Genomic DNA, 56,607 nt, shown 5'->3' on the forward strand with positions numbered 1-56,607 from the left:
AAAAAAGTTGAACACAATCACATGCCAACCAATCCATCTCAATGCAGCCGAAACACCAAACAGCATTCAAAAGAGTACGTGTTCCACATACCCAACCGGCACACACCAACCAACAAACCACCTAGGCCTGCTGGCAGACAAACCAATCAACACACAACCATGCACACAAAAAATAAAAAGTACATTGGCACACTATTGAGTTCTCAAACATCATCACCACACAACAACCACACACACACTTTGGCATGTAGCTCGTTGTGAGCAAAAAGAATTTTGTTTTGTCAGGGCCTGTTTTCCTATCGCCGCTTCAGCCAGGAACTTTCTAGTTCCTGTGGGGCGCTGTCGGTCGCGCTGACTCGTATTAAGTTACACAGCGACTTAAACAAACACAAATCCCCAGGCCAACCCTTCTTTTGAGCGGTTTAATTTATGCCCATCCAAGCGCTCATTCCCCCTCGGTGCGCGTTCGCTCGGCGAATGTAGGCGGGGAACGTCAATGCCCAGGCCGCATAGAAGGCCACCGCCAAGAAAAGCTGGACAACCGCGGGAACCGCCACCTGAGTACACAGTAGGGCCATCCCGGCGATGAGGACCGCATAGAAGGCGAATAGGTGCCAATTCTTCTTTCCCAGAAATTCCAGACTGGCCACTACTGGGGCGCAGGTGGCGCTAGGCAGCGCGACGGCCGCAACGAGTTCACCGTCTTTCCCTAGTACTGCGCTGAAGGTTAAGGCGACGACGACAGGGATCAGTCCGAGCACTGCAGTGTGGCGGGCCCAGACGGTACGGCTACCACCAAGCACCGTGTATCCACGAAGGGATACCCGCAAGCTGTGCAAAGCCGCAGCGAGCGCTACCGCTGTCAGTGCCCAGCATAAACTTCCTAGGAAGCCTAGGACTGGGATTTGATCCTCATACCTGTAGAGAGCAAGACCGATCGCAGGAGCCAAACACGCTGCGCCCCACGCCTTGACCTGGGGGCGATAGATTGCTTGCCCGGCCAAGGTACGAGGGAACCATCCAAATCCGTTTGAGGGTTGGGAACCGGTCGTGGTGTACCCGACCCGTTTAGGAGTAGCCCTGCGGTACATGGCCCACGCCGCTGCGACGGCATAAATGGGCAATGCCCACCACAACTGCACGGTGAGGGCACCGATAGCTGCCGCTAGTGCGCACAGGGCAACGAGAATGCGGCGATGCTCATTCCAGATTTTCGAGCCTAGGCCCACTAGCTGGTACTTCTTAAAGTCTGGTGTCAGGGAAAGTATTAGTGACAAGGAAAAGATCACCGGGAGCACGTTCCACGTTCCCTGCGCCATGACGGGCATGACGAGCAAAGCGAAAAGGAAAAAGGTCCAGCGCCACCAATCGCCTAGGTACCACAGGAGTTTCATGCTTTCTCCTCCAATGCCATAACCGCACGTTCCAAGGAAACTTCATTGATCCGCAGGCCATGGGCCTGGGCCGTGCGGAAGATAGGCTCGGTGGCGGCAGAGCGGGCGTCGGCAAGCAGGCGATCTCCTACAAGCGTGGTTTCTCTACTCAGTACTGGGAGATCGAGCTCTTCGACCGCTGCGTTGAGAGCCTCAGATGGGCCGGTGAGCTCAAGAATTCCCTCGATGAAGTCATCAATGGGGCCTGAAATCGGGCTGTCCCCCATAAGAGCGACGGTGTCGAGGAGGCCCGCTACCTCATTGAGGTGATGGGTGGAGATGACAATGGTACGACCGTGTTCCTCGCGCAGCACCTGATAAAAGAGCTCGCGGCGCTGTGTATCAAGGCCGAGATAGGGTTCGTCGAGAAGCATGACCTCGCAGCCGGAAGCTACGGCAAAGATGAATCCCACCGCAGACTTTTGCCCGCGGGACAGGGAAGAATAGGCCTTGGCCGGTACGTCGAAGCGAACCAACAGCTCATTGAAACGCTCCTCATCCCAACGCGGCCAGCGCGCCTTACCAATGACGCCCAGCTTTCCGATGCCCCAGGAATCCGGCAGTGGGTTATCAATCCCCATCAAAATAACCCGGTTAAGGACCGATTGCTTGTCAAAGGGCTCTTCCCCGAAGACCGTAATACCGCCAGATTGGATTTGGCCAGCGATTTTGCGCAGGAGCGTGGTCTTGCCAATGCCATTGGGGCCAACTAAGCCATGTGTGAGGCCATCGGCAAAGGTGAAATCTCGTGTTGTAATCATGAGTACATTCCTCGGCTTTCTGCAACGCGATCAAATAGGTCGTGGAGTTGGGCCCGGTTGTAGCCCAGGCGAACGGCTTCGTCGACAAGCGGTGCCATATATTCCGCCGCGAAATCGGCGCGGCGGCGCTCGCGGATCGTTTTCAGGGCGCCTTCTGCCACGAACATGCCGATGCCGCGGCGCTTATCCAGCACCCCAATATCCACCAGGAGGCTGATGCCCTTGCGGGCAGTGGCCGGGTTGATGTTGTGGAAATCAGCAAGCTCGTTAGTAGATGGGGCCCTATCCCCCTCGCCCAAGGTTCCGTCCACGATGGCGTCCTCCACCAGAGAAGCAATCTGACGGAAGAGTGGTTGCGTGGAATTATCCATTGACCCTCGGTTCGTTGGTTAGTTACTTGTGTAACCAACCATATCGGCAACACCCCACCCCTGCAATACTTCCAAAGAGAAAACTTTTTTGCTGCCACTGCGCTGGGATTTTGTCCAAGGTTATCGACGTTTTGTGACTAATGGGGCACACTGGAAACCACAAAGAATTTTATTTAGAACAATTAGAACGGAACTTAGGAGCCATGCTTGAACGCACACTCGTCTTTGTCGATACCTCATACTTGCTCGCAAGCTTTTATAACTCGTGGGAAACGGGTGCCCGCGCACAGCTAGAAATCGATCTGCCCGAGGTGGTCAGCACCATGGGCGGGATGATCGAGAACCAACTGGGAACCCCAATCCAGCGCCAATACTGGTATGACGGCATTCCCGATACCGGCCCACACCGCTACCAGCGCGCCCTGCGTACCTGCGAAGGGGTCCAGCTGCGCACCGGTCAGCTCATCGAATGGGGCGAGCGCCGCACCCAAAAAGCCGTAGATACCCGCCTCGTAGCGGACATGGTCATCGCCGCCATGAAGGGACAATTCACCGACTTTGTCCTCGTCAGCGGCGATGCGGACATGATTCCCGGCGCACAAGCAGCCGTAGATAACGGCATCCGCGTACACCTCTATGGATTCGGCTGGGACTCCATGTCCTCCGCACTGCGCCATGCCTGCGATTCCACCACCATCTTGGACCCTCGCGAGGACTTCGCAGACGCTATGGAATTGCAGGTCCTAGAAGGCCCGCTTCCTCCAGTGGTGCGCGAAAATGCACATAAAGAGGGCGAGGAAATGCCCGAACCGGATGAATGCGGCGAGCCTTCAGAGGTGGAGGCAGCCTTCGGCGCCACAGAAAAGCCCACCCCGGCCCCAACGCCCAAGCCGGCTCCTCCCAAGGCGGATGCCGCAGAGGATTCCGCCGCCGAGGAGGACTCCCCCGCGGAGAAGCCGGCGCCCAAGCCATCCATGATGGCACCGCGCCGCAAACTGCGCTCTAAGTATGTGCCGCTGCCGGAAGAAGTATGGAGCTCAGCTGGGTTCCAATCCCCATTCGATGTGGGCCAGCAATACGCCTCGTGGTGGTTCGATAACGCTGCTAGCACCGAGCAGCGAGATCAGGCACATCTACTTTCAGGCGGCGGGCTTCCCCCAGAGATCGACCGCCCGCTGTTGCAGTTTGCCTGCGAAACCCTGCACGAATACACCCTGACCGAAACCCAGCGCGTGAACCTGCGCGATGGATTCCACTCAGGGATTCGTGGGGTTCTGATTAATGTTCGCCGGCAGAATTAATCGCCGGATTCGAGCTCTTTCTTCTTTTTAAGATCCGCCCGGATGGCATCAAGGCGCGCAGTCGCCTTCATGTCATTGCCGGCGGCTTGGATCTCATTAATGCGATCGCCGCCGGTGGCGTGCTGCAATTCTTGCGCACCAAGGGCATCGGCATAGCGCTTTTCAATCTTTGCGCGCACAGAATCTAGAGTAGGCACGGAATCGTCCGGGTTGAGCTGATTCATGGAATCAATAGCCTGGGCGTTCTTTTCTTGCATAGCCGCCTGGTCCGCCTGGGCCTCCAGCTGGCTAACCTGGGCCAGCTGTTCCTTCAAGCGCGCCTCAGACTGCTGTTGCTGGCTCTTGGCCTGCGCGGCAGCCTGTTCTGCGGCGGCGTACTGCTGCTTAACGTCTTCCAGCTCCTGCTCCACCGCTACCAGCTGGGAGGCAACCACTTCCGCAGCCTGGTTATACTCGGAGGCCTTTTGCGGGTCCTCCGCAGAATCCGCCAGCTCCAATGCACGCTGGGTTTGAGACTGGTAGTCCTGCTGAGACTTAACCAGGCGGTTCATCTGCATCTCCAGCTGGGATTTATGGCCAATGATTTCTGCAGCGTGATCAGAAATCTGCTGGTGCTGCTCCTTGGCGGCCTGGACGGCCTGCTGGATCTGCACCTTCGGATCAGCGTTCTCATCAATCTTCTGATCGAAGGAACTCATCATGTACTTCCAGCCCTTGCTGAAGGGGTTAGCCATTATCTTCTCCTTTGGACATAAAAAGACGCTTTCTAGCGAGTTTAGCGATACTCACCAGAAAGCGCCTAGGAAGCTAGCGGGGATTAACCCTGCGCGTTCTGCTCTTCTACCTGGCGGCGAACCTCCGCCATATCGAGTTCCTTGACCTGCTTCAGCAGGTCTTCCAATGCTGCAGGTGGCAGCGCGCCAGCCTCGCGGAAGACCAAGATGCCATCGCGGAAGATCATCAGCGTAGGAATGGACTGAATCTCCAGCGCGGATGCGAGGCCCTGGTTGGCCTCGGTATCGAGCTTGGCAAAGGTAGCATCCGTGTGCTCTTCGGAGGCCTTTTCAAAAACCGGCGCAAAGCGCTTGCAGGGGCCGCACCAATCGGCCCAGGCGTCTACGAGCGTAATGCCCTCGCCGGTAACGGTTTCTTCAAAGTTTTCTTCGGTGACATCGATAGTAGCCATGGTTGTTCTAACTCCTTTGCGGATTGCTTTATTCCCCAACGTACATGAAATATCCTTGTCATATACCCCTAGGGGGTATATAATGGGCCCGGAAACCAACCCTAAGAAAGGATCATCATGAGCACCAAGAACTACACCGTAGAGGGCATGACCTGCGGACATTGCGAAATGTCGGTAAAGGAAGAGGTCGGCGAAATTTCTGGCGTTAGCGAGGTCACTGCGGACCATACCACCGGCGCCGTCACGGTTACTGGCACCGATTTCACCGATGAACAGGTAGCGGCCGCCGTGGCTGAGGCCGGCTACACGCTGAAGTAGGAACCACCATGTCCCACTTGGACCTTGGCGTAACGGGAATGACGTGCACCTCCTGCTCCTCCCGCGTCGAGCGCAAGCTCAACAAGCTCGAGGGAGTAAGCGCCAGCGTCAATTTCGCTACCGAGGCGGCGGCCATCGAGTATGACTCCCAAACGGTAAGCCCACAGGAGCTCATTTCGGTGGTGGAGGGCGCAGGTTACGGCGCCTTCGATATGGCGGGGGCGAAGGCGGAGGAGCCCCAAGCCGAGAAGAGCAATGACGGGGGATTGCTGCGCCGCACCATTATCTCTGGTGCTCTATCGCTACCGCTCATGGTGGTCTCGATGTGGCCGGCACTGCAATTTCCCAATTGGCAGTGGGCCTGCGCCATCGTGGCCACCATCGTTTTTATCTTTGGTGGCGCGCCTTTCCACACCGCTACGTGGACAAACCTCAAGCACGGTTCTTTCACCATGGACACGCTTATCACCATGGGAACCTCAGCGGCCTACTTTTGGTCGCTATGGGCGCTGTTTTTCGGCAATGCAGGCGAGCCGGGCATGAAGATGCACATGACGTTGGATGCGAACGCGGCGCAGATGGATCACATCTATTTTGAGTCCGTGGGCATGGTCATTACCTTCCTCCTACTCGGCCGGTGGTTCGAGGCACGGGCCAAAGGCCAGTCCTCTGAAGCCCTGCGGGAGCTGCTCTCCCTAGGTGCTAAGGAAGCTTCGGTGCTGCGCGAGGGAGGCGAGCAGCGCATTCCCATTGCCCAGTTGCAGGTAGGCGATGTCTTCGTAGTACGCCCGGGCGAAAAGATCGCCACCGATGGCATCGTCGTTGCCGGCAACTCGGCGGTCGACGCCTCCATGATCACCGGCGAGCCCGTGCCCGTCGAGGTCGGGTCCGGCGATGCGGTGACCGGCGCAACCATTAATGCCTCCGGCAAGCTCGAGGTCCGAGCGACCAAGGTGGGCGAGGATACGGTACTGGCCCAAATGGCCCAGCTGGTCACGGATGCACAAACGTCCAAGGCGCCGGTACAGCGCCTCGTGGACCGCATTGCGCAGGTCTTCGTCCCCGCGGTCATTGCCGTAGCAGCGCTGACACTCCTTGCCCATCTCTTCTTCGGCGGGGTGGCCCCGGCCTTTATCGCCGCGGTCTCCGTCCTCATTGTGGCCTGCCCTTGCGCCATGGGCTTGGCGACGCCCACCGCAATCCTCGTCGGCACCGGCCGCGGGGCACAGCTGGGCCTGGTTATTAAGGGCCCGGAGATCCTGGAATCTACGCGGCAAATCGATACCATCGTCATGGATAAGACCGGCACGGTAACGGCCGGAGAGATGTCCGTTACCGCCGTGCACGGCGACGTCCTCGACTTGGCCGCGGCCGTGGAACACAATTCCGAGCACCCCATCGCTCGCGCTATCGCTAGCGAGCGCAGTGTAAAGCCGGCTACCGACTTCGCAGTGGTTCCGGGTGGCGTGGAAGGAACTGTGGAGGGGTTCCGGGTGGGCGTCGGCAAGCGCCAAGGCCCGTTGGGCGACCTAGAAGCGCCGTTCCGCGCCGCGCAGGACGCTGGTGCCACGCCGGTGGTCGTCACCGTCAACGGACAGCCCGCAGGCGTCATTGAGGTGCGCGATACCATCAAGCCCAGCTCGGCCGCCGCCGTGGCGCAGATGAAGGAACTGGGGCTAACCCCTTACCTGCTGACCGGCGATAATGCCGGGGCCGCCCGCGCCGTGGCTGCCGAGGTGGGAATCGATCACGTCAGCGCTGAGGTCCTGCCAGAGGACAAGGTGAACCACATCAAGGAGCTGCAGGCCGCGGGGCACACCGTGGCGATGGTGGGCGATGGCATTAACGACGCCGCCGCGCTGGCCCAAGCCGACCTCGGCCTCGCCATGGGCGCGGGTACCGATGTTGCCATTGAAGCCTCCGATATCACCCTGATGAACGGCGATCTACGCTGCGCCGCTGATGCCATTCGGCTCTCGCGCCGCACGCTAGCAATCATTAAGGGCAATCTCTTCTGGGCCTTCGCCTATAACGTCGTACTCATTCCCGTGGCCGCGCTCGGCTGGCTCAATCCCCTGCTGGCGGGCCTGGCCATGGCGCTGAGCTCGGTTTTCGTGGTTACTAACTCGCTGCGGCTGCGCGGCTTTTCCGTCCGTCGCTAAATAAGGCCGCCGAGCACCCCTGAGCAGGCTAGCATTGGCGGGGCGTACACTCCCCCGCCACGAAAGAAAGGACTAGCGCGTGCTCAGCAGGGTATCCCTCGCCGCGTGGACCGCGGTCATGGTCGCGTTAACCACGCTCAAGCCCTTCTACCAGATTGGCTATTTGTGGAAACCGGAAAATCAGCGCGCCCGGGATTTGCGCTGGGTTCCTTTCGATGAATTTTCCGGCGGCAGCTGGTTTGGCCCGCTATTTGAGTACGCGGGCAATACCGCATTCTTCATCCCCTTCGGCATGCTGGTCTTTAGCCTCTGCCGCTCCGTTAAGAAGACAGCTGCGTGGGGATTTGGCCTCAGCCTTGTACTAGAAGTGTGCCAATATGCTTTCGCCCTGGGGCGCACGGATATCGATGATCTTCTCTTCAATACCCTGGGCGCTCTCGTTGGCGCGGCGTTCGCCCGCCTCTGCGGCGAACGCCTTTTCCCCGTGTGGCGGTGGCTGGCGCTTGCCGCAGCTGCGGTTTTCTTGGTATTGGTCATCCTTGGCCCACGGTTGGGAGACCCCAACGCGGTGGTAGACCTGTAATTTAACCGTGCGCCATATTGACGAACTTGGAGTAGTGCAGCTGGTGCGCCACCTGCACGGTATCGATCGGGCCGCCACGGTGCTTGGCTAGGATAATATCCGCCTCGCCGGCGCGCTCATTATCGCGGTCCTGGGAGTCGGGGCGGTAGAGCAGCATGACCATATCGGCGTCCTGCTCCAGCGAGCCAGACTCACGGAGGTCCGCAAGCTGCGGCTTTTTATCCGTACGCGCCTCAGGGCCACGGTTCAGCTGCGAGATCGCGATGAGAGGAACCTCCAGCTCCTTGGCCAAGAGCTTCAGCTGGCGGGAGAACTCAGAGACCTCTTGCTGGCGAGACTCGACCTTTTTACCCGAAGACATCAGCTGCAGGTAGTCCAAGACGATGAGGTCCAAGCCGTGCTGCTGCTTGAGGCGGCGGGCCTTGGACCGAATTTCCATCATCGTGAGATTCGGTGAGTCATCAATGAAGAGTGGGGCGTCTTGCACTCGGTTGAGGGTCTCATCGATCTTTGCCCAGTCCTCGGTAGAGACACGGCCACCGCGCATATCGGCCAGCTTCACCTCTGACTCCGCCGAGAGCAGGCGCATGACAATCTCAGAAGCCGACATCTCGAGAGAGAAAATCACCGAGGACTTGCCGTGCTGCAAGGAGCAGGACCGCATAAAGTCCATGGCCAGGGTCGATTTACCCACACCAGGGCGAGCAGCAACGATGACCATCTGGCCCGCGTGAAGGCCGTTAGTTAACTTGTCGAGGTCGATGAAGCCAGTAGGCACACCTAGCTCCACACCGCCGGCTTGCTGCAGGGCGGCGAGCTCATCAATGGTGGGGTCAATAAGGTCTCCCAGGACTCGGTAATCTTCTGCCGTCTTGCGCTGGGCGACGGCGAAGACTTCCTGCTGCGCACGGTCCAGGACGGACTCGATTTCTGCATCTTCGGTGCCGGAAAATCCGAGCTGTACTACGCGCGTACCGGCATCAACAAGCTTGCGCAGCACTGCCTTTTCCGCGACGATTTCGGCGTAGTAGCGTGCGTTCGCAGCCGTGGGCACCGTGGCGAGCAGCGTGTGGAGATAGGGGGCGCCGCCGACGCGCTCGAGGTTATTAAAGCGGTCGAGCTGGGAGGCCAAAATGACGGCGTCGACGTCCTTGCCCTCGGAATATAGATCCAGCATGGCGCGGTAAATCAACGTGTGCGCCGGATAGTAGAAATCCTCCGGCTCTAGCTCCTCGATGACCTCCATCACCGTATGGGGGCTCAGCAACATTGCGCCCAGGACGCCCTGCTCCGCTTCGCGGTCTGCGGGAGGCTGGCGGAATTCGCCATAGCGCTTTGGCTCTTCCTGCTGATAGCGGCGGCGTGGGGCCGGTTCCTCCTCCGGCGGCGGCTCTGGTGGCAGGTGTTCATCATCAAAACTGGCGTTGGTCATGTCTTCCCCCTTGTAGCTATTCGAGCGTCCGAGCGTATCGGAATCTCAGTGTAGTCTAGTGCCCAGACACCACCCCCTGGGCATAACTTCCACAGTTATCCACAGGGTGCTGTGAAAATTGCAGGTCGCGAGAGCCTTTGCCCATATTTGCCCTGCATAGACCTGTGGATAACTCTAAAGGCCCATGACCTGCACAAATCAAAATCCCAGCTCAGGGTATGTTTTTCCCGGTGTGAAAATAGGCACATCATCCGTGGATAAGGGGCCTGACCTGCGAGTTAATAAAGCAGCCTCCACGTAAACAGAAAGTTAAACACACAAAGAGTTATCCACAGAATTCCACAGTTATCCACAGGCCGGTGAAAACGCGCTAAAGGCCCCAAGTTCCTGCCACCTCACATAGCAGGAACTTGAGGCCTAAAGCGTTGCTGTTGTCTTTGGGTCTATATGGACCGTCGTGCGCCTAGTTAGGCAGCAACGACCGAGAAGTTCACCTTGCCGATAACATCAGCGTGCAGCTTCAGCTCGACCTGGTAGTTGCCGGTCTTCTTGACCAGGCCCTTAGGAAGCACAACGATGCGCTTATCCAGCTTAGGGCCACCAGCCTTGGAGACGGCGTTGACAATGTCTTCTGCTTGAACGGAACCGAAGAGCTTACCGGATTCGGAGGTCTTAACCTCTACCTTGACATCCGTCAGCTGCTCGAGCTGGTTACGGACCTCACGTGCGTGATCCAGGTCGCGAATCTCGCGAGCTTCCTGGGCGCGCTTGATGCCCTCAATCTGCTTCTCTGCGCCGCGGGTAGCCACGATGGCCAGGCCGCGAGGAAGCAGGTAGTTACGTCCGTAGCCGTCCTTAACCTCAACAATTTCGCCAGCGGCGCCGAGGTTCTCAACGGCAGCGGTGAGGATCAGCTTCATGATCCCTGCCTTTCAATTGAGTTAGTTGAATAGTTGCGGGTGACAGACTTAGAACGGAGGTTCAGAATCAGCGCCTCCGAAACCACCTGCAGGTGGTGCGGAGTTCCACGGATCCTCAGAAGGAGCCTGGTTCTGCTGCGGCTGCTGTTGCTGGCCGCCTCCAAAACCGCCCTGATTATTGTTATTCGAGCGCTGCTGGCCGCCGCCAAAGTTATTGCCGCCCTCACGCGGATTGCGGTTTACCTGAGCGGTGGCGTAGCGCAGAGACGGACCGACTTCGTCGACGTCAATCTCGAATACGGTGCGGTTATCGCCCTCACGGGTCTGGAAGGAACGCTGCTTCAAGCGGCCGGTAACGATGACGCGCATGCCCTTAGACATGGTCTCGGCAACGTTTTCCGCTGCCTGACGCCATACGTTGCAGGTCAGGAACATAGCTTCGCCGTCTTCCCACTGATTCGTCTGCGAGTTATAGCGACGAGGGGTGGAGGCGACGCGGAAGTTAGCTACTGCCGCACCCGCCGGGGTGAAGCGCAGCTCGGGGTCAGCAACGATGTTGCCTACCACCGTGATATTGGTATCTCCCTGTGCCATGTCTTTACTCCTTATCGGTTACGTGGATTGTGCTTGATCCCAGTATCCGCTACTTGCTGTCGGTGCGCAGAACCTTGGTACGCAGGATGGTGTCGTTCAGGTTCAGACGGCGGTCGAGCTCGGCAACCGAAGTGTGCTCGCACTCCAGGTTGACGACGGCATAAATGCCCTCTTCCTTCTTGTTGATGGGGTATGCAAGACGACGCTTGCCCCATACATCAAGGTTCTCAACCTTGCCGCCTTCCTGGCGGACGATTTCGAGGAACTTATCCAGGGACGGGGTTACGGTGCGCTCATCCTGATTAGGATCCAGAATGATCATGACTTCGTAGTGACGCACGGACCTCATCACCTCCTATGGTCTAGTAGTTTTCGGCTGCATCACCTTTGCGGATGCAGCAGGAGGGTACGTTGCGTCAAGCAACCCCACTACAGTACCGCAAATGACCGGCGAAAAGAAATCTAACCAGTGGTCGTTGCGGCGAAAAACACAGCTGCCGTCGCCGGAATGATGGTGAGGAAAAGAATGGCCAAGAGCCCCAGCACGATGGGCCCGCGACGATCCTCCCGATTGTGGAAGAGCCAGAAGGCCCCCATCACGCAGAGGAATCCCAAAAAGATGGATGCCATTCCGATATAGGTAACGATCATGCGAATGCTCCTGCCAAAGGGTCGCGGCCAGCGTGCGCATCGCGCACCTTATCCGTGGTCTTGCCGCACATCTGGCGAATAACGAGGACAGCCATGGCGATAATGAGGGCGTCGCGGGAGATAATCGCAACGTCAAGCAGCTCGTGCGGAATACCCTTATTGTCTGTACCCAGCATGTGCCACATGAGTAGGGGCCACACTAGGGCGTCGACAAGCGCCCAGCTAAAGACCAAGCGCCAGCGTGGCAGGGCTAGGGCCGCGGGCACTACCAGCCACATCGAATACTGGGGCGACCATACCTTGTTGAATAGTAAGAAGGCTGCCACGATGAGGTAAACCAGCTCTGCCATGCGCGGGGTCCGCGAGCTGCGCAGGCCCAGCACCGCAATTGCCGCACAGAGAGCCAAAAACGCCACCAGGCTGAAGGTATTGAGGAACTCAGGGCTAAAGCTAATCCCAGTATTGCGGCTAATCACCGAGTAGATGGTGGTCCACTCCGCACCGCGCTCTTGGTTGAGGCGGAAAAATTCGCGCCATGCCTCCGGGTACTTCAGTGCCACCGGCGCGTTGACCACAATCCAGGTCACGGCCGCGCCGAGCAAGGCGTAGAAAAATTGCGGCCAGCGACGGTTGCGCACCGCTAAGACCAGGAACGCACCCAAGAGAAAGAGCGGCCACAGCTTAAAGGAAGTGCCAAGGCCGATGAGGACACCCGCTACGACAGGGCGCTTGCGCGCGGCGGCCAAGAGCGCACCTACGGCAAAGGCAATGGAGGGGATATCCCAGTTGCTGAAGGCGTGGATGATGACAAGGGGGCTGGCGGCGACGAGGATGGTGTCCCAGGTGCGGTTGCCCACCAGCAGGTAGACCATGTAGAGCACGCCTACCCAGATGCACGCCATGACCAAGGCGGTCAGGCCGAAGTACCATCCGGCCTCCGGGATGCCAACCCACTCAACCAGAGAGTACGTATTGCGGGCAATCCAGCCCATCAACCCCTGGAATAGGCCCGCGAGGACTGGGTACTCCATATAGCGGGTCAGGTCACCCTCTTGCCAAGAATAGGCATAGGGGAAGCCGCCTTCGTCGAGGCCACGGCCACCGTAGAGCGGGATGATGTCGTTATAGCAAAAAGAGGTGTACTGGCGGTTGCCCGCCCAATTTAGGTTAATGACCCCGTCATCACCGCGGGTGCCGCCGGCGCAATTAGCCTTCGAGAGGAATCCGCACGCCAGGAAAACCCAGCCGACGGCGATTATGGCGCGCAGAGGGGTCCACCACTGGGTGCGGCGTACACCGGCAAAACGGCCCCTTGGCCCGCCGAGGAATTCAATTACCCCGCGGGCCAAGGGTTCTGAGGAGGCGGGAATGCGCTGGTGCGGATTCGCTGTCACTGCCGCCTACCCTAGGAGGTCTGCCAAGTCGCTATCGGGGCCGATGAGGTCATCCAACGACGGCGCCTCTGGCTGGGCCGGTGCCTGGTTGCTATTACCGCTATTGCCACCATTGCCGCTATTGCCATTGCCGCGTTGCGGTTTCGGGGCAGGCTTCGGGCTCTCCGGCTTGTTCTCCGGCTGAGCCGGCTTGGTTTCCTCTTCCGGAGCTGCTTGCTCGGCAGGGGCCTCGTAGTCCTGGGTATCGCCAGCGCCGCTATCCCAGCTCGGGTCATAGGCCGGAGCGGCCGTTCCGGCGCCCATGTTGCCGAATCCCAGCGGATAGGCAGCCGGGAAGTTTTGGAATTCGGAGTTGGCCAGGGAGTTGTCCAGCACGGCCTTCCAAATCTTGGTTGGCGCGCCGGCGCCGTACATGATGCCGCCGTACTGATCGAAGATAGCGGAGGTGTTATCCGCGGTACCTACCCACACGGCGGTAGCCAGCTGCGGGGTAGCACCGACCATCCAGGCATCCTTGTTATTTCCGGTATCGCCCATCTGAGTGGTGCCGGTCTTTGAGGCGGAAACACGGCCACCGGCAAGAGCGCCATTAGACCATGCGGCCACCGGCTCCATGGCTTCGATGACGTTTTTAGCCACGTTGGACGATACGCGGCGCTCGCCCTCGTCTTCGGGGTGCTCGTACAGCACTTCGCCGGCAGCGTTTTCTACGCGCTGCACAAAGTGCGGGTTATGCCACACGCCCTGGTTAGCCAGGGTGGACATTGCGGTGGCCATATCGAGCGGGCGGGACTGGTACTGGCCCAGAACAATGCCTTCGAATGGCTGCTTGCCCTTTTCCGTCAGCGTCTTTTCAATGCCCGGCAGGGACTTAGCCACGCCAAGGGCGTGCGCCATATCTGCGGTGTCCTGCGTGCCGTTCTTGAGGTCCTCCTGCAGGCGAAGGAAGGAGGTATTCAGGGATTGCTTGGTAGCCTCGCGCAGGTTGCATACGCCGCAGCCGCCGCCCACGTTGGTGACAACATCCGAGCCAGGCAGCTGGTACGGAGCGGAAGAGTAATTGGTATCTAGACTGATGCCCTGCTGCAAGGCGGCCGCAAGGGTCATGATCTTGAAAGTAGAACCGGTCTGCAGCGGGGAGTTGGCGTAGTCCCAACCATTGGAATCGTGGCCGCCAAAGTATCCACGGACCGCACCGGTCTTCGGATCGATGGTCACGGAAGCCGCACGCGCGTCCTCTTGCAGCGGAGCCATCTGGTCATCGACTGCCTGAATGGTGTTGTTTTGCACATTCATGTCGATGGTGGTGGTGATGCGCAGGCCGCCGGTGGACACCTCGTTTTCGGTGATGCCTACCTCTTCCAGTTCGCGGATGACCTGATCCTTGATGTGGCCATTGGCGCCGGGCGCCTCGGTGTAGGCGGAGTACTCAGCTGGGTCGCGGGTCTCCGGGAAGACCATGCCATCGCGCTGTTCCTGGGTGAGATCACCCATTCCCACCAGGCCGTCAAGTACGTAGTTCCAGCGGTCCTCGGAGCCCTCCTGGTTCACGCGCGGGTCGAGGCCGGATGGGGACTGAATGAGGCCGGCGAGCATGGCGCCTTCCTCCGGAGTGAGGTCCTTGGCGTCCTTATCAAAGTAGGCATTGGATGCCGCCTGGATGCCGTAGGCATTGCGGCCGAAGTACACGGTGTTGAGGTAGGCGTTGAGAATATCCTCCTTATCCCACTCATTGGTCATCTTCACCGAGTAGATGAGCTCGCGAATCTTGCGCACGTAGGAGTATTCGTTGCCCACCAGCGTGTTTTTCACATACTGCTGGGTAATGGTGGAACCGCCGCCAGCATCTTCATTGCCGGTTACCTTACCAACCACGGCGCGGCCGAGGCCGGTGAAGGAGAAGCCGGAGTTATCCCAAAAGTCACGGTCCTCCGCGGCCAGCACGGAGTCCTGCACGTATTCCGGGATTTCATCCAGCTTCACGTGGGTGCGGTTGCCTTCCGGCGGCACCAAGCGGGCGAGCTGGGTCTGATTATCACCCGCATAGATGGTGGAGACCTGGTTATTGGCTAGGTCCTTCGGCTCCGGAACGGAGTATTGCGAGTATGCGTAGGCAAAAAGTCCTGCGGGCAGTGCTACAAAGACCAGTAGGAACGCCAAAACGACCCACGGCCAGATGCGGCGCTTCTTTGTCGCCTGCTTTTTGCTGGGGCGAGCCCCCTTAGCGGACTTGCCGGTAGATTCCTTCTCGGTCACTGATTCGTGTCCTCATTCATCCCTGATCACAAACTAAATAATTGCAGCTTACTGCCTAAGGCGGTGCGCTGGAAACTAACACGCGTTAAATGCAGTAGCAGAACGCAACAAGTGGTTCCACCGGCACTGGCGGCATACCTCCACCTCGTGCACCGTAAACTCCAAGCCCTCAGCTACAAACTCCGCTATTTCTTTCTCACTGCGGGCGCTTCCGGCGCGGCGGCCGAGGTTCTCGCCATAGACCCAGCGCGTAAGCCGCAAAGGCTCGCCGCACACGGGGCATTCCTTATCCATGGTGCGCCCGTGGTGCTCAGCTGCGGCGCGCAGCAAAAAGTCAGCATCGCACACGTCCTCCCGCGTGAGCTGCCCGGCGCGAAATTCGCGCAAGTGGTGGGCGCGCTCCCACTCATGGGAGAGCACGTGCTTATAGGCAACGGAATTCACCCGGATCATCCTAATTACCTCTTCTTGATCGATCCACATGGCGTTATGCCACCGTAGGGCATAATTTTCGGCTTACCCTTGCGCAGTCACTGACAGCTACAACTCATGGAGTTAAAGGAGTAGACCGTGTCCGAAAAAGTAAAGGTCGCCATCGTGGGCGTCGGCAACTGCGCCACGTCCCTCATTGAAGGCGTGGAGTTTTATCGCAACGCCGCGGCCGATGCAGATATTCCCGGTTTGATGCACGCCCAGTTTGGCCCGTACCACGTAGGCGATGTGGAATTCGTTGCCGCCTTCGACGTGGATGCGGACAAGGTGGGCAAGGACCTGGCGGAGGCTACGCGCAGCTCCCGCAATTGCACCATTTCCATTACCGACGTCCCTGAGCTGGGCGTTACCGTGCAGCGCGGTCCTACCCTGGACGGCCTCGGCCGGTACTACCAAGAATCCATCGCGGAATCGGAAGCCCCGCTTGCCGACGTCCCCGCCACACTCCGCCAGTCCGGCGCCGACGTCGTAGTCTCCTACCTACCGGTGGGCTCTGAAGAAGCGGATAAGTTCTACGCCCAGGCGGCCATCGATGCCGGCTGCGCCTTTGTCAATGCCTTGCCGGTCTTTATTGCCTCTGATCCGGTATGGGCGAAGAAGTTCGAAGACGCCGGGCTGCCCATCGTGGGCGATGATATTAAGTCCCAGGTGGGCGCGACCATTACTCACCGCGTCATGGCGAAGCTTTTTGAAGATCGCGGCGTGCGTTTGGAGCGCACCATGCAGCTCAATGTGGGCGGCAATATGGATTTCAAGAATATGCTCGAGCGCGAGCGCCTCGAATCCAAAAAGATCTCCAAGACGCAGGCCGTAACCTCTAACCTGCACAACTCGCCCATCGCCGGCAAGCGCGAAGACCGCAACGTCCACATCGGGCCTTCCGATTACGTGGAATGGCTCGATGACCGTAAGTGGGCCTATGTCCGCTTAGAGGGCTCCGCCTTTGGCGAAGTACCGCTGAACTTGGAGTACAAGCTGGAGGTCTGGGACTCGCCTAACTCCGCCGGCATCATCATTGACGCCGTACGCGCCGCCAAGATTGCCCTCGACCGCGGGGTGGCGGGCCCGGTACTGGCTGCCTCGTCCTACTTGATGAAATCCCCGCCGGTGCAAAAGGCCGATGACGTGGCGCGCGCCGAGCTAGAAGACTTTATTGCCGGAAACTAATTTTTTAACTTCCGAACTACCGCGCAGGGAAAACGGGCTATACAATCGTTTTCTATGACGCAGCAACATGAGGAGAAGGGCCCCGCTCAATCCCCGTCTACGTACGAGGATGCTGTCGAGGTCGCGCGTTCCATCCAGCCGTCGCTCAATAAGCTCATTCTTATTTTCCAGCGCACGGCGGAAGGCTCCTCATTGACCACCTCCCAGGTGTCCATCATGAACCAGCTGCGTATGCGCGGACCGTCCCGCGTTTCCACCATCGCGCAGGCAGAACTTATCCGCATGCCCACCGCCTCCAACGCGCTCTATCAGCTAGAGCGCCGCGGATACGTGGAACGCCACCGCGATGAAGAGGATCGCCGCGGCGTCTTGGTAGCGCTGACGCAACTAGGCGAATCCGAACTAGCCATCGTCTCGCAGCAGCGCGCCTCCGCCCTAGCAGAGATCATGCGGTGGCTCGAGCCGAAGGATTTGGAGACCGCCAACGAAGTAGCCACCGTTATCTCCAAGCTGGCTGATGTCTATCGCCCCACAATGCACGGCGAACAGCGCTAGTTTTGCCCGCGGTGATTTCATTTTTCTTGGGCTTAACGTGATAATTGAGAAAACGAAAACCGTAATCTCTCACTAGTTCACTCCGTATGGCAACTGATTCTTCCGATGGGCATCTGCCGGCCTTAAGCAAGGGCTCGGCCGATAAACCCCTTCGCATTCTTATTTCTTGGAGCCCTTCTTCCTCCGGCACCGAGGCTCTAGATTGTGCCGCGTGGCTTTCCCGTACCGCCGCTACCCAGGTGCGCGTCATCTCGACCGTGTTTCAGCCGTGGACTACTACTTCCCTCAGCAAGCTGGGCGGAAAATATAAGAAATGGTTTAAAGCACAAAAGGAGGCCTGCGCGGCCGCGACCCATGCCGCCCTCGATGAAGCCGGCGTACCCCGCAGCTGCTGGGATGACAAGCCTTCCCTTTTGGTGGACGGGCCTTCGCGCCCCCAGCTGCTCACGGAGATGGCCAAGAAGTTCGAGGCAGACCTCATCATCTTAGGCCCCAACCAGGCGGCGCCGAAGGGCCGTTTCTTCGCTGGTTCTACGGCCGATACCCTGCTGCATTATTCCCCTCAACCATTGGGCTTGGTTCCCCGCAAGGTGAAGCTGTCCAAACACGGCGTCACCCGCTTCAACTTTGCCATCACCGAACGCAGCCCGCGCGAAGATCATGAGATGCTCGCCGCAGCGGAGCTCGCGAACCGCTGGAACCTACCGCTGCGCCTGCTTGCCTTCTCGGCAAAGGGACTGCTCAATACGCCGTCCAAGGATAAGCACGATATGGCGCTTAAGCTGACGGCCGAGTGGCTCGAGGATTCCCTCGCCATGCTGGACCGCGCCCGCGATAGCATCCAGGAGAAATTCCCCGAGCTGGTTGTCACCTCTGAAATTGGTTCCGGCGCGGGCTGGGGCGGCGCGGTGGATTCGCTCAAGTGGAAGAAGGGCGATCTCATGCTCATGGCCTCCACCCCGCAGGGCCCCATCGCCCGCGTGTTCTTGGGATCTACCGCCACGGAGCTGCTGCCGCATATTCGGGTGCCTATCTTGGTCCACCCATCCTGCGGTTAGGATTGGGGCATGAGCCTGCGACCAGAGCATCCCGAAAACGATCTGACCTCCGACGCGGACTATGCCAATCTGCGCCGCCCGGAACCGCGGAGCTTTGATGAGCTGGCCGATGAGCCGGACCCTTTAGAGATTGCCGCTGCTAACCGCCGCTCCACCCGCCAGGCTGTCTGGTACATGCTCGGGGTCTTGTTTTTCTCCGCGCTTTATGGTTTCGCGGTCGCACTCGTCACCCGGCTCTCCGGTGGTCCCTTGTGTGAGGATGGCACCGCCACGTGGCTCTGCACCGACGGGCAGCGCACCTTCTTTAGCCTGACCACCCCGATCATTCCCTTCTTCGGCATGATCGGCTGCGCCATCATCATGGTGCGCAAGCTGCACCGCTATCTGCGGTGGCGCAGTTGGATGGCCATTTTCTGGGTAATGGCCTGCAATTTCATGCTGTGGACTATCACCGATATCCAGCTGTTCCTCATGGACTCGGCCGCCGCGTAGAAACTTTCCGCCTCCCTATGATCCTCCTGCTTGATAATTACGATTCTTATACCTTCAACCTTGCCCACCTCATCGCGGAGGTAGCCGGACGCGAACCACTCGTCGTCGCTGCCGGTGAAGCGGACGGACTGGCCGAGCGCGTCCGTGCCGGCGAATTTTCGCATGTGGTGATTTCTCCTGGCCCGGGCACGCCGGAACGCGAGGAGGATTTCGATGCTGCCCGAGGCATTGTCGCCGCCGCAGCCGCGGCCGAGATTCCGGTGCTGGGCGTATGCCTTGGCCACCAGGGGCTGGGACTGCTGGCCGGTGCCCAGGTGTCGCGCGCGCCGCAGCCGCGCCACGGTTTTGTCTCTACCATCAGTCACTCGGGCGAAGGCATCTTTGCCGGAATCCCGCAGGATTTTGAAGTGGTGCGCTACCACTCCCTGCATATAGATAAGGCGCCCGGCATTACCGTGCATGCCCGCAGCGAGGATGGCGTCATCCAAGCGCTTAAGGTCGACGGCTTGCCGCACTGGGGCGTGCAATTTCACCCGGAGTCGGTGCTTACCCAGTACGGCCGGGAGATTATGCGCAACTTTCTGGGCGGGTTCCGCCTGCTCCACCGCGAAGTCCCCGGCGCGGTGGACTGCCCACGGGTCTTTGCCACCCTGCGCGCCGAGGGCAACGATGCCTTCTTCCTCGACTCCGCAGATCCCCGCGGGCGCTATTCCATCCTCGGCGATACCGCCGGCGCATTGAGTCGCTCTTTCCGCTACCGGCTTGGCGACGCCCCCGATATCCTCACCCTCCTCGACCGCGAGCTCGCCACCCGTATCATCGACGCACCGGCCCTCCCGTTTACCGGCGGGGTCATCGGGTACTTGGGCTACGAATGCGCCCAGCTCACCCTGCCCATTGAGCTACGCCACCGCTCCCCTTACCCCGATGCCTACTTTGTGCGGCCGCAGTCTTTCATCGTCTATGACCACCAGGCAGAAACCGCGCACCTGTGCTGCCTTGCCGGCGACGGCGCCGAGGAATTGCTAAACCGCCTGGAAGCCGCCTTAGATGCAGAGGGACCACGGTCAACGGGGGAGGACGGTGGGGCGTCGCTAAGCGCGGGCTCCTGGCGCAGCCCTGGCTACCTGGAGCGGATTAAGCGCGCCCAAGAATTCCTGCACGCCGGCGAGAGCTACGAGGTCTGCCTGACCGATACCTACACGGCCGCGGCCGAGGGTGAGCTCTATCCCCGACTGCGCTCGCACAATCCCGCCCCCTATGCCGCGCACCTCGTCTTCGACGGCGTCGAGGTCTGCAGCGCCTCGCCCGAGCGTTTCCTCACCGTGCGCGGCCGTGAGGTAGAGGCCAAGCCGATTAAGGGCACCATCTCGGCCGACCAGGATCCCGCGCTGCTGACCACGGACCCGAAAACACGGGCCGGAAATCTCATGATCGTTGACCTACTGCGCAATGATCTCTCCCGGGTATGCGAGCCCGGTACCGTGCGCGTGCCGAAGTTGATGCAGGTAGAAAGCTACGCCACCGTGCATCAGTTGGTCTCCACCATTACCGGGCAGCTGCGCGCCGGTGCCACCGCGGTCGATGCCCTCCGCGCCACCTTCCCTCCTGGCTCTATGACGGGCGCGCCGAAGCTGCGCACCTGCGAGATCATTGACCAACTCGAAACGGGACCGCGCGGTGTGTACTCCGGCGTGGTGGGCTACCTGGGGTTTGACGGACAATCCGATCTCAGCGTGGTCATCCGCACGGCCGTGCGGGCGGCCGGTGAGGTCACCATCGGCGCCGGCGGGGCCATCGTCCTGGATTCGGATCCGGCCGCCGAGCTGGAGGAGCGCAACCTCAAGGCCCAATCCGTGTTGGGGGCGTGGCAATGAGCACCTACCTCTGGCACCAGGGCAGCTTCATTCCAAGCCAGCCCCAACCCGGCCCCTTTGACGTTGCGGATTCTTGGCGGATGCTTGGCGACGCCCACTCCAACGCCCTCCCCCTTCACCTCCAACGCTTCGAGTCGGTAGCCGGCCCACTTCCCGCCGGCTTCGTCCCCGCGATGCTGCAGCTTATGGGCCCCGGCGATCTCTTCCCCCGCATTTCGCTAGCCGGCGGACACCTGCGCCTCGATATTCGCCCCGCACCCCCTGCGCGCCGAACCACCCGGCTGACCTATGTGCAAGCCCCCGACCCGCGCACGAAGCCTTTAGTCAAGGGCCCCGATTTTCCAGCGCTGGCACGTTACCGCGACGAGTATCAGGCAGACGGCACCGATGACACCGCCATCGTGGATGCCTCCGGTGCCATGGTGGAGACCACCACCAGCGCGCTCGTTGCCTGGGATGGGGAGACGCTCATCCTCCCCACCGGTCCGGCGCTGCCCAGCATCACGCTGCGCCAAGTTGCCCGGCGCGCTGCGGACCTAGGAATTCACACCGAAACGCGCCCCATCACCGCCGAACTCGCCGCCGAGTGCCCCCTGTGGTTCCTCAACTCGCTCCACGGCATTAGCCCGGTCAGTAAGCTGCACACCTCTACCGGCATCATCTATCCGCCGGGCAGCCCGTATACCACCGCGTGGCAGCACTGGTGGTGGGGCTGCCTCCGCAAGGAAACGGCGCGCGGCTAGCTCTCCTGCTTGGCTAGCTGCGCTGCCACTTCGGCGCAATCCGGCCGGCCGCAGTGCTGGGTTTCTACGTGCTGGATGCAATCATCACAGATGAGTACCTGCTGGCGGCAGGTGTCTTCATTGATGCAATTGTGGAAGGTATTCGTACCCTTGCCGCAGTGCACGCAGTGACCCAGCTGGATGAAGCCGGGGTCTTGGAGTCCTTGGCCAAACTCGTGGTGCATGCGCTTGTCAAAGACATACATGGAGCCTTCCCACAGGCCATCATTGCCGTACTTTTCGCCGTAGCGCACGATTCCGCCATCGATCTGGTAGACCTCTTGGAAGCCACGGTTCTTCATCAACGAGGACAGGATTTCGCAGCGAATGCCACCGGTGCAGTAGGACACCACCGGCTTATCCTTCATCCAGTCATACTTGCCGGATTCGATTTCCTCGATGAAGTCATGCGTGGTTTTCACATCGGGCACGACGGCATTTTTAAACTTGCCAATCTCTGCCTCCATGGCGTTGCGGCCGTCAAAGAAGACGACCTCCTCGCCACGTTCTTCTACCAGCTTATTTACCTCTTCTGGCTTGAGGTGCACGCCGCCGCCAACGACGCCGTTTTCATCGACCTTCAGCTCGCCCGGCGCGCCAAAGGCCACGATTTCATCGCGCACCTTGACCGAAAGGCGCGGGAAGTCATCCGCGCCGCCCTCGGACCACTTGAACTGCATGCGCTTAAAGCCGGGGTATTCCTTGGTCTGGCGGACGTAGCGCTTGCAGGCTTCCATATCGCCGCCAACGGTGCCGTTGATGCCGTGCTCGGAAATGAGGATGCGCCCCTTGAGCCCCAGGGACTCGCACAGGGTGCGCTGCCACAGCATGATTGCGGTGGGATCTTCGATGGGGGTAAAGCAGTAATACAGGAGAACTTTGCCAATAGTCACGCCCCAATCTTAGGCCTGCAGCTGCGCAGATCCCCAATCTTGTAGCTCTCGCTCATATGACTGCGGCCCCTCCAGCACAAGCTGAAAGGGCCGAACCTTGAGCACGCGAAAGTTAGCGCTTTTGGTACAGCGCCTTCTTGCGGGCGAAGACGGGATCAGAGGTCACGAGCACGCCCAGGTTGCGGAAGATTCCCTCATCCACAGAACCCAGGATGGTGGTGGTGTGGACGTCACAACCAGCAAGCTCCTTGATCTGCTCCAGCGCCTTACGGGCGTTGTCATCCTTCGCCGCAGACACGGACAAGGCGATCAGCACCTCGTCGGTATGCAGGCGTGGATTCTTGGAACCCAGGTGCTTGGTCTTGAGCGTTTGAATCGGCTCGATGGACTCGGGCGACAGCAGGTGGATATCGTCATCGATGCCCGCGAGGTGCTTCAGCGCGTTGAGCAGCATCGCCGCCGAGCAGCCCAGCAGGGGCGCGGTGCGGCCGGTGATCATGGTGCCATCGTGCAGCTGCATAGCGGAGGCGGGTTCACCAGTTTCTTCCGCGCGCTGGCGCGCAGGTGCCACCACGGGGCGGTCTTCTACCTTGATGCCGGCCTTGGCCATGATGACCGCGGCGCGCTCGGATTGCTCGGTGCCCAGACCCGCACGAGCCTCTTCCACCTGTGCCTTGAAGTAACGGCGGATGATTTCTTGCTGGGCGGCGGCGCGGCATACGGCGTCATCAGTAATGCAGAAGCCTGCCATGTTCACGCCCATGTCCGTCGGAGACTGGTACGGGGTGGTGCCGGTGAGCTTTTCCAAAAGCGTGCGCAGCAGCGGGAATGCTTCCACATCGCGGTTGTAGTTCACGGTGGATTCGCCGTGGGCGGACAGGTGGAAGTGGTCAATAATATTGGAATCGTTGAGGTCCACCGTGGCTGCCTCATAGGCCAGGTTCACGGGGTGTTCCAAGGGGAGATTCCAGATAGGGAAGGTTTCAAACTTGGCGTAGCCGGCATTATTGCCGCGCTGGTGCTCGTGGTAGACCTGCGAGAGCGCGGTGGCCAGCTTGCCGGAGCCAGGGCCCGGCGCGGTGACAACGACGAGGTCGCGGGAGGTTTCCGCAAACTCATTGCGGCCAAAACCCTCTTCGGACACGATGAGGTCCGTATTGGTGGGGTAACCAGGGATAACGCGGTGGCGCGCCACCTTGAGGCCGAGGCGCTCTGCCTTTTCAATGAAGGCCTCCGCCTGGGAGTTGCCTTCCTCCAGCTGGGTCATGACGATGTTTTCCACCAAGAATCCGCGGCTGCGGAATACATCCACCAGGCGCAGCAGGTCATCTTCATAAAGAATGCCCAGGTCCGCGCGTACCTTCTGGCGGGAGATATCCTTGGCGTTGATGCAGATGAGGATCTCTACGTCCTCTTTGATGCGCTCCAGCATCGCGATTTTATTGTCCGGGGTGAAGCCGGGCAGCACGCGGGAGGCGTGCATATCGTCAAAAAGCTTGCCGCCCATCTCTAGGTAGAGCTTGCCGCCGATTTCCTCGCGGCGGGCGTGGATGTGCTTCGACTGCAGCTCAATGTATTTCTCGCGGTCAAAGCCGATTTTTTGCGTCATGATTTGAAAGCCTTCCCCTGAGTTAAATCATTCCGCATTTCGAGTTTACGCTATTGTCTCCCCGCAAATAAGTGAGCTGGTTAGCGCCCGGTTTTGCCGAAAATTCTTCCCGATTAAACTGGATTTCATGCCTGAAGGTCACGTCATCCACCGCCTAGCTAAAAAATTCAACGCCGATTTTCGCGGCATGCCGCTGCGCGTGACCAGTCCGCAGGGTCGCTTCGCGGCGGAGGCGGAGCTTCTCGATGGCGAGCGCATCGAGCTGGCAGAGACCTACGGCAAGCACCTTTTCGTGCACTTTAGCGCCCAGGATCCGCACCATATCCTCTATATTCACCTAGGCCTGATTGGCAAGCTGCGCTTCGAGCCCCGCGAGGAAGCCGGGGGACAGATCCGGGTGCGCATTGATAATGGAGCCGAGGCCGCTAACCTGCGCGGACCGCAGTTTTGCCGCCTGCTCACTGAAGAGGAGTACCGCGCACAGCTAACCAAGGTAGGCCAAGACCCGCTGCGCAAGGACGCCGACGTGGAGGCGCTCTGGGCCAAAGTGCATAAATCTCGCCGCAGCATCGGCTCACTCATGATGGATCAGCACCTTTATTCCGGAGTGGGCAATATCTACCGGGCGGAGACCCTCTTTCGCCACGGGCTCTCCCCTTTCCTACCGGGCCGAGATGTTTCCCGTGAAACTTTTGACGCCACGTGGGCGGACTTGGTGGATCTGATGGGGTACGGGGTGGAGCACGGCCGCATCGATACTGTACGGCCCGAGCATTCCCCCGAGGCCATGGGCCGCGAACCGCGCAAGGACGACCACGGCGGCGAGGTCTACGTCTACCGCCGCGCCGGCCTACCTTGCTATATCTGCGGCACCCCGGTGGCAGAAAAGGTCATGGAGGGACGCAACCTATTTTGGTGCCCGACCTGCCAACCGGCTCCTTAAAGGCCTATCCTGGCGGGCATGCGACATGCCTTTAGCGTTGCCGCCGTCCGCGCGGCGGAGCATTCCCTTCTAGCCCAACAGAACTTTGACGATGAGCTCATGCGCTTGGCCGCACGAGGCGTAGCAGCCACGGCCGCGAGCATGCTCGGCGCTTATCGGCGCGTAACTATCCTTGCCGGGCCAGGCGGCAACGGCGGCGATGGACTCTATGCTGGCGCTTTCCTGGCAGAAGAGGGCTACTCAGTGGAGGCCATCCTTGCAGCGGATAGCGCCCACGAACCCGCACTAGAGGCATTTACCGCGGCCGGCGGAACCATTGCGCACGGTCTAGGAGACGCCGATCTGCTTATCGACGCCGTCGCCGGCCTCGCCTCCACCCGCGGCCTATCCGGTGCCCCGCTGCGGGCCTATACCGAGGCCAAGGAGCGCGGGGTCCCGGTATTAGCGGTGGACATTCCGTCGGGCATTAACGCCGATACCGGCGTGGCCGCAGCCGAAGCCGTAGAGGCAGACGTGACCATTAGCTTTGGCTGGGCTCGTACCGGACATATCTTTGCCCCGGAATGCGGTGCGGTGGTCCTCTGCGATCTGCGCCTGCCCGGCGCCCCGCGCTCCTTTGCAGAAGAGCTTTCCGCTACCGCGGAGCCGGTGGGCTATATCGCCAATGAACCCACTATTACCTTGCCCTACCAGTGGCCGACTGAGCCGGTGCTTTCGGGAGAACAAGGCCTGGTCACCGCCCCGAAGCCGGTGGGCTGCACTGGACCAATCCTGGATCCGACTCCGGGGGCGACAAGCACCAAGTACACCGGCGGGGTGACCGCGGTCTGTGCTGGCAGCAGCGCCTATCCCGGCGCGGGCATCCTCGCCGCCACGGGCGCGGTGCGCGCCACGCCGTCCATGGTTCGCGTCGTGGGCAGTGACTCCGTGGTCACGAGCCTGCCGGAGGTAGTGCCTCATGCCAGTGCCCAAGAAAAGGTCCACGCCCAAGCCTGGGTCGTAGGCCCAGGGCGGGGCACCGGACCGGAGGCGGCCGCGGAATTGCGCGCCGTGCTAGAACGCGGGCTGCCCACGATTATCGACGCCGATGCGCTGACCGTGCTTTCGACCGACGGCGATCTACGCGAACTCGTGCGCGATCATCCCTGCGCTGTCCTGACCCCGCATGCCGGGGAGTTTGCGCGGCTCTACGCGGCAACTCTCGGCCGCGAACCTGATCTTTCGGAGGGGCTCGGGGTGCGCCTGCGAGAGCTTTCCGATGCCCTCGACTGCTTCATCCTGCACAAGGGCCGGATCACCACGGTCACGGCCCCAGGCCAGAAAATTTATGGCATGAACGCAGGGCACTCCTACGCGGCCACCGCCGGTTCTGGTGACGTACTCTCTGGCATCCTCGGAGCCACGCTCGCGCAACTGGATGCCGCCGAGGCGGATGCGGAGGCGATAATTATGGAAATCCTGCACGCCGCGGCCATCCACCAACACGCGGCGGCCATTGCCGCCCACACCCCGGACGGCTTTGGCCTTTGCTCCGCCTCTCAGATTGCCGCGGCCGTGCCGCAGGCAATCGCACGACTACTCCTCATGCAGCGCTAGCTGAGGCTAGCTGAGCGCAGAAACCTTCTCCTGCTCGGAGACGTGGCCGTCCTTGACCTCCACGACGCGGTCAGCGAAGTTCAGCAGGGAGCGGTCGTGGGTCACCAGTACGGTTGCGGTGTTCATCTCCTGGGTGACATCGCGCAAGAGGCGGATGATTTCCTGCGAGAGGTGGGAATCAAGCGCAGAGGTAGGCTCATCGGCCAAGAGCAGGTCCGGCTGCTCCATGAGCGCTCGGGCGATATTGACGCGCTGGCGCTGGCCACCGGATAACTGACCCATGCGGCGGTTTCCCATCCCCGCTAGGCCAACAAACTCCAATAGCTCATCGGCGCGCTGTGGGCGCAGCTTGCGGCCAGCGATATGGTCCATGATCACCAATTGGTCGCGCACATTGAGCGAAGACAGCAGGTTGGCCTGCTGGAAGATGATGGAGCGGGTACCGTCCACGTGCACGGACCCGGAGTCTGGGGTGATGAGGCCTGCGGCTACGGACAGCAACGTGGACTTGCCGGACCCGGACTCACCCACGATGGCGGTAAGGGTGTTGGATTCGGCGATGAGGGAGGCGTCGGCAAGCGCGGTGGTCGTGGTCTCACCGTCCTGGTAGGTCACGGTGGCGTTGCGGATATCAAGAATGGTGGACATGTTAAGCATTTCCTCCAAGAGCATCGAGTGGGTTGGCTTTAGCTACGCGGCGGGTAGCAATAAGGGCGCCGGCCATGCCGAGGGCCCAGATGCCAACCGCGGGAACGGCGATGGTGCGCAGGGAAACATCGAAGGGCACGGTGCCGGAAGCAAGCGCGCCGAGCACCCACCCAACGACAGCGCCCGCAATGGTGCCGGCCGCCAAGATGATGGCGGCTTGTGCCAGGGCATCGCGCAAGAGGTAGCGCACGGTGGCACCGAGCGCGCGCAGGATGGACAGGTCGCGGGTGCGTTGAATGGTCCATACGGTCAAGAAAGCGACGGTGACCAGCGCGGAGATGCCATACAAGAAGCCCTGCATGGTAAGCAGCGAGCCGCGCTCAGACTGATAGGCCGCTAGTCCGGAGAAGGACGTGGACACCTTCACGGAGCCTGGAACCTCGTACTTATACAGCGCTGCGGTGCCGATCACGCCTTCCGGAGCGTGGCTAATCTGCTGCCAGGACTCGGTGGAGGCCCACACCACCTCGGAGTGGGAGTACATGGTCTCTGGGACGGTGCCCTCCACCGAAAAGTCGGCGCCGCCTAGGGTGACGGTATCGGCCGCGTCGATGGACTCTGGCAGAAGCACGCCCTCCTCCGGGATGGTCTTATCGCTACCCGGAACCTGGGTGCCGGCCGGCAGGCTGAGGACGGCAACACCGCCGTGGCCCTCCAGCTTGGTCTGGGCCGCACCGAAGGGAATGCCATCGCTGGCGATATCGCCGGCGTGCATCTCGGATTCGCTAAAGGAAGGGTCCTCGGTGGAAAAGGAAATATATGGGTACTCCTCTTCCAGGGACTCCAACGCGGAAGTATTTTGCTTGGACAGGCCCTCCGTCAGGCCGGAGAGCATCACGAGCAAAAGGGTAATGAGCGCAACCGTGCCGCCGATGAGCGCGAAGCGGCCGCGCGCTGTGGTGATTTCTCTGATTGCTAGGAACATAGTTCTATATTCGCTTTATGCAGGTCAGAAGTAATCGGCCAGCTCGCTGAACCTTGAGTCAACCAAGTGGTTGATTCACGGTCCACCCGTACGCGGATATCCTGAGTGGTTGTGTTTAAGGGACAAAAATTATGGGTCTATGGCCTCCACGCCATGTTCGCGTTTCTGCTAGTCTTCGGCGTGACGCGCGCCTATGTGGATGACCGGCTCGACGCCCGGGTGATCGGCTTAGCCATCACCCTCGCCGTGGTGTATTCCGCACAGCGTTGGCTGCCCACATGGTTATGGCTGGGTGGGCTATGCCTCCTGTGGCTGGGCCTGATGGTGCATGCGCAGGATTTCATGTGGCTGGAATTCCCGCTCATTTTTGTCTTTCTGCGCGCCCTGCCCACCATGCCTGGGTTGGTCTCCATCGCCGTGCTGTGGGCAGCAGCGGCATTCATCCCCGCCTGGCTGCACCCCGAGGGCTGGTCCATCGCTGCGGCCGTGGGACCGCTTATCGGTACCGCCTTTGCGGCCACGGTCTTTTTCATCCAGCGGCGGCTGCAGGCAGAGGCGGCGCACCACAGGGACATCGCCAAGCAGCTGCGCGAAACCCAAGCCGAGCTGGCCGCCAGCGAGCACCAAGCCGGCCGACTAGAGGAGCGGGAGCGCCTCTCCCGCGAGATCCATGACACCGTTGCGCAAGGCCTCAGCTCCATCTTGTTGCTCTCCCGCGCGGCCCGCGGCACCGATGATCCAGCGACTAAAGAGGAGCAGCTGGCGGTTATCGAGGATGTCGCGAGCGAGAACCTGGCTGAGGCCCGACGCTTCGTCCGCGAGCTTGCCGGCCCGGATGAGCGGCTGGAAACCCAGCTCACTTCCCTGCTGTCCCAGATGCGCAGCCGTGTAAAAGCCTTGGGGGAAGAGACCACCTTTGAGCTGGTGGTTTCCGGCAGCGGCAAGGTGCCCGAATGCATCAAAGAGGTCATCGTGCGCGCCGCGCAAGAGGGCCTAAATAACGTCATCAAACACGCCCACGCCTCGCGCGCCGTGGTCACGCTCGGCCTTTTCGAGGATGCGGTGACCTTGGACGTCGTTGATAATGGATGCGGACTATCCGCCTCCCCTCGCCCCAGCGGCGGGGATCATGGTTTCGGGCTTACCGGCCTGCGCGACCGCGTGGAAGCTGTGGGCGGCACCATGAACCTGGAATCCGGCGAAGGCACCGCCCTGGCCGTCCGTATCCCGCTGAAGGAGAAAAGCAATGGTTAATGTCATGCTGATTGATGATCACCCAGTGGTCCGGGCCGGCCTGCGTGCCATCCTTAATGCCTTCTCCGATGTCGAGGTAGTCATGGAAGGTTCCACCGGCGCGGATGTAGATAAGCTCTTTACGGACGACGCCCCGCAGGTAGACGCCGTGGTCTGCGATATTCAGATGCCCGGCATGGATGGCATCGCGGCCACCAAGCGGGTAGTGGAGGCCGGCGGCCCACCCGTGCTCATCCTGACCACCTATGACACGCAGGCCGATATCCTTGCCGCGGTGGAGGCCGGCGCGATGGGCTATCTGCTTAAAGATTCCCCCGAGCAGGCGCTGCACGAGGCCGTGCTCAATACCGCCGCGCACCGCCGCACCCTGGCACCGGAGGTAGTGGACCTCCTAGCCCAGCGCGTGGGCCGACCGCAGGAATCGCTGTCCACCCGCGAGCTAGAAATCCTCCGGGCGCTGTCCACCGGTTCCTCCAATAAGGAGCTGGCCAAGCAGCTTTTCATCTCTGAGGCCACGGTCAAAACCCACCTCATTCACATTTTTCAGAAGCTGGGCGTGGAAACTCGCACCGCCGCGGTGACCGTGGCGCGGGAGAGGAAGCTCATTTAATGCTGGACTGCATAGTCATTGGCGCCGGTCAGGCGGGTCTTGCGGTGGGCTATTACCTGCGCAAGAAGGGGCTGAATTTTGTCATTCTGGACGCCGAATCCGGCCCCGGCGCGGCCTGGCGCCACACCTGGCCTTCGCTTACGCTCTTTAGCAATTCCGCCTCCTCTAACCTGCCGGGATGGCCCATGCCCCACCACGAGGGCTTTCCGCCGGCCAGCCACGTTATTGATTATTTTGCGCGTTATGAGAAGCGCTATGAACTGCCCATCCGCCGGCCGGTCAGAGTGGATGCGGTAACCCATGATGGCGCGTGCTTCCACGTCTTTGCCGGTACAGAGCATCTGACCGCGCGCACGGTCGTGGCGGCCACGGGCACGTGGTCCGCGCCCTTTATCCCCTACTACCCCGGCGATTTTGGCGGACAGCAATGGCATTCGGCTTTCTACCCGGGCCCGGAGGACTTTGCAGGGTCCACCGTGGCGGTCGTGGGCGCGGCCAATTCCGGTGCCCAGATCGCGGCCGAGCTCCTGCTGTCCGGCGTGGAGACCACCTGGTATACCCGCAGCTCCCCGCGGTGGATGCCCGACGACGTTGACGGCCGCGTGCTCTTTCAGCGCAATCGCGCCCGCCTCAACGCCATGCTGCGCGGCGAACCAGACCCCGGCGCGGATTCCAACCTGGGCGATATTGTGATGGTTCCGCCGGTCCTACGCGCACGGGATTCCGGACTTTTGCAGGCCACCCCCATGTTTTCTTCGCTTGAAGAAGTCACCGCAGACCACCTCATCTGGTGCACCGGTTTCCGGCCTGCCCTCCGGCCTATCCGCGGGCTCCTTGATGGCACCTCCCCCACCATCGACGGCCTCTTCCTCGTGGGTTACGGCACGTGGACCGGCCCCGGCTCCGCAACCATTACCGGGGTAAGCCCCTTTGCCAAGCAGACCGCGAACGATGTAGCGAATATATGTGACTAAAGCTATAGGTTAGTCCCAGCTAATTCGACTACACTGCCTTCACGCAGAGAGTGCGACACAATTTGGGAAAGCTGGTTTATACATGTCTGCCTGGGATCTCTACGATGACCTCATCGATGCCATTCCCCGTGACATAGTGGTCTCCCGCGCCGCCCAAGGCCCGCGGTGGACCAGGGTATACACCGAAAGCCCTAGCTGCGGCATGGCCATGACTATGTCAGCAACTTCTCGCCCGGCCCAGATGCGCGCCGAGTACTCCGGCGTTCCTTTACGCGCCATAGCCCAGCTGGCCAAGAGCTGGAATTTTTCGGAGGCTTCCTTCGGCATGGCCGCGCTAAATTCCTACTACGCCACACCTTCCGTGGCCGGTGAGCATGGCTTTGCGCTTGCCGACGCCCCCTGGCCCCACATCTTCGATCCCTTCCGCAACGCCGTCGCCGGGAAGAAGGTAGCGGTAATCGGCCACTTCCCTTTTGCACCCAAGGCACTCAACCAGGCTGCAGATTTTTATATGTTGGAGCGCTCGCTCAATGAGGGCGACTATCCCGATTCCGCCGCCGAATACATCCTGCCCGAGTGCGATTATGTCTTCATTACCGGCTCTGCCTTTGTTAATAAGACCGCTCCCCGCCTGCTCGAGCTCTCCCGCGAGTCCTTCAATGTCGTCCTGGGCCCGTCAACTCCCTTAGCCCCGGTACTGCTGGAAGACTACGGCGTATCGCAGGTCACCGGAATGGTCCCCACCTCTCCCCTCGCTATGTTCGAGAGCTTGAGCGGCACCGATGCAGCCACCACCATGTTCGAATGGGGGCACCGAGCGGAATTATCCGCCTAAGGCCGCGCCTCCAAAATCGCCTCGCATGCCGCTGCATAGATCTCTGCTAGCTCGTCGATGGTTTTCTCTCGCACATAGCGAACGAGAATCACGTTGCGCGTGGTCGCAACGCCAGCCAACATTGCGCCAATAAAGGGAATGCGTTCCCGCTTTTCTGGCGTATCGAATACCGTTGCACTCAATTTAGATTGGGATACTAGCTCCAAGAATTGCTCGTCCATATATTGCCGCAATACTCCGGAAGCATGGGAAGAGCCCACTCCGGCGCGCAATACCGCCTTCAACCTCGACCCCATGTCTTCTGCTTCCCAGAGCTGCAAGTACTTGGCAATGAAGCCTTTTAGGTCTGCCACATCTTCCAACCGCCCAGGGAGTTCTTGCAGGCTTGAGACAACCGCGTCAAAAAGGCCTTGCTTGTTTTTGAAGTAGTGCATCACCAGCGCAGGGTCTACCTCGGCCTCTGCCGCCACGCTGCGAATTGTGGTGGCCTCAAAGCCTACATCGCCAAAACGCGTACATGCTGCGGCCAGGATTTTTTCTCGAGTCTCCTCGTTCCCAGGCCGACGTCCTGCATTTTTGTTCTCCATACCGGCCATTTTACCTCTACTTCATTTGAACTTTTCAACACCTGTTGAATTTCAACGTGCGTTGAATTAGCATGTTCAACGTTCGTTGAATTGCGGTTGACGAACTACTCATACGACCCGAAAGCAGGTATCCCATGCACAACGTAAAGAAGGCGCTAGTCGTCGGGGCTCTCGCCCCCTTAGCGCTCACGCTCATCCTTCTAGCCTTCCTCTGGCCGATGGCTACGATGGAACCCCGCGATATTTCCACCGCTGTTGTTGGCGAGCCGCAGCAAGTTACACAGATACAAAACGCTCTCGATGAGAAGAAACCCGGCTTACTTAAGACACAGCCCGCCGCGGATCGAGCCGAAGCTGAACGGCTCATTCAACAACGTGAGGTATCAGGTGCAATCGTCCTTGGCCAAGAGCCCGAGGTTCTTTTCTCTTCGGCAGCGGGCTTGCCCCAGGCGAATATCATCAAAAACCTGTCACAGCCATTGAGTGAGATGGCAAATCGCCAAGCCAAGGCCGCCGCTCAAGCTAAGGGTCTTCCTGAGAGCAAAGTTCCCTCCGCTGAGGTCAAAGCAACAGATGTAGCCCCGCTGGATAGCCGTGATCCGCAAGGAATGGCAATCAATCTCTCAATTCTGCTCGTTGCCATCGGCAGCTTGATCGGCGCGGCACTAATCTCCTTTACCCTGCAGAAAAACAGCCAGCGCCTTCTCGCATTCGCTGTATACGCACCACTCGGTGGCCTCCTCGTTTCCTGGGTCTTTAGCGGGGTATTCGACCTACTGCCGGCTGGCTTCTGGACTTCAGCGGGCGTGTTTGCCCTTGGCATCACCGCCTTCTCATCCTTCATTGTTGGGCTCCGTGCCTTGTTCGGAACTGCAGGGTTCGGGCTCGGCGCTATTACCATAATGCTGATTGGCAACCCCCTAGCCGGAACGATGACCCCCAAGGAATTCATTGCCAAACCATGGGGAGCCGTAGGTCAGTTCTTCCCCAATGCGGCCACTGCTTCCCTAACTCGCTCGGCAAACTACTTCCCCATCGCTCCGATTAGCGCCGAAGTATGGATTCTCCTGGCCTGGATTGCGGTTGGCCTTTGCGCCTTAACGGCAGGCATTGTTAAAGAGCGCAAGCAGTCTTAGCATGAAAGCCCGGCTCCAGAGGATCCCAACCAGCTGCAACCGGCCTAGGGCTCACCGCTCACCGCCCTACCCCAGCGCGTGCGGGCGTCCACTCGTCTAGCTTCTAGACAACAATCCCTGCAATAACGGCAACCAGTAAAGCACCCAAGCCCAACGCTGCCAGCCACCCGATTACTCGTACGGTTCGTAGCTGCGCTTTCGCGCTGCTGCGGCTTACTAGGAACGCGCCCAAAGACGCGCCAAGCGTATTGAAAACCAAGTCATCAACATCGCTGAAACCCAATGAGAATATGTACTGGGCGATTTCAATGCCTAGGCTGAGCATCATCCCTAAAAGGATGGTGCCGCCGCGTCCGAAGCGGACGCGCCGCGAATTTTGTCCCATCACCACCAAGCAGGCACCCAGCGGCATAAAGAGGAAAACATTACCCAAAGTATTGGTCCACGGACCCCACCACGGATGAGGGTTATTAAACCCGTTAAACATCTGCAAATCTAGGCTGCGGCGTGCGTGCGCTGACGCATCGACCACACCGGGGATATCTATGAAAGGCTTGCCCACCGTAGCTACTGCAATAGCCACCATGACAACCACGCAGGCTACGGCTGCACTGCGCCACAGCGTGCGCTTAGCTGGCATGCCAAGCGCACCAATCTGGCGCGAGGCGCGGGTAGGCATCGTGGTCATCGTCATGTTGTTCAAATTAACAAGCGAGCCTGAAAATTCTCCGTGAGATTCGCTGTTAAATGTCTGCATCACATTTAACGTACGATGGTGAGCATGAGCACTCTACTAGTTACTCGCAACGAAGATAAATCCGTTACGACCTCCTTTGAAGAGGGAGAGTTCCTCGGCGAGGGCGACCTTACCGTCGATGTGTCTTATTCTTCGCTGAACTACAAGGACGCCATGGCGATTGCCGGCGATCGTGGCGTCATGCGCACCAGCCCGCTGGTTCCGGGCATCGACGTGGTCGGCACCGTTGCCGAATCCAGCGTGGAACGCCTCCCAGTTGGCACCCTAGTAGCTTCCTTCGGTGATGGCCTAGGCGAGTTTCGCCACGGTGGCTACACCCCAAAGCAGTGTGTGAATTCCCAGGCGACCGTCGCGCTGCCAGCAGACTTCACCGCAGAACAGGCGGCCGCCGTGGGAACCGCAGGTTACACAGCCGCCCTGTGTGTTAACTCCCTGCGCGGACTTCCCGATGGCCCCGTCCTGGTCACCGGCGCCACCGGTGGCGTGGGCTCCATCGCCGTGAATCTGCTGTCCAATGCCGGTTACGAGGTTCACGCGATGACCGGCCGCCCGGATGACTATTCCCAGTACCTCCACGAGCTTGGTGCCCATACCATTGTGGACCGCGCCGAATTTGCTGAGGCCGGAAAGCCCCTGCAGAAGGCAACGTATGCCGGTGCGGTTGATACCTCCGGCTCCCACGTCTTGGCAAATGTATTGGCCCGCACTGTGTGGGGCGGCACCGTCGCCTCTACCGGTATGGCCGCCGGTCCAGACCTGCCCACCACCGTCTTGCCGTTCATTCTGCGCAACGTACACCTTGCCGGCGTCAACTCTGTAGACGCCCCATTGCACTACCGCCAGAACGCTTGGCAACTGCTCGCACGCAAGCTGGACCGGTCCATCCTTGAGTCCCTGACCAATACGATTCCATTGTCGGACGTCGTCGAAGAATCCAAGTCCCTCCTCGAGGGCACCCACCACGGACGCACCGTTCTTAAGATTTCCTAGATCCCGCCTAGCCAATCTTGTAAGGCACCTGCTGTTATGGCGGGTGCCTTTTTACATGCACCGGTCAGCGCGGACAGCTAGCTTTCCGAAGCCCCGCTTTTAGCAACCCCTCTCAACAATTTACGGGAGATCCTGCCCAAAGTATGTAGGTCCTCGTCACTAAGGGTGCTCACTACTATTTCATCGACTGCGGCGGTATGGCGCGCGATGGCTGCACTGAAAGCGGCACTTCCCTTTTCCGTCACTGTGACTTCAATAGCTCGAGTTCCCAACTCCGGCGCGTCCCGCCTGGAAACCAATTTTCGGGACTCCATGCGCAACAGCTGACGATGCAATCGCGACTTCTCCCACCCGAGCTCCACCGCCAATTCATTCGGTCTCGTATGAATTTTTCGACGGCGCTGCAACACCGCCAAAACCGCGTAGTCCGCTTCACTCAGGTTAGAGCCGCTCTGGAGCTGTCCAGACAGCCGCGCATGCAACGCCTCTTGCATGGCGACAAAGTCGCCCCATGCTGCACTCTGCTCCAAGCGCATCGCGTCCTCCTAGAGTCGGTTGTATTTAACAGTTTATACAGCAAGGTTGATCTAGCAACTCATCGTTGCCATATGGGTTGATATGACAACTCCTACTACTTCCCTGCGGGGTGGGTATACATAGACAACAATTTCATCAGCCAACATATTTGGCTAGAAAACATATTTTGTTTCCTTTTGTATAGCTATCTCTAGAGATATTCCACTATGTAGAACGGGATAGTCTTAGGTTAGAAATTGAATGGGTGATGAGGTTTGCCGATTAGAGTTGGCCCGCAAGGGCACTAAGCGCGACCGGCCAAATGGAGCGAAGCGTTTAGAATTGCGGTCATGGATAAGCTATTTGGCACGTGCGGATTCGACTTTTTAGATATAGATGAACTCATTGCGGAGCTGCCGACAGAACACGAACTGTGGGATGCGCCAGGATTCGATCGGGTGATTTTCTACGCGGACCCGTCCGGCATGGCGGTCACAGGGATGGAATACGAAGGGGAATGGGCTGCTGTTCCTTCGTATCGCGGTGGGGAAGAGACGCCGGGGACCATATACCGGGCAACGCCCTATATCGGCATTGTAGAAACGGGGGATTTGCGGTTCGCGGCCCTTACGGATGCACCGTTTGCGCTGCCGGCGGGCAACCCGGTCGGCGGAGAAAAGCTAGAGGGGACATTGCGGCCGACGGTGGCGGCGTTGAATTACGAAGTAGGGGAGCCAGAGGAGTTTTCCTTCACTTCGCCCGCTACCGAACGCTTTTACCGGAACTTAAAGCCCAGCATGTTGAACCCGCAGGTGGAGGTGGCGGGGACTATTGGGGGCGTCGCCAAGCACAGCAACGAGCTAGGCATGGGGGAGTTTTGGGTATGCGACCTCGACGGCCTACCGCTGATTGTGAACGAAAAGCTGGAGGTCGGCCAAGGAATCCGGGCGCACGGCATTGCGCTGTGCGCCACGGAATTTTGGGACTAGATTTACCCTCTACTTGACCACGAGGTTGACCATCCGGCCAGGGACGTAGATTTTCTTGACTACGTTCTTAGCGTTGGTCAGCTCGGCAATCTTGGCATCGGCGAGGACAACCTCGAAGACCGCATCCTGGTCAGCATCAGCAGCTACGTTGATGCGGGCCTTTACCTTGCCGTTGATCTGCACCGGCACCTCGATCTCATCGTCTACCAGGTACTTTTCCTCAAAGGTAGGGAAAGGCTGGTAGGTGATGGTCTCGTCATGTCCAAAGCGCTGCCACAGTTCCTCCGCGATATGCGGGGCAATGGGGGAGACCAACTGTGCGATCGGCTCCACGGCGGCGCGTGGGGCCTCGGTGCGGTAGGTCTTGGTCAGGTAATTGACGTACTCGATAAGCTTGGCCACCACGGTATTAAGCCGCAGGTTCTCGTAATCATCGCGCACGCCCGCGATGGTGCGGTGGAGCTGCTTGAGGTCATCCTCGCTCAAGGCGGCGTCGGTAGTCGCCAGCTCGCCGGTGTCCTCGTTGACGGCCAGGCGCCACAGGCGCTGCAGGAAGCGTTGGGAACCTACGACGTCCTTGGTAGCCCACGGGCGGGAGGTATCCAGCGGGCCCATGGACATCTCATAAACGCGCAGGGTATCGGCACCGAAGTCGCGGCAGATATCGTCCGGGGCCACGGCATTCTTGAGCGACTTGCCCATCTTGCCGTACTCCTGCTTGACCTCTTCGCCGTTGTAGTAGAACTTGCCATCTTTTTCTTCTACTTCAGCGGCCGGCACGTACACACCGCGGGAATCCGTGTAGGCATAGGCCTGAATATAACCCTGGTTGTACAGGCGGCGGTAGGGCTCCTGAGAGCTGACAAAGCCCAGGTCAAAGAGCACCTTATGCCAGAAGCGGGAGTAGAGCAGGTGCAGCACCGCGTGCTCGACGCCGCCGACGTAGAGGTCCACGCCGCCCGGATCCTGCGGGCCATGCTGCTCCGGACGCGGGCCGGTCCAGTAGCGCTCGTTCTCGATATCGCAGAATGCCTCATCATTGCGGGGATCGATATAGCGCAGCTGGTACCAAGAAGAACCCGCCCACTGCGGCATAACGTTGGTATCGCGGAAGTAGGTCTGTGGGCCATCGCCCAAATCGAGCTCTACCTCGACCCAATCGCGCACCTTTGCCAGCGGTGGTTGTGGCTCGGAATCCTTGTCCTCGGGATCAAAGGAAACTGGCTTATAGTCTTCTACCTCTGGCAACTCTACCGGGAGCATGGATTCCGGCAGGGCGTGGGCAAAGCCGTCCTTGTCGTAGACGATGGGGAAGGGCTCGCCCCAGTAACGCTGGCGGGCGAAGAGCCAATCGCGCAGTTTGTACTGCACCTTTTCGCGGCCGGAGCCGTCCTTTTCTAGCCATTCGATGGCCGCGGCAATGGCCTCGGCCTTGTTCAGGCCGTTGAGATCTAGGCCCTTGTCATTGGAGGAATTAACCAGCGCGCCGTCCTCGGTCCAGGCTTCTTCCTCCACGTTTCCGCCAGAGACAACCTCCGTAATAGGTAGGCCGAAGGCCTGGGCGAACTCGTAGTCACGGGTGTCGTGCGCCGGAACTGCCATGATGGCACCGGTGCCGTAGCCGGTCAGCACATAGTCCGCGATGAAGATCGGGACCTTCTTGCCAGAGACCGGGTTGGTGGCATAAGTACCCAGGAAGACGCCAGTCTTTTCCTTGTTCTCCTGGCGCTCCAGGTCGGACTTGGCGGCAATATCGGTGCGGTAGGACTCAACGGCCTCCTTCGGATCATCGTGGCCGTAGGTCCAACGCTCATCCACGTCATCGTCATAGGGGATGGGGGAGAGGAGGGCGTCGACAAGCTCATGCTCTGGGGCCAGCACCACGTACTCGGCGCCGAAGAGGGTATCCGGGCGGGTAGTGAAGACCTCAATCTCGTAGCCTTCAGCTGGGAAGGAGACCTCTGCGCCGCGGGAACGCCCAATCCAATTGCGCTGCATGGACTTAACCTTCTCCGGCCAATCCAAAAGCTCCAGATCATCCAGCAAGCGATCGGAGTAGGCGGTAATGCGCATCATCCACTGCGAGAGGTTCTTACGGAAGACCGGGAAATTTCCGCGCTCGGACTTACCCTCAGCGGTGACCTCCTCGTTTGCCAGCACGGTGCCCAAGCCTGGGCACCAATTCACCGTGGAATTAGACAGGTAAACCAAGCGGAATTCATCGATAGCCGCAGCCTTTTCCTCTTCGGTGAGGTCCTCGTAGTAGCGGCCGTCCTTGGTGGTGCGCTTATTGGCCTCTAGTTCCTTGATGAGCTCTGCAATCGGGCGCGCCTTCTGCTGTTCCTCATCAAACCAAGAGTTATAAATCTGCAGGAAGATCCACTGCGTCCACTTGAAGAACTCCGGATCGGTCGATTCCACGGAGCGGCGCGGATCGTGGCCCAGGCCCAACATGCCCAGCTGGCGGCGCATGTTTTCAATATTCGCCTCGGTGGTGGTGCGCGGGTGGGTACCGGTCTGGATGGCGTACTGCTCGGCCGGCAAGCCGAAGGCGTCGTAGCCCAAGGTGTGCAGCACGTTCTTGCCCAGCATGCGGTTATAGCGGGCGTACGTATCGGTGGCGATATATCCCAGTGGGTGTCCCACGTGCAGGCCCGCACCGGAAGGGTAGGGGAACATATCCTGCACATTGAGCTTTTCCTTAGGCAACTCGCCCGCATCGGTGGCGAGCTCGCCGACCGGGTTCGGGGCATTAAAGGTGCCATTGTCTTTCCAGTACTGCTGCCAGGTCTTCTCGATCTGGTTCGCCAGCTCCGGGGTATAGCGGTACGAAGTGGAATCGCTCTGGGTAGTCATAATCACACAGTGTAATAGCCGTATCCCGGCGCGGGGTAGTTCGCTACGCTTTCCGCGTTCCGCAGGGCACGCACATCCAAAATCCCCGCCGTATTCGCCCCCGGTTTTCGCGTCATTTCCGCCGCTCGCAGCCAAAATGCAGATCTGCATGAAAATGATCTAGGCTGGGGTAAATGAGCCAGGAGAAGTTTCGCAGCCAGCTATCATCTTTTGCAGACGCAGCGGTATTCCAGGGGATCCCGCACCTGCGCCTCTCTCCAGCTACCGACACTTTGGAGCTGTTCCTACCGGCCGTAACCGCAGGTTATGAGCCAGAAGATCCCCAGTGGACCGTGACCGCACAGCTGCTCGATGGCAGCGAGGACACCCGCAAGTTTTACTATGTGGAGGGCGAGGAACCCGGCTTGTGGATCAGCATGCCACGTGCCTTTAGCCACCTCAGCGTCTCCTTTGAGGAGCACACTGTGGAATTCGCCGGCGTGGCCAATGGCGGCCTGCTGTTGGATTCCACCCATCGCCCAATCGATACCACCACCGCGGTGGCCAAGGGCTCTTATACCTTCATCGCCCCTGCTGGCACGGAGCTCGCCAAGGCCAAGGTCGGCGAGGCCCGTCCCCACGGTGCATGGGAGGGCTGGACTATCGCCCCGGTAGAGGTCAGCCAGTCTTTCACCGTGGAGGTCCCGCGCCAGGAATCCGCAACCATCAAGGTCTCCGGCAGCCCTGATTTTGCTTGGGACATGGCTGTAAAGACGCTACCCAATGCCCATGGCCTGGATGGCGAACTGGTCTATACCCAGTCCCCGCGGGTCATCGCCAATACGGATCTCAGCATGGAGCTGACCTATGTCCCCATTGGTGGGGAAGAGGAGGCCGTGCTGGAGGATGAACTACCGGAGGGCATCCACGAGGTGCTCCCCGCAGACGCCTTCGAGGATCCCTGGGTAGGCCGCTACCGCTTCACCCTGTACAAGGACGAGGAACTGGTGGATATCCAGTACCTCAACTTTGCGGAGTCGCTGCACATGCGTGCCAAGAACGAAGGCCCGCGCGGCACCAACTTCCGCTTTATCGACGCCCTGGGCAACCTTTCGCCGTTTAGCTATGCTTTGGCTTCTGCGCCGGGCAAGGCTATCCAGATGGAAAAGGGCCAGCGCGTCTTTGGCGAAGACGAAAGCGTGCGCGAGGAGACCGTCGGCAGTGAAGCCGGCTATGAGCTGACCTTCCAGGTGGAGCCGGCGACGATTCGCACCCGCGTCAAACGTACCGCCGCCGAGCCCGTGGATTACCTGGATAAGCAGGTCATCCTGGCGGACCAGCTCGATGCCGATGCACTTTTTACCATCCACTCACCGGAGCCACTGCCGCTGGCAAAGTTCGTGGTTATTGATAAAAACCAGAAGATTAGGGACCTTGTCACCGCCAATGGCTCTACGGAGGCCGCCACCAGCCTGTCCGTGCCTAACCGCGCGCTGAAGTCGGCGCTGACGAAGAAGACCTCGCTGGAGCTCTACCTCCTGTGGTCCACGTTGTCCTATGAGGAATACCTCGAAGGACTGCCGGAAAAGGAGCGCGCAGCGCACCAAAAGCGCAGCTTTGAGCGTCGCGTCATGGAATATGAGGCCACCGCGGCCAGCGACCTCATTTATGCCGCCATTGCCACCGTGCGCAAGGCACCGTTGGTCGCCCGCGCAACCATTGAGGACGGCATCCTCATCCCTGAGCAGGCGCATGAGGAGGAGGTAGAACTGCTGGCTTGGGCGTGGCCGCTGGGTAATCCTGCGGGCGAGCCGCAACCGCTGGAGCCCACGGAGGAAGGCTTTGAGCTGCCCGAGGAGCTGCTGGACGCCGGCCACCTCATCGTGGACTTCCGCGAGGACGAGCCGGCCAGCGACTTGGCCGCGCCGCAGTACCCGCCGGCTAGCGCCCTCATCATCTTCCAGGACGGCGAAACCGAAAACACCGAGGGTATGTGGCCCACCTACGCGGCTATGCGCCGCCTCGCGCCCAAGGCCAAGGAAACCTTCGAGGGAATCATCAAGGAGATTGAGGCGGATCCGCGCGCCAGCATGGATGCCCTTATGGCCGCGGACTTTGAGCCGGGGCAGCGCATGCGCGCCTTTGTCCGCACCGGCTTGGTCTCCCGCACCTTCCGCCGCGAGGAGCCGGCCGGCGAGCCTTCCTCGCTCTTGGCCGCGCTTGCCGACGCCGCCTATGACTATGTCGAAGCCCACGGCTCCGCCTCCCTCGCGCGCGTGCCGTCCACCGGAGTCGACGATGTCACCCGCCCCATGCTGTTGATGAGCGCCACGGGCGAGGCACCTACGCCGGCAACGGACAGCGACCAGCTCTGCGATGATGCCCACCGCATCGCCGCACTGCGCGAGTGCTTTGCCAATGACCTTGCACTCACCCGCCTGGGCACCATTTCCAATCTGCGTAGCACCGCAATGCAGCTGCGGGTGACGCTGCAACAGCTGGGCGTCGATAAGTCCGTCCTACATACCCTGCTCGCGCTGGACGCCTTTGGCGATGGCAATTCGGAGCTCGGTGATTCCGCGTGGATGCCGTTTATTTCCTATGTCTTTGCCATCACGGCGCGCGGTGTGGCCAATGGCAAGCTGGCGGACCCTGCTTTCGCCGCCACGCTTGACGACGCCCTCCCGCAGCTCGCCGAGGCCGTCTCCCTCGCCCCGCAGCTTTTCTACCGCGATATTCTCACCGCGGAGGCGCTCACGCTCAGCTAGGGTGACAGGCATGCAGGTCGTCTCCACCAATGTCGCCGTCCGCCGGCCGGACCCGAGCGGGCGGCATGAGTTCTCGGGCATCGACAAAAAGCCGCAAGACTTTATCGATCTGGCAGCACCCGGACCCCATTATGGCGATGGGTCCGGCGTGCGCGGCGATATAATTGGTGACACCCAACATCACGGCGGCAACGATAAGGCCGTCTATGCCTACTCCCGCGAGGAACTGGATTACTGGCAATCCGAGCTTTCCCGCCCGCTGGCCTCCGGCGCCTTTGGCGAAAATCTCACCACGCAGGGCATCGATCTGTCTGCTCTGCTCATCAATCAGCGCGTGTGCATTGGCACCGCCGTGCTTGAGGTATCCGTGCCTCGCCAACCGTGTGCCACCTTCGCCGGCTGGCTAGGGGAGCGCGGCTGGCTCAAGCGCTGGACCGCGCGTGGCGACTGCGGCACCTACCTGCGCATCATTTCCCCCGGCCGCATTCGCCCCGGCGACGCCATTGAGCTGGATACCCCACCCAGCCACGGCATCACCATGCGCATGGCCTTTGCCGCCAAGATGGGCGACCGCGCCCTTGCCCGGCGCGTTATCGATGCTGGCTGCCTGCCCGCTCACCAACAGAACTCGCTTCGCACCTAGTTACACAAGCACTCATAGTCCGCCATGTCGAGCTCAGCAATGTCCCGTTGTCGCACCCGCAGTCGATGAGCCCAAACATCCAATAGGGGAATGGGACCGTTAATCAGCACATCCATGCGCAGCGGATGTCGACGCATACTCTACTTCCGGAACCGCAGGCTGTGTCAGCGCCTTTAGCTTACCGGCGAGGCCAGCACACTCTTTTTGCCCGTTGTGCGCGCAAAACAAAAGCACGCCAGCGCTAAGCGCTGGCGTGCTTTTCATGCTGAGTGCGAAGGAGGGGAAGTGGCTGTGTTACTTGCCCGCTTCAAAGCTCAGATGGTGCCCCTTCGCCTTAGGGAAGCGGCCGTGCACAAAGAAGTAGTAGATAGCGGCGATGACCACGAGACCCGCGAGAATGAGATACATCGTGTCAAAGCCAGTTGCCGCAACGATGGGGCCCAAGCCAAACGGGGCCAGGCCAATGCCGAGGTCCATGAGCAGGAACATGGTGGAGATACCGGCGCCCAACTGCGCGGCAGACACCGAGCGCACGGAGATGGCTTGGCAGGCGGGGCTGAGGGTGCCGAAACCCAAGCCGGTGCAGGCGCCCGCGACTACCAGCATGACGTCATTGGTGGGGAAGCCCATGATCAGCAGGGCCACGACAAAGGCGGCCAAGCCGAGGTACATTACGGCATTATCACCCTTATGGTCCTGGATACGGCCCAAGAAGAAGCGCATGATGAGCATCGTGACCGCATAGCCGATAAAGAAGAGCCCTGCGCCGGTGGCCAGGTCTTCCTTGCGGGCGTAGGCGTTGAGGTAGGTCACCACGCCGGAGTAGGCGATGCCGACTAGGAGCATGAATAGACCGATAGGAACCACATTGGGATGCACGGCATTGCGCAGACTAAAGGCCGGCTTTTCGGAGGAAACCTCGGCCGGATAGCGCAGCACCAAGGCCAGGATCAGGGAAACAATATTTGCACCAAGGGCGACAGCAAAAAGCGTGGTGTAGCCGATGTTGTTAGCCAATAACAGGCCGATAGCTGGACCAAACGCGGTTGCCAGGGTAGTACCCAGGGCGAAGTATCCGGTGCCTTCCGCACGGCGTTCGTGTGGGATAACGGACTGCGCCACCGCCATAAGTGCGGTGGAGGTCAAGGCATAGGCCGCGCCGTGCACCATTCGCACGATAATCAAGACCGCAACATTATGCGCAAAAAAGTACGCCACAGCTACAAGTGTGACGAAGGCCAGGGAAGCCAAGGCCGCCTTCTTGTGGCCCACGCGGTCCACGATCCAGCCGGAGAACACGCGCATGCACGTCGCGCCCAGAACAAAGGCACTGGAGGCGAAACCGCCCACGGTATCCGATGCCCCGAAACTCTCTACCGCGTAGAGGGCCATGGTGGTTACGAACAGGTAAAAGACCAAGAACTGACAAAAATTAGCCACCCACGCGAGGACAAACGTAGGCGTAATCAGCGGCGGCTTAGCCGCTGCAGATTCTGTAGGCGTCATATACTCACTCCAAATAACAAAAAGAAAATTCCTTCTCCACGCGCTGGCCATAAGGCCGCGCATCGCAGACGAAGGAAATAGAAATTGAATTATACGGAGAGGCACTATACGCCCCGCAGGCTACAAAGGTTAATTGAAAAGCTTTCCAGGCCCTTATCGAAGCCGCCCGTACACGGGCGGCTACCGGCAACCGCTACACCTTGAACTGGAAAAATGCTATGCACTGTGTAGGTAGCGTTGACTTATTCACGCTTAAGAAAAGTTCTTGAATCCTAGGCGCCGGCATAAGGATCACGGATACCCAAGTACTGCACCGAGGTATATTCCTCAATACCTTCGGCGCCGCCTTCGCGTCCTAAACCAGAGTGCTTGACTCCACCGAATGGGGCAGCGGCATTGGAGATGACACCGGCATTGAATCCCATCAAGCCAAACTCGAGGCCGTCGGCAACGCGCCAGAGGCGATCGGAATCCTCCGTATATACATAGGAGGCAAGTCCGTACTCCGTATCGTTCGCAATCTCTAGCGCTTCCGATTCATCCTTAAAGGTAAGGATAGGAGCAACCGGTCCAAAAATTTCTTCCTGAGCCACGCGAGTTTCACGTGAAACATTGCTCAGGATTGTGGGCGCATAGAAGTGGCCCGCGCCCTCGCCGCGAGAGCCGCCGGTGACAACGGTCGCGCCCTTGTCCACCGCATCCTCAACCAGGGCTGCGATATTGTCGAGTGCCTTAGCCTCAATCAGCGGACCACACGTCACACCTTCGTCCATGCCATTGCCGACGACGAGCTTCTCAAACTCTGTTGCCAGCTTCTGCGTAAACTCCTCCGCCACGGACTCGTGCACCACGAAGCGATTAGCCGCGGTGCAAGCCTCGCCAATATTGCGCATCTTCGCGCCCATGGCTCCCGCAACCGCTTGGTCGATATCCGCATCCTCGAAAACAATGAACGGTGCATTACCGCCTAGCTCCATGGAGGTGCGCAAGACATTGTCCGCGGCACCCTTGAGGAGGGTTTTGCCCACTGGGGTAGAACCGGTGAAGGAGAGCTTGCGCAAGCGGGCGTCGGCAAGCAAAGGCTCCGAAATGGCCGAAGCGGAGCTGCCGGAGACCACATTGAGCACGCCCTTCGGCAGGCCGGCATCGAGCATGGTTTGGGCGAAGTACTGCGCGGTGAGCGGCGTCAGCTTGGCCGGCTTCAGGACCATGGTGCAGCCCGCTGCAACGGCTGGGGCAACCTTTCGGGTGGCCATGGCGAGGGGGAAGTTCCACGGAGTAATCAACAGGCACGGACCCACGGGCTTGCGGCGGGTAACCATGCGCAAGGTGCCTTCTGGGACAGGGGAGTAGCGGCCATAGTCACGCGTGGCTTCCTCACTAAACCACCGCAAATATTCCGCGCCATAGGTGACCTCACCTTGGGACTCAGCAAAAGGCTTTCCCATTTCAAGGGTCATCAGGGTGGCGAACTCATCGGCGCGCTCGTGTACCAATTCAAAGGCGCGGCGGAGAATATCGGCCCGCTCGCGCGGGGTGGTGCGCGCCCACTCATCCTGGACCGCACAGGCAGCATCGAGGGCAGCCACCGCATCATCAGAATTAGCGGAAGACAGCGTGGCGATGGTCGCGCCCGTCGCCGGATTTTCTACGTCAAAGGTCTCGCCGGAAGACGCGTCGCGCCACTGTCCGCCAATCAATAGCTGGGTGGGGACCTTCGCTAATAGTTCCTTCTGATCGATGCTCATATTCATCACCTTTCTCCATTGCGTGAATGCACCCCACAGTACCGCGAATCGATAGCCGGTCTTCTTGGTCCTGCGCCAAGCACAAGCGCTTAGGGGGAGTGGGCGAATATTTTTATCGATTACCTTACAGGCTATAGAAATGTAGGTTAGTATGACCGATATGAAGAAGATGACTACTGCTTGGTGGTGGCGCGCGTAACCCGCGGGCCTTATTCCACCTCCCATTTTTAGGCTCGCATTCTGCGGGCCTTTTGGCGTTTTAGTGTCCCTGCTCGCGGAATCTCACTATCCGTTTCCCGGTTTCCCTCACCCACCGAAAGGGCACTGCAATGCCATACACCGCCACTCGCGATATACCCTACGACAGCGACGCGGCCGCGATTTTTGACGCCCTCGCACAACCGCACGACTCCCTACTTCTTGAAAGCGCGGACATTGAGACCAAGAAGAATCTCAATTGCCTCGCCGTACTCCAAGCGGCCCTGAAAGTAACGTGCCACGACCAGAGGGTCGAGATACGCGCTCTCACGGAAGCAGGGGAGACGCTCCTCCCTTCCCTCGAGGACCGGTTCCACCATCGCCTAGTTTCACGTGAAACTACCGCGGCGGTTTTCGAGTTCTCGCAGTCCACCCATCCAGACGAGCGGGAGCGGCTACTTGCCGAATCTACCGCTGATATTTTGCGGTTCTTGCAATTAGAAGCCAACTATTCCTCTCCTTTATTGCCGTTCCTTGGGGGCGGATTCGCTTATGACTACCTCGCTACTTTTGAGGAACTGCCCGAGGTTGAGCCCGGGGCCAACACCTACCCGGACTTTGAATTCTTGGTAGCCCAAACGGTCCTCGCAGTGGACCACCTACAAGGAACTGCACACCTAGAAGGCTGGGACATCGACGACAAGCGCCTGCGGGAAGAGTTGGATTCTCTTGCCTTACTGCCGGTGGCTGCTCGTCCCACGGCGCCGCAAAGGGAAAGGATCCGGGCGGTGGCCGATGTGGATGATGCAGGGTTTCGGGCGGACGTCGACAAGCTCAAAGGCAATATTCACGCCGGCGATATCTACCAAGTAGTGCCCGCGCGCGCCTTCACCGTGGACTGCCCCAACGCCCTGGCTGCCTACCGGGCGCTGCGCGAGACCAACCCCTCGCCCTATATGTTCTACGTCCGCGGTGCCGACTATGAGCTCTTCGGCGCCTCGCCGGAATCAAACCTCAAATTCACGCCAGAAGATAGGCAGGTCCAGCTCTATCCCATCGCGGGGACGCGTCCGCGCGGGCTCAACCCGGATGGCAGCATCAACCATGAACTAGATATCCGCAACGAGCTGGACATGCGTACAGACCAGAAGGAGATTGCGGAGCACACGATGCTGGTGGACCTTGCACGCAATGACCTCGCTCGCGTGGCCGTGCCCCGCAGCCGACAGGTAGCAGAACTCCTGCACGTTGACCGCTACTCGCGGGTCATGCACTTGGTCTCCCGCGTCACGGCGACGCTCCACCCGGACTTCGATGCGCTCCATGCCTACCGTGCGTGCATGAACATGGGAACGCTTACGGGAGCGCCCAAACTTCGCGCCACCGAACTGATACGCCGCACGGAAGGAAAGCGCCGCGGCTCCTATGGCGGGGCGGTGGGATACCTGCGCGGCGATGGAGCCATGGATAACTGCATCGTCATCCGCTCGGCCTACGTCCAGGACGGCACCGCAGTTGTGCAGGCCGGCGCCGGCGTGGTCAAGGATTCAGTGCCGCAAGCCGAGGCCGATGAAACGGTGCATAAGGCCTACGCCGTCCTCCATGCCATCGCCATGGCACACGGAGCCGAATTGGAGGTACAGCGATGAGCTCGCCGCATATTGTCCTTCTGGATAACCACGATTCTTTTGTCTACAACCTCGTTGATGCCCTCGCTGGATTCGATACCACCGTGTTTCGCAATACCGTAGCGGTGCACGACGTGCTGCACGCGCAACCCGACATTATTGTGCTTTCCCCGGGCCCCGGTCATCCACGGGACGCAGGCTGCATGATGGAGCTTATCGACGCCACCTTAGGCACCATCCCCATCCTCGGCGTGTGCCTCGGCTTCCAAGCGCTACTCGAGCACCACGGCGGCGCGGTCGAACCGTGCGGCCCGGTGCACGGGAAGTCCCTCCCGATGACCCTGACCGAGGCCGGGGTTATGCACCCCGTCTTTCAGGGCCTTGCCACCGATACCGAGCCGGACCAACCGGATCACCTTGGTACGCAAGTTCCGGTGGCGCGCTATCACTCCCTTGGATGCGCGGACCTCCCTCAGGGGATGCGTTGTCTCGCGCGTACGTCCACGGACATCGGAGAGGTAGCCATGGCGGCCGAAACGGATGACGGTAGGGCCCTAGGAGTCCAGTTCCACCCCGAGTCCATCCTCACGCCCCGCGGCCCCCTCATGCTTGAGCGTTGCATCAATCAATTATATACGCACACCACTATGGATACGGAGAACTAAAAATGAATCACGCACCCCTACGCACCTTGCAAGCCTTCCTGAATAACCCGCAGCCCACCATCGAAGAAGCCATGGAGGTATTTACCCCCTTGGCCGTGGGCGACTACGACGATATTCATATCGCGGCGCTGCTTACCCATATTCGCACCCGCGGCGAGACCTTCGCAGACATTGCCGGCGCGGCCAAAGCATTTTTGAAGGTGGGCTATCCATTCCCCATCACCGGAGAAGGACTCATGGATTCGGCCGGAACTGGTGGCGATGGCGCGAATACCATCAATATCACTACCGGCGCCTCCCTCGTTGCCGCCGCAGGGGGAGTGAAGATGATCAAGCATGGCAACCGCTCGGTCTCTTCCAAGTCCGGATCGGCCGATGTCCTCGAAGCCCTGAATATTCCACTGGACCTAGACGCCGCCCGGGCAGTGCGCCAATTTGAAGCTTCCAACTTCACTTTCCTATTCGCCCCTGCATACAACCCAGCGGTCGCCCACGTACAACCGGTACGCAAGGCGCTAGGTATCCCCACCATCTTCAATACGCTAGGACCGCTCCTGTCCCCAGGACGCCCGTCACTGCAAATCATGGGCATCGCCAACCCGGCCCAAGGCCAACTTATCGCGGAAGTGTTCCGGGAGCTCGGCCGGGAGCGCGCCCTAGTCGTCCATGGCGCTGGCACGGATGAGATCGCTAGCCACGGCACGACACAGGTCTGGGAGCTCAACGACGGCGAGATTGTCTCTTATGAGCTCACCCCAGAAGACCTCGGCATCAAACGCCACGAGCTGACGGACCTAGCCGGCGGCGACGGCGCCGCCAATGCCCAAGCCCTCCGTGCGGTTTTTGCCGGCCACGGCGAGCCCGCCCATTGTGACGCCATTGCCGCCACCGCCGGCGCCATGTTTTACCTCAACGGGACCACGGAGACTATCGCGGCAGGAGTCACTCACGCAAAGCAACTGATTAGCACCGGCACTGTTGAAGATTGGCTCGCGCTCCACGAGAACACCAACTATGCCGTAGGGGAGGAGAGCTAATGTCGGGAAATGCATTACCCACGGTGCTCGAGGAGATCGTCGCTCAGCGCCGCACTCACCTGCCCGCACTCCGGGAGCGGCTATCCCACGTGGACTTAGCTAGCGTGCCACGTTCGGAGCGTTCGCTTGCCGACGCCCTCCGTGGCACCAACCGCTTCATCATGGAGTGCAAGTCCGCCTCGCCGTCCCTCGGCATGATCCGTGAAGACTATCACCCGGGCGATATTGCCCGGATCTACTCCCGTTACGCCTCAGCCATCTCAGTGTTATGCGAGCCCGATCGGTTTGGCGGCGACTACGACCACTTGCAGACCGTCGCACTATCAACGCATGTGCCGGTACTGTGCAAGGACTTTATTGTCGATCCCATCCAGGTCTATGCCGCCCGTTATTACGGCGCCGATGCCATCTTGCTCATGATGTCTATCGTGGACGATGACACCTACGGTGAGCTCAAGGCACTGGCAGACAAACTCGGCCTAGACGTCTTGACTGAAGCCATCACCGAGGACGAGGTGAATCGCGCGGTGAATTTTGGCGTCGATATCATCGGCATCAACAACCGCAACCTCCACGATCTCAGCATCGATCTAGGGCGCACTGAACGCCTAGCCCGCCATGTTCCAGACGGAAAGGCGATAGTTTCCGAATCTGGAATCTGCGATAATGCCACCGTCCGCCGGTTAGGGGCCCACGCACATGCTTTCCTTGTAGGCTCCCAGCTCACCTCCCAGGAGGACATCGATCGGGCGGCGCGCGACCTCGTCTATGGTGCCAACAAAGTATGCGGCCTTACCACCGCCTCCTCCGCACAATCAGCGCGCGCTGCTGGAGCCCGTTACGGGGGACTCATCTTCGCGCCGGATTCACCTCGCAGTGTTTCACGTGAAACCGCACAAAGCATCATTTCCGCGGAACCAAAGCTGGAGTACGTAGCCGTGACGCGCTCTACGGATGTGGAAACGCTGCGGAGCATAGCCCAGATCCCCGGCCTCAAAGTTCTCCAGCTTCACGCCCCATTCCAAGGGAGTAGGGAAGCAGAGCTGCAATTCCTTCACGATGTTCGGGGCGTCGCTGACGGCCTTAACCTTTGGCGAGCCATCGACATGAATAACTCTGAATTCGCTGCCTTAACGCCGGACCTAGTACCAGAAGTAGAGGCCCTCGTCCTCGACTCCGGCAGTGGAGGGACGGGAACCACTTTTGAATGGCGGACGATCCCCGATGAAGTGAAGGAGAAATCCCTCCTCGCCGGAGGGCTCCGGCTTGACAACCTCGAAGAGGCACTGTCAATCGGCACGGCGGGACTCGACCTCAATTCAGGTCTGGAATATGCACCTGGGCGCAAGGACTCCTCACTGATCGCCCAAGCCTTTAGCACCATCCGGAACTACACACACCCATAGAAAGAAGAGAACGATGACAGTTTCACGTGAAACGCTCCTTCCGGCATACTTTGGCGAATTCGGCGGACAGTTCGTCCCCGAATCCCTCATCCCGGCGCTCGACCAACTTGAGGAGGCCTTTGTCGACGCACAAAACGACCCCGCATTTCGCAAAGAGCTAAGCACGCTATTGCGTGATTATCTCGGCCGTCCCACACCAATTACAGAGGCGAAGAACCTCGGGGGTAAAGCGCGCATTTTCCTCAAGCGTGAGGACCTCGTACACGGTGGGGCACACAAGACGAACCAGGTCCTTGGTCAGGCACTGCTAGCAAAGCGGATGGGGAAGACACGCATTATTGCGGAGACCGGAGCGGGCCAGCACGGCACCGCTACTGCACTTGCGTGCGCATTGCTGGATCTCGAGTGTGTGATCTACATGGGTGCGAAAGATGTGGCCCGACAGCAGCCAAACGTATTCCGTATAGAGCTGATGGGAGCGAAGGTCGTCGCCGTCGACACCGGATCCGGAACTCTTAAGGACGCGGTGAATGAAGCCCTCCGTGATTGGACCGCCACTTTCCATGAATCCCACTATCTCCTCGGTACCGCGGCCGGACCTCATCCATTCCCAACCATCGTCCGAGAGTTCCACAAGGTCATCTCCGAAGAGGCTAAAGCGCAAATGCTTGAGCGCACCGGTGGGCTACCGGATGTAGTCGTAGCGTGTGTCGGAGGCGGCTCCAATGCAATCGGCATGTTCGCAGACTTCATTGAGGAAGAGGAAGTGGAACTCGTCGGCGCCGAACCTGGCGGCGAAGGTCTAGACTCCGGCAAGCACGGTGCCACCATCAACAACGGTACGGTTGGCATCCTCCACGGCGCGCGCAGCTACCTCATGCGCAACGCGGACGGCCAAGTGGAAGAATCCTATTCTATTTCCGCCGGACTCGACTACCCAGGTGTAGGACCACAGCACGCGCACTTACACGCCAGTGGCCGCGCGCAATATGTCGGCATTACTGACGTCGAAGCACTCGAAGCATTCCAGCTTCTTTCCACTAAGGAAGGCATCATTCCCGCTCTCGAATCCTCTCACGCGTTGGCCTACGCCTTGAAGCGGAAGGATGAGGACATCAACATCTTGGTCTCCCTTTCCGGCCGCGGCGATAAGGATATCGACCACGTTCGCCACACCCTTGAGAACCACCCAGAATTTAAGCTCCAGGAGAAGAACTAATGAGCACCCGATACGAAGACCTATTCCGCTCACTACGCAACAGGGGAGAGGGTGCTTTCGTCCCATTCCTCATGTTGGGCGATCCCACGCCAGAGCACACGCTGGCCATCGTGCGAACCGTCGTCGCGGCCGGAGCCGATGCATTGGAGCTCGGTGTTCCATTTTCTGACCCAGTGGCCGACGGCCCCACCATTCAGGCCTCCCACCTTCGCGCGATCGATGGCGGCGCCACCGTAGATTCCGCCTTGGAACAGGTGCGAACAATACGCGCGGAATTTCCCGAGCTTCCCATCGGCATGCTCATCTACGGCAATGTGGCGTTCACTCGCGGTTTCGACCGGTTCTACGCCGAGTTTGCAGAAGCGGGTGCGGACAGCATCTTGCTTCCCGACGTCCCTGTGCGCGAAGGCGCTCCATTTATCACCGCAGCAGAGAAAGCCGGTATTGACCCAATCTTTATCGCCCCGGCCCGCGCGACTGCGCACACCCTCGAGGGCGTCGCTCAAAGCTCACGCGGCTACATCTACGCAGTATCGAGAGATGGAGTTACCGGTGCCGAAAAGCAATCAGAAACAATTGGCCTCGAAGAAGTCGTCGCTAACATCAAGAAGTTTGACGGACCTCCGGTACTGCTCGGATTCGGCATTTCCGAGCCTGAACACGTGCGCGATGCCGTAGCCGCTGGGGCAGCGGGGGCCATTACAGGATCCGCAATCACCAAGATTATCGATCGCCACGTTTCACGTGAAACAGACGCGGAAGGCAGGCCAGTGGAAGGAACTCCAGGCCGCATTTCCGACGAGAGAGCATTGCATAAGGAACTCGCCGAGTATGTAACTCGCATGAAGGCAGCGACTCAAGAGTAGTCCTGAAGACGCGAAGAACCCTCCTCAGCTCTCGGCAGCTGAGGAGGGTTCCCTATAAAAAGCCTCTACGCGGTTGCTTCTGCAGATTCCTCTTCGGTGTGGTCCTTCTTGGAGCCCGCGAACTTGTCCACGATCATCGCGATAGCGCCGTCGCCAGTAACGTTGGCAGCCGTGCCGACCGAGTCAATGGCGATGTAGGCCGCGATCATCAGCGCCACCATGCCATCGTCAAAGCCCATCATATCCGCCAGTAGTCCAGCTGCGACCATAACCGCGCCGCCAGGCACACCTGGTGCCGCAATCATCATGATTCCCAACAGGAAGATGAAACCAAGGCCGGTGCTCGTACTAATATCCAGGTTCGCCATGTACACAATCGCAAAGGCATAGAGCGTCAGCTTAATCATGGAACCAGAGAGGTGAATGGTCGCACACAGTGGGATAACGAAGCTTGCCACCGGCTTCGAAATGCCATTCTTCAAGGTGGACTCCATAGACACCGGGATGGTGGCGGCAGAAGAAGAGGTTCCCAGTGCGGTGAAATATGCCGGCACCATATTGCGCAATGCCTTGAAAGGACTCTTACCGGTGATGGCACCAGCGATGATGTACTGGAGCACCAGGTAAACCAGAGTCATGACAACCGCCAGGATCAGGACCTTCGCGAAGGCCGAGAGTACTGAGCCCAAATTGCCATTCATGCCCAAGCCCAAGAACATGCCGAAGATATAGAAGGGCAGAATTGGCACTACAAAGCCCCAAATGACCTTGACTACTACGCTCTCCAATTCCTTTGTGACCGCATACAAGGTATCGGACTTCACTGTAGTCATCGCTACACCGATGCAGAATGACAACAAGAGAGCCGTCATAACCTCAAAAGGCGGCGCCATTTCCACCTCGAAGTACGGAGTGAGTGCCCCCTCATCAATATCGGAGACATTTGTAATCAGATCCTGACCACTGAGTATGGTGGGGTAGAGCCAGTGCGCAAGTACGTAGGCAAGAAGACCCGCAACAATCGTTGAGCCGTAGGCAATGCCTGCAGTAATACCCAACCATTTTCCGGCCCCTCGTCCCAGACCAGCAATCGACGGGGCGATAAGCGCGAAGATGAGGACCGGAATAAAGAAATTGAGGAAGTTACTAAAGAGTCCATTGAAGGTGGCGAATACGCGGCCAAACCATTCTGGCGCGAATTGGCTCACCACCACGCCAAGGATGATGGCGACGATGATGCGGAACAACAGAGATTCCGAGAGTTTCTTGAAATTCATGTACTTACAATCAAATCGGGTGTTTCGCCCCTTGGTAAAAGTTCCAGAGTGAAACAGCGCGGTACAGAGGCAACGGCCGCTTCAATATCTATCGATCGACCTTAAAGGCATACTACCCGACTGGAGGCATAGTCAGAACACTCACCCCAGCGACGATTTTCATCTTGGCGCTACAAGGTTAAACTAAGTACATGATCGCTGTGGGAATCATCTTTTTAATCCTCGCCGTCTTTCTTATCGTCGTGGGAGCCTTGGCCTCAACCAAGCGCCTACCTGGAAACAGCTATATCGGCTTGCGCCTACAGGAAATTCGCAAGTCTCGTGAAGCATGGGACAATGCCCATCGCGTCGCCGGCCCATTCTGGATACTCAGCGGCGTCTGCCTAGTTTTTGGCGGCATCGTCGCGCTCCGCGCTGAGGGCTGGATGTGGCTCATCCCGGTTCTTACTTTTGTGGCCGCTGTTCTAGCCCTCTCCATCGGTTCTAACCTCGGCTCACGTGCCGCGTTCCTCTACGAACAAGCACACGCGGATGAGGAGGGTTGCGGAGAATCCTGTAATTGTGGTTCCGACGGTTGCGGTGGGGAAGAGGTCACCGCAGCATCCGCTCCCCAAGTTGATGTAGACGCGCTCCGTCACGCCGCTCGCGAATCCGACAGGTAGGCACGCACTGCTGCGCAACCAACCCCTTCTGGAGAAAGATTCATCTTCCGTCCAGAAGGGGAATTTTTGTAGCTATCCCATGTGCATAGGAAGCATCCGCAAGCACTTAGGTTTAGTAACCGTGACGGTATTAAGGAGGGCCGGGCGTTGTGCGTTTTTAGTAACTGTCGAATTTCTCAATCTTCCGTTTTCTTGATTGCCCCCATACTTGCACAAACAAATAGTTGATTTATCTTTGCTATCCTGTTTCTGCGAGAGAGGATAGAGGTTACGTAAAGGTGCCATGGAAGCCTGGCAGGCCAAAGCGCAACCAGCCCCCTGAAGGGCAGAATATAGTGCATGAAGAAAAGTACCGCCCTGGCGGCCATCGCCGCTTCAACTTTTGTGATCGGCGCTTACGCTGAGCAAGACCACAAGGTAACGACGGCCGTAGCAGAAGCACACGAACAGCAATCTGCACAGAGCATCGTTGATGATTTAGGAATTGAGTCCGGCACCTATGAACTTATCGCTACCTACGATGGCTCTCCGGATACGTGGGAGGGTCTCCTAGCTGACTAAGTTCAGAGTTTCACGTGAAACTATAATGTCAACCGGACAAACGAGTATGACACATTACGCGAGACCAACGGGCTAGAGTAGAGACATGATTAAGTGCTCTCGTCGAATGTTCTTGCTTGGAACCGCCACCACATTTGCAGGCGCCTACGCCGCGGCCTGTGGCTCCTCTCCGTCCGCAGAAATTGCGGCGACCGAGATTCCGATTGGCTCCGCGAAGATTGTTGATGGCGTGATCTTCACCCAGCCCAAGGAAGGCGAGTTTAAGGCCTACTCCCAAACCTGTCCCCACCAGCACAATCCAATCACCGAGATCGATGGCATGACGGCCACCTGCACGGCGCACAACACCTCCTACAATCTCAGCGATGGAAGCGTAATCTCCGGCCCGGGGCGCGATCCATTGGAAGAATACGAAGTTAAACAAGACGGCTCTAACGTCACCACGGCCTAAAGAGCATTTCCCGTGTGGTTTCACGTGAAA

General features: G+C 59.5%; 54 protein-coding genes. 30 read left to right on the forward strand and 24 right to left on the reverse strand.

Annotated features, from left to right (window positions below; all coding sequences use genetic code 11):
• Positions 1-422 precede the first annotated feature (422 nt).
• The 3 genes from MHK00_RS07845 to MHK00_RS07855 are packed head-to-tail and all read right to left on the reverse strand — an operon-like array spanning position 423 to position 2,565.
• Positions 423-1,394 carry a beta-carotene 15,15'-monooxygenase gene (locus tag MHK00_RS07845; protein ID WP_250411139.1) on the reverse strand — a complete coding sequence of 324 codons (972 nt, stop codon included), beginning with the start codon at positions 1,392-1,394 and terminating at the stop codon, positions 423-425.
• Positions 1,391-2,194 (reverse strand): AAA family ATPase, encoded by an 804-nt coding sequence (locus tag MHK00_RS07850; RefSeq protein ID WP_250411142.1) that lies wholly within the window; start codon positions 2,192-2,194, stop codon positions 1,391-1,393. The genes MHK00_RS07845 and MHK00_RS07850 overlap by 4 nt, the downstream gene beginning before the upstream one ends.
• Positions 2,191-2,565 (reverse strand): GntR family transcriptional regulator, encoded by a 375-nt coding sequence (locus MHK00_RS07855; RefSeq protein ID WP_005327000.1) that lies wholly within the window; start codon positions 2,563-2,565, stop codon positions 2,191-2,193. Before MHK00_RS07855 ends, MHK00_RS07850 begins: the two co-directional genes overlap by 4 nt.
• A 203-nt stretch (positions 2,566-2,768) precedes the next feature.
• Between MHK00_RS07855 and MHK00_RS07860 the strand changes: the two genes are divergently transcribed.
• Positions 2,769-3,866: an NYN domain-containing protein gene (locus tag MHK00_RS07860; RefSeq protein ID WP_250411143.1), complete on the forward strand. Its 1,098-nt coding sequence runs from the start codon at positions 2,769-2,771 to the stop codon at positions 3,864-3,866.
• Here MHK00_RS07860 and MHK00_RS07865 read toward each other — a convergent pair.
• A complete protein-coding gene (locus MHK00_RS07865) occupies positions 3,863-4,600 on the reverse strand; it encodes a PspA/IM30 family protein (protein WP_005325958.1) in 738 nt (245 codons plus the stop codon). The genes MHK00_RS07860 and MHK00_RS07865 overlap by 4 nt on opposite strands.
• Positions 4,601-4,683: 83 nt before the next feature.
• Positions 4,684-5,052, reverse strand: a complete 369-nt coding sequence (gene trxA, locus MHK00_RS07870; protein WP_005325956.1) for a thioredoxin — start codon at positions 5,050-5,052, stop codon at positions 4,684-4,686.
• A gap of 117 nt (positions 5,053-5,169) precedes the next feature.
• On the opposite strand from trxA, the gene MHK00_RS07875 reads away from it, so the two are divergent.
• The 3 genes from MHK00_RS07875 to MHK00_RS07885 all read left to right on the forward strand — a co-directional run bounded on the left by MHK00_RS07875 (position 5,170) and on the right by MHK00_RS07885 (position 8,115).
• Positions 5,170-5,370 carry a heavy-metal-associated domain-containing protein gene (locus MHK00_RS07875; RefSeq protein WP_005325954.1) on the forward strand — a complete coding sequence of 67 codons (201 nt, stop codon included), beginning with the start codon at positions 5,170-5,172 and terminating at the stop codon, positions 5,368-5,370.
• 8 nt (positions 5,371-5,378) lie between these two features.
• Positions 5,379-7,532 (forward strand): heavy metal translocating P-type ATPase, encoded by a 2,154-nt coding sequence (locus MHK00_RS07880; protein ID WP_250411145.1) that lies wholly within the window; start codon positions 5,379-5,381, stop codon positions 7,530-7,532.
• A 118-nt stretch (positions 7,533-7,650) separates the two neighbouring features.
• Positions 7,651-8,115 (forward strand): VanZ family protein, encoded by a 465-nt coding sequence (locus MHK00_RS07885; RefSeq protein ID WP_250411220.1) that lies wholly within the window; start codon positions 7,651-7,653, stop codon positions 8,113-8,115.
• 1 nt (position 8,116) lies between these two features.
• Here the strand turns inward: MHK00_RS07885 and dnaB are convergent, their stop codons facing one another.
• The 8 genes from dnaB to MHK00_RS07925 all read right to left on the reverse strand — a co-directional run bounded on the left by dnaB (position 8,117) and on the right by MHK00_RS07925 (position 15,815).
• Positions 8,117-9,547 carry a replicative DNA helicase gene (gene dnaB, locus MHK00_RS07890; RefSeq protein ID WP_005325950.1) on the reverse strand — a complete coding sequence of 477 codons (1,431 nt, stop codon included), beginning with the start codon at positions 9,545-9,547 and terminating at the stop codon, positions 8,117-8,119.
• A gap of 467 nt (positions 9,548-10,014) precedes the next feature.
• Positions 10,015-10,467, reverse strand: a complete 453-nt coding sequence (rplI, locus tag MHK00_RS07895; RefSeq protein ID WP_005325949.1) for a 50S ribosomal protein L9 — start codon at positions 10,465-10,467, stop codon at positions 10,015-10,017.
• 48 nt (positions 10,468-10,515) lie between these two features.
• The gene (locus MHK00_RS07900) at positions 10,516-11,061 is read right to left on the reverse strand and encodes a single-stranded DNA-binding protein (protein ID WP_005325943.1); all 546 of its coding nucleotides are present in this window, start codon (positions 11,059-11,061) and stop codon (positions 10,516-10,518) included.
• 49 nt (positions 11,062-11,110) lie between these two features.
• A complete protein-coding gene (rpsF, locus tag MHK00_RS07905) occupies positions 11,111-11,401 on the reverse strand; it encodes a 30S ribosomal protein S6 (RefSeq protein ID WP_005326996.1) in 291 nt (96 codons plus the stop codon).
• 122 nt (positions 11,402-11,523) lie between these two features.
• Entirely contained in the window at positions 11,524-11,712 is a 189-nt protein-coding gene (locus tag MHK00_RS07910; RefSeq protein ID WP_005325940.1) for a hypothetical protein, read from the reverse strand.
• Positions 11,709-13,106: a glycosyltransferase family 87 protein gene (locus tag MHK00_RS07915; RefSeq protein WP_005325939.1), complete on the reverse strand. Its 1,398-nt coding sequence runs from the start codon at positions 13,104-13,106 to the stop codon at positions 11,709-11,711. The genes MHK00_RS07910 and MHK00_RS07915 overlap by 4 nt, the downstream gene beginning before the upstream one ends.
• Before the next feature lie 6 nt (positions 13,107-13,112).
• Entirely contained in the window at positions 13,113-15,362 is a 2,250-nt protein-coding gene (locus tag MHK00_RS07920) for a transglycosylase domain-containing protein (protein ID WP_250411147.1), read from the reverse strand.
• A gap of 75 nt (positions 15,363-15,437) precedes the next feature.
• A complete protein-coding gene (locus MHK00_RS07925) occupies positions 15,438-15,815 on the reverse strand; it encodes a DUF5318 family protein (RefSeq protein ID WP_034667960.1) in 378 nt (125 codons plus the stop codon).
• Between the two features lie 117 nt (positions 15,816-15,932).
• Here MHK00_RS07925 and MHK00_RS07930 point away from each other — a divergent pair, with 117 nt between their 5' ends.
• The 6 genes from MHK00_RS07930 (at position 15,933) to MHK00_RS07955 (ending at position 21,746) form a co-directional block, all read left to right on the forward strand.
• Positions 15,933-17,021 (forward strand): inositol-3-phosphate synthase, encoded by a 1,089-nt coding sequence (locus MHK00_RS07930; protein WP_239230100.1) that lies wholly within the window; start codon positions 15,933-15,935, stop codon positions 17,019-17,021.
• Between the two features lie 54 nt (positions 17,022-17,075).
• The gene (locus tag MHK00_RS07935; protein WP_005325935.1) at positions 17,076-17,576 is read left to right on the forward strand and encodes a MarR family winged helix-turn-helix transcriptional regulator; all 501 of its coding nucleotides are present in this window, start codon (positions 17,076-17,078) and stop codon (positions 17,574-17,576) included.
• Between the two features lie 86 nt (positions 17,577-17,662).
• Complete coding sequence (locus MHK00_RS07940) at positions 17,663-18,634, forward strand: universal stress protein (protein ID WP_250411151.1); 972 nt, start codon at positions 17,663-17,665, stop codon at positions 18,632-18,634.
• Positions 18,635-18,643: 9 nt separating this feature from the next.
• Positions 18,644-19,126, forward strand: a complete 483-nt coding sequence (locus tag MHK00_RS07945; protein WP_250411153.1) for a hypothetical protein — start codon at positions 18,644-18,646, stop codon at positions 19,124-19,126.
• 17 nt (positions 19,127-19,143) lie between these two features.
• A complete protein-coding gene (locus MHK00_RS07950) occupies positions 19,144-21,003 on the forward strand; it encodes a chorismate-binding protein (protein WP_250411156.1) in 1,860 nt (619 codons plus the stop codon).
• Positions 21,000-21,746 carry an aminotransferase class IV gene (locus MHK00_RS07955; protein WP_250411159.1) on the forward strand — a complete coding sequence of 249 codons (747 nt, stop codon included), beginning with the start codon at positions 21,000-21,002 and terminating at the stop codon, positions 21,744-21,746. Before MHK00_RS07950 ends, MHK00_RS07955 begins: the two co-directional genes overlap by 4 nt.
• On the opposite strand, the gene trhO is transcribed toward MHK00_RS07955, so the two are convergent.
• Both trhO and MHK00_RS07965 read right to left on the reverse strand, forming a co-directional pair.
• The gene (gene trhO, locus MHK00_RS07960; protein ID WP_005325928.1) at positions 21,743-22,678 is read right to left on the reverse strand and encodes an oxygen-dependent tRNA uridine(34) hydroxylase TrhO; all 936 of its coding nucleotides are present in this window, start codon (positions 22,676-22,678) and stop codon (positions 21,743-21,745) included. The genes MHK00_RS07955 and trhO overlap by 4 nt on opposite strands.
• Positions 22,679-22,790: 112 nt before the next feature.
• A complete protein-coding gene (locus MHK00_RS07965) occupies positions 22,791-24,287 on the reverse strand; it encodes a DUF1846 domain-containing protein (RefSeq protein ID WP_250411162.1) in 1,497 nt (498 codons plus the stop codon).
• A 127-nt stretch (positions 24,288-24,414) separates the two neighbouring features.
• On the opposite strand from MHK00_RS07965, the gene MHK00_RS07970 reads away from it, so the two are divergent.
• Positions 24,415-25,230 carry an Fpg/Nei family DNA glycosylase gene (locus MHK00_RS07970; protein WP_250411163.1) on the forward strand — a complete coding sequence of 272 codons (816 nt, stop codon included), beginning with the start codon at positions 24,415-24,417 and terminating at the stop codon, positions 25,228-25,230.
• Positions 25,231-25,248: 18 nt separating this feature from the next.
• On the forward strand, positions 25,249-26,826 hold the full coding sequence (locus MHK00_RS07975; protein ID WP_250411165.1) for a bifunctional ADP-dependent NAD(P)H-hydrate dehydratase/NAD(P)H-hydrate epimerase: 1,578 nt from the start codon (positions 25,249-25,251) through the stop codon (positions 26,824-26,826).
• A 6-nt stretch (positions 26,827-26,832) separates the two neighbouring features.
• On the opposite strand, the gene MHK00_RS07980 is transcribed toward MHK00_RS07975, so the two are convergent.
• Complete coding sequence (locus tag MHK00_RS07980; RefSeq protein ID WP_005326966.1) at positions 26,833-27,474, reverse strand: ABC transporter ATP-binding protein; 642 nt, start codon at positions 27,472-27,474, stop codon at positions 26,833-26,835.
• A gap of 1 nt (position 27,475) precedes the next feature.
• Positions 27,476-28,459, reverse strand: a complete 984-nt coding sequence (locus tag MHK00_RS07985) for an ABC transporter permease (protein WP_250411167.1) — start codon at positions 28,457-28,459, stop codon at positions 27,476-27,478.
• A gap of 153 nt (positions 28,460-28,612) precedes the next feature.
• On the opposite strand from MHK00_RS07985, the gene MHK00_RS07990 reads away from it, so the two are divergent.
• The 4 genes from MHK00_RS07990 (at position 28,613) to MHK00_RS08005 (ending at position 32,132) form a co-directional block, all read left to right on the forward strand.
• Positions 28,613-29,713 carry a sensor histidine kinase gene (locus MHK00_RS07990; protein ID WP_250411170.1) on the forward strand — a complete coding sequence of 367 codons (1,101 nt, stop codon included), beginning with the start codon at positions 28,613-28,615 and terminating at the stop codon, positions 29,711-29,713.
• Complete coding sequence (locus tag MHK00_RS07995; RefSeq protein ID WP_005325921.1) at positions 29,706-30,323, forward strand: response regulator; 618 nt, start codon at positions 29,706-29,708, stop codon at positions 30,321-30,323. Before MHK00_RS07990 ends, MHK00_RS07995 begins: the two co-directional genes overlap by 8 nt.
• Positions 30,323-31,297, forward strand: a complete 975-nt coding sequence (locus tag MHK00_RS08000) for an NAD(P)-binding domain-containing protein (RefSeq protein WP_250411173.1) — start codon at positions 30,323-30,325, stop codon at positions 31,295-31,297. The genes MHK00_RS07995 and MHK00_RS08000 overlap by 1 nt, the downstream gene beginning before the upstream one ends.
• 82 nt (positions 31,298-31,379) lie before the next feature.
• A complete protein-coding gene (locus tag MHK00_RS08005) occupies positions 31,380-32,132 on the forward strand; it encodes a DUF364 domain-containing protein (protein ID WP_250411174.1) in 753 nt (250 codons plus the stop codon).
• On the opposite strand, the gene MHK00_RS08010 is transcribed toward MHK00_RS08005, so the two are convergent.
• A complete protein-coding gene (locus MHK00_RS08010; protein ID WP_250411177.1) occupies positions 32,129-32,719 on the reverse strand; it encodes a TetR/AcrR family transcriptional regulator in 591 nt (196 codons plus the stop codon). The two genes, MHK00_RS08005 and MHK00_RS08010, sit on opposite strands and share 4 nt — an antisense overlap.
• Positions 32,720-32,853: 134 nt before the next feature.
• Between MHK00_RS08010 and MHK00_RS08015 the strand changes: the two genes are divergently transcribed.
• Entirely contained in the window at positions 32,854-33,855 is a 1,002-nt protein-coding gene (locus MHK00_RS08015) for an ABC transporter permease (RefSeq protein WP_250411180.1), read from the forward strand.
• A gap of 103 nt (positions 33,856-33,958) precedes the next feature.
• On the opposite strand, the gene MHK00_RS08020 is transcribed toward MHK00_RS08015, so the two are convergent.
• The gene (locus MHK00_RS08020) at positions 33,959-34,549 is read right to left on the reverse strand and encodes a VanZ family protein (protein ID WP_250411183.1); all 591 of its coding nucleotides are present in this window, start codon (positions 34,547-34,549) and stop codon (positions 33,959-33,961) included.
• 78 nt (positions 34,550-34,627) lie between these two features.
• Between MHK00_RS08020 and MHK00_RS08025 the strand changes: the two genes are divergently transcribed.
• Entirely contained in the window at positions 34,628-35,602 is a 975-nt protein-coding gene (locus tag MHK00_RS08025) for an MDR family oxidoreductase (protein ID WP_080971180.1), read from the forward strand.
• 77 nt (positions 35,603-35,679) lie between these two features.
• On the opposite strand, the gene MHK00_RS08030 is transcribed toward MHK00_RS08025, so the two are convergent.
• Positions 35,680-36,138 (reverse strand): MarR family winged helix-turn-helix transcriptional regulator, encoded by a 459-nt coding sequence (locus MHK00_RS08030; RefSeq protein ID WP_049359150.1) that lies wholly within the window; start codon positions 36,136-36,138, stop codon positions 35,680-35,682.
• A 330-nt stretch (positions 36,139-36,468) separates the two neighbouring features.
• Between MHK00_RS08030 and MHK00_RS08035 the strand changes: the two genes are divergently transcribed.
• Complete coding sequence (locus MHK00_RS08035; protein ID WP_049359148.1) at positions 36,469-37,107, forward strand: hypothetical protein; 639 nt, start codon at positions 36,469-36,471, stop codon at positions 37,105-37,107.
• Between the two features lie 9 nt (positions 37,108-37,116).
• On the opposite strand, the gene leuS is transcribed toward MHK00_RS08035, so the two are convergent.
• Positions 37,117-39,963 carry a leucine--tRNA ligase gene (gene leuS, locus MHK00_RS08040; RefSeq protein ID WP_250411185.1) on the reverse strand — a complete coding sequence of 949 codons (2,847 nt, stop codon included), beginning with the start codon at positions 39,961-39,963 and terminating at the stop codon, positions 37,117-37,119.
• Between the two features lie 173 nt (positions 39,964-40,136).
• On the opposite strand from leuS, the gene MHK00_RS08045 reads away from it, so the two are divergent.
• Both MHK00_RS08045 and MHK00_RS08050 read left to right on the forward strand, forming a co-directional pair.
• Complete coding sequence (locus MHK00_RS08045; protein ID WP_250411186.1) at positions 40,137-42,710, forward strand: hypothetical protein; 2,574 nt, start codon at positions 40,137-40,139, stop codon at positions 42,708-42,710.
• Positions 42,711-42,720: 10 nt separating this feature from the next.
• A complete protein-coding gene (locus MHK00_RS08050; protein WP_250411189.1) occupies positions 42,721-43,353 on the forward strand; it encodes an MOSC domain-containing protein in 633 nt (210 codons plus the stop codon).
• 294 nt (positions 43,354-43,647) lie between these two features.
• On the opposite strand, the gene MHK00_RS08055 is transcribed toward MHK00_RS08050, so the two are convergent.
• Positions 43,648-44,859 carry an MFS transporter gene (locus tag MHK00_RS08055; protein ID WP_040425455.1) on the reverse strand — a complete coding sequence of 404 codons (1,212 nt, stop codon included), beginning with the start codon at positions 44,857-44,859 and terminating at the stop codon, positions 43,648-43,650.
• Between the two features lie 272 nt (positions 44,860-45,131).
• Positions 45,132-46,613, reverse strand: a complete 1,482-nt coding sequence (locus MHK00_RS08060; RefSeq protein WP_370658791.1) for an NAD-dependent succinate-semialdehyde dehydrogenase — start codon at positions 46,611-46,613, stop codon at positions 45,132-45,134.
• Between the two features lie 323 nt (positions 46,614-46,936).
• Here MHK00_RS08060 and MHK00_RS08065 point away from each other — a divergent pair, with 323 nt between their 5' ends.
• The 6 genes from MHK00_RS08065 to trpA are packed head-to-tail and all read left to right on the forward strand — an operon-like array spanning position 46,937 to position 53,626.
• Positions 46,937-48,454 (forward strand): anthranilate synthase component 1, encoded by a 1,518-nt coding sequence (locus tag MHK00_RS08065; protein WP_250411191.1) that lies wholly within the window; start codon positions 46,937-46,939, stop codon positions 48,452-48,454.
• Positions 48,451-49,098: an anthranilate synthase component II gene (locus MHK00_RS08070; RefSeq protein WP_250411194.1), complete on the forward strand. Its 648-nt coding sequence runs from the start codon at positions 48,451-48,453 to the stop codon at positions 49,096-49,098. The genes MHK00_RS08065 and MHK00_RS08070 overlap by 4 nt, the downstream gene beginning before the upstream one ends.
• Positions 49,099-49,100: 2 nt before the next feature.
• The gene (gene trpD, locus MHK00_RS08075; RefSeq protein WP_250411196.1) at positions 49,101-50,135 is read left to right on the forward strand and encodes an anthranilate phosphoribosyltransferase; all 1,035 of its coding nucleotides are present in this window, start codon (positions 49,101-49,103) and stop codon (positions 50,133-50,135) included.
• Positions 50,135-51,541: a bifunctional indole-3-glycerol-phosphate synthase TrpC/phosphoribosylanthranilate isomerase TrpF gene (trpCF, locus tag MHK00_RS08080; protein ID WP_250411198.1), complete on the forward strand. Its 1,407-nt coding sequence runs from the start codon at positions 50,135-50,137 to the stop codon at positions 51,539-51,541. The genes trpD and trpCF overlap by 1 nt, the downstream gene beginning before the upstream one ends.
• Positions 51,542-51,554: 13 nt before the next feature.
• Complete coding sequence (gene trpB, locus MHK00_RS08085) at positions 51,555-52,760, forward strand: tryptophan synthase subunit beta (RefSeq protein WP_250411200.1); 1,206 nt, start codon at positions 51,555-51,557, stop codon at positions 52,758-52,760.
• Positions 52,760-53,626: a tryptophan synthase subunit alpha gene (gene trpA, locus MHK00_RS08090; RefSeq protein WP_005326932.1), complete on the forward strand. Its 867-nt coding sequence runs from the start codon at positions 52,760-52,762 to the stop codon at positions 53,624-53,626. Before trpB ends, trpA begins: the two co-directional genes overlap by 1 nt.
• 65 nt (positions 53,627-53,691) lie before the next feature.
• On the opposite strand, the gene MHK00_RS08095 is transcribed toward trpA, so the two are convergent.
• A complete protein-coding gene (locus MHK00_RS08095) occupies positions 53,692-54,903 on the reverse strand; it encodes a dicarboxylate/amino acid:cation symporter (protein ID WP_250411201.1) in 1,212 nt (403 codons plus the stop codon).
• Between the two features lie 191 nt (positions 54,904-55,094).
• Here MHK00_RS08095 and MHK00_RS08100 point away from each other — a divergent pair, with 191 nt between their 5' ends.
• From MHK00_RS08100 to MHK00_RS08110, 3 genes are all read left to right on the forward strand, one after another.
• Positions 55,095-55,565 (forward strand): SdpI family protein, encoded by a 471-nt coding sequence (locus MHK00_RS08100; RefSeq protein ID WP_005326927.1) that lies wholly within the window; start codon positions 55,095-55,097, stop codon positions 55,563-55,565.
• 339 nt (positions 55,566-55,904) lie between these two features.
• Complete coding sequence (locus MHK00_RS08105; RefSeq protein WP_179387115.1) at positions 55,905-56,126, forward strand: hypothetical protein; 222 nt, start codon at positions 55,905-55,907, stop codon at positions 56,124-56,126.
• Between the two features lie 85 nt (positions 56,127-56,211).
• Positions 56,212-56,577 carry a Rieske (2Fe-2S) protein gene (locus tag MHK00_RS08110; protein ID WP_005326925.1) on the forward strand — a complete coding sequence of 122 codons (366 nt, stop codon included), beginning with the start codon at positions 56,212-56,214 and terminating at the stop codon, positions 56,575-56,577.
• The last annotated feature ends 30 nt before the right edge of the window (positions 56,578-56,607 follow it).

Source organism: Corynebacterium tuberculostearicum, from assembly GCF_022347385.1.
In the GTDB taxonomy this organism is placed as follows: Bacteria; Actinomycetota; Actinomycetes; order Mycobacteriales; family Mycobacteriaceae; genus Corynebacterium; species Corynebacterium tuberculostearicum_M.

Coding starts and splice junctions, on each gene's coding strand:
- MHK00_RS07845 (WP_250411139.1), bottom strand. CDS start 1,394: ATGAAACTCCTGTGGTACCTAGGCGATTGGTGGCGCTGGACCTTTTTC.
- MHK00_RS07850 (WP_250411142.1), bottom strand. CDS start 2,194: ATGATTACAACACGAGATTTCACCTTTGCCGATGGCCTCACACATGGC.
- MHK00_RS07855 (WP_005327000.1), bottom strand. CDS start 2,565: ATGGATAATTCCACGCAACCACTCTTCCGTCAGATTGCTTCTCTGGTG.
- MHK00_RS07860 (WP_250411143.1), top strand. CDS start 2,769: ATGCTTGAACGCACACTCGTCTTTGTCGATACCTCATACTTGCTCGCA.
- MHK00_RS07865 (WP_005325958.1), bottom strand. CDS start 4,600: ATGGCTAACCCCTTCAGCAAGGGCTGGAAGTACATGATGAGTTCCTTC.
- trxA (WP_005325956.1), bottom strand. CDS start 5,052: ATGGCTACTATCGATGTCACCGAAGAAAACTTTGAAGAAACCGTTACC.
- MHK00_RS07875 (WP_005325954.1), top strand. CDS start 5,170: ATGAGCACCAAGAACTACACCGTAGAGGGCATGACCTGCGGACATTGC.
- MHK00_RS07880 (WP_250411145.1), top strand. CDS start 5,379: ATGTCCCACTTGGACCTTGGCGTAACGGGAATGACGTGCACCTCCTGC.
- MHK00_RS07885 (WP_250411220.1), top strand. CDS start 7,651: ATGGTCGCGTTAACCACGCTCAAGCCCTTCTACCAGATTGGCTATTTG.
- dnaB (WP_005325950.1), bottom strand. CDS start 9,547: ATGACCAACGCCAGTTTTGATGATGAACACCTGCCACCAGAGCCGCCG.
- rplI (WP_005325949.1), bottom strand. CDS start 10,467: ATGAAGCTGATCCTCACCGCTGCCGTTGAGAACCTCGGCGCCGCTGGC.
- MHK00_RS07900 (WP_005325943.1), bottom strand. CDS start 11,061: ATGGCACAGGGAGATACCAATATCACGGTGGTAGGCAACATCGTTGCT.
- MHK00_RS07910 (WP_005325940.1), bottom strand. CDS start 11,712: ATGATCGTTACCTATATCGGAATGGCATCCATCTTTTTGGGATTCCTC.
- MHK00_RS07925 (WP_034667960.1), bottom strand. CDS start 15,815: ATGATCCGGGTGAATTCCGTTGCCTATAAGCACGTGCTCTCCCATGAG.
- MHK00_RS07935 (WP_005325935.1), top strand. CDS start 17,076: ATGACGCAGCAACATGAGGAGAAGGGCCCCGCTCAATCCCCGTCTACG.
- MHK00_RS07940 (WP_250411151.1), top strand. CDS start 17,663: ATGGCAACTGATTCTTCCGATGGGCATCTGCCGGCCTTAAGCAAGGGC.
- MHK00_RS07945 (WP_250411153.1), top strand. CDS start 18,644: ATGAGCCTGCGACCAGAGCATCCCGAAAACGATCTGACCTCCGACGCG.
- MHK00_RS07950 (WP_250411156.1), top strand. CDS start 19,144: ATGATCCTCCTGCTTGATAATTACGATTCTTATACCTTCAACCTTGCC.
- MHK00_RS07955 (WP_250411159.1), top strand. CDS start 21,000: ATGAGCACCTACCTCTGGCACCAGGGCAGCTTCATTCCAAGCCAGCCC.
- MHK00_RS07965 (WP_250411162.1), bottom strand. CDS start 24,287: ATGACGCAAAAAATCGGCTTTGACCGCGAGAAATACATTGAGCTGCAG.
- MHK00_RS07970 (WP_250411163.1), top strand. CDS start 24,415: ATGCCTGAAGGTCACGTCATCCACCGCCTAGCTAAAAAATTCAACGCC.
- MHK00_RS07975 (WP_250411165.1), top strand. CDS start 25,249: ATGCGACATGCCTTTAGCGTTGCCGCCGTCCGCGCGGCGGAGCATTCC.
- MHK00_RS07980 (WP_005326966.1), bottom strand. CDS start 27,474: ATGTCCACCATTCTTGATATCCGCAACGCCACCGTGACCTACCAGGAC.
- MHK00_RS07985 (WP_250411167.1), bottom strand. CDS start 28,459: ATGTTCCTAGCAATCAGAGAAATCACCACAGCGCGCGGCCGCTTCGCG.
- MHK00_RS07990 (WP_250411170.1), top strand. CDS start 28,613: ATGTTCGCGTTTCTGCTAGTCTTCGGCGTGACGCGCGCCTATGTGGAT.
- MHK00_RS07995 (WP_005325921.1), top strand. CDS start 29,706: ATGGTTAATGTCATGCTGATTGATGATCACCCAGTGGTCCGGGCCGGC.
- MHK00_RS08000 (WP_250411173.1), top strand. CDS start 30,323: ATGCTGGACTGCATAGTCATTGGCGCCGGTCAGGCGGGTCTTGCGGTG.
- MHK00_RS08005 (WP_250411174.1), top strand. CDS start 31,380: ATGTCTGCCTGGGATCTCTACGATGACCTCATCGATGCCATTCCCCGT.
- MHK00_RS08010 (WP_250411177.1), bottom strand. CDS start 32,719: ATGGAGAACAAAAATGCAGGACGTCGGCCTGGGAACGAGGAGACTCGA.
- MHK00_RS08015 (WP_250411180.1), top strand. CDS start 32,854: ATGCACAACGTAAAGAAGGCGCTAGTCGTCGGGGCTCTCGCCCCCTTA.
- MHK00_RS08020 (WP_250411183.1), bottom strand. CDS start 34,549: ATGACGATGACCACGATGCCTACCCGCGCCTCGCGCCAGATTGGTGCG.
- MHK00_RS08025 (WP_080971180.1), top strand. CDS start 34,628: ATGGTGAGCATGAGCACTCTACTAGTTACTCGCAACGAAGATAAATCC.
- MHK00_RS08030 (WP_049359150.1), bottom strand. CDS start 36,138: ATGCGCTTGGAGCAGAGTGCAGCATGGGGCGACTTTGTCGCCATGCAA.
- MHK00_RS08035 (WP_049359148.1), top strand. CDS start 36,469: ATGGATAAGCTATTTGGCACGTGCGGATTCGACTTTTTAGATATAGAT.
- leuS (WP_250411185.1), bottom strand. CDS start 39,963: ATGACTACCCAGAGCGATTCCACTTCGTACCGCTATACCCCGGAGCTG.
- MHK00_RS08045 (WP_250411186.1), top strand. CDS start 40,137: ATGAGCCAGGAGAAGTTTCGCAGCCAGCTATCATCTTTTGCAGACGCA.
- MHK00_RS08050 (WP_250411189.1), top strand. CDS start 42,721: ATGCAGGTCGTCTCCACCAATGTCGCCGTCCGCCGGCCGGACCCGAGC.
- MHK00_RS08055 (WP_040425455.1), bottom strand. CDS start 44,859: ATGACGCCTACAGAATCTGCAGCGGCTAAGCCGCCGCTGATTACGCCT.
- MHK00_RS08060 (WP_370658791.1), bottom strand. CDS start 46,613: ATGAATATGAGCATCGATCAGAAGGAACTATTAGCGAAGGTCCCCACC.
- MHK00_RS08065 (WP_250411191.1), top strand. CDS start 46,937: ATGCCATACACCGCCACTCGCGATATACCCTACGACAGCGACGCGGCC.
- MHK00_RS08070 (WP_250411194.1), top strand. CDS start 48,451: ATGAGCTCGCCGCATATTGTCCTTCTGGATAACCACGATTCTTTTGTC.
- trpD (WP_250411196.1), top strand. CDS start 49,101: ATGAATCACGCACCCCTACGCACCTTGCAAGCCTTCCTGAATAACCCG.
- trpCF (WP_250411198.1), top strand. CDS start 50,135: ATGTCGGGAAATGCATTACCCACGGTGCTCGAGGAGATCGTCGCTCAG.
- trpB (WP_250411200.1), top strand. CDS start 51,555: ATGACAGTTTCACGTGAAACGCTCCTTCCGGCATACTTTGGCGAATTC.
- trpA (WP_005326932.1), top strand. CDS start 52,760: ATGAGCACCCGATACGAAGACCTATTCCGCTCACTACGCAACAGGGGA.
- MHK00_RS08095 (WP_250411201.1), bottom strand. CDS start 54,903: ATGAATTTCAAGAAACTCTCGGAATCTCTGTTGTTCCGCATCATCGTC.
- MHK00_RS08100 (WP_005326927.1), top strand. CDS start 55,095: ATGATCGCTGTGGGAATCATCTTTTTAATCCTCGCCGTCTTTCTTATC.
- MHK00_RS08105 (WP_179387115.1), top strand. CDS start 55,905: ATGAAGAAAAGTACCGCCCTGGCGGCCATCGCCGCTTCAACTTTTGTG.
- MHK00_RS08110 (WP_005326925.1), top strand. CDS start 56,212: ATGATTAAGTGCTCTCGTCGAATGTTCTTGCTTGGAACCGCCACCACA.